The organism is Pseudomonas sp. HN2-3 (genome assembly GCF_020691745.1).
Classification (GTDB): domain Bacteria; phylum Pseudomonadota; class Gammaproteobacteria; order Pseudomonadales; family Pseudomonadaceae; genus Aquipseudomonas; species Aquipseudomonas capeferrum.
On sequence record NZ_CP085704.1, the window covers coordinates 4322217 to 4379887 of the forward strand.

Annotated in this window: 38 protein-coding genes (2 of these 38 cut by a window edge); 18 read left to right on the forward strand and 20 right to left on the reverse strand. The window is 61.6% G+C overall.

Features of this window, described 5'->3' with window-relative positions:
• The 4 genes from LJX93_RS19595 to LJX93_RS19610 all read left to right on the forward strand — a co-directional run.
• Positions 1-224, forward strand: partial view of a LysR family transcriptional regulator gene (locus tag LJX93_RS19595; protein WP_033699665.1) — the final stretch only. Its footprint begins 700 nt before the window's first position; only the last 224 of its 924 coding nucleotides appear in the window; the start codon falls outside the window, past its left edge; it ends in the stop codon at positions 222-224.
• A gap of 13 nt (positions 225-237) precedes the next feature.
• Positions 238-1050 carry an alpha/beta fold hydrolase gene (locus tag LJX93_RS19600; protein WP_227696299.1) on the forward strand — a complete coding sequence of 271 codons (813 nt, stop codon included), beginning with the start codon at positions 238-240 and terminating at the stop codon, positions 1048-1050.
• Positions 1044-1601, forward strand: a complete 558-nt coding sequence (locus tag LJX93_RS19605) for a peptidylprolyl isomerase (protein ID WP_033699669.1) — start codon at positions 1044-1046, stop codon at positions 1599-1601. Before LJX93_RS19600 ends, LJX93_RS19605 begins: the two co-directional genes overlap by 7 nt.
• A gap of 62 nt (positions 1602-1663) precedes the next feature.
• Positions 1664-3496 (forward strand): ABC transporter ATP-binding protein, encoded by a 1833-nt coding sequence (locus tag LJX93_RS19610; protein ID WP_033699671.1) that lies wholly within the window; start codon positions 1664-1666, stop codon positions 3494-3496.
• Between the two features lie 27 nt (positions 3497-3523).
• Here the strand turns inward: LJX93_RS19610 and LJX93_RS19615 are convergent, their stop codons facing one another.
• The gene (locus LJX93_RS19615) at positions 3524-4651 is read right to left on the reverse strand and encodes a GNAT family N-acetyltransferase (RefSeq protein WP_033699673.1); all 1128 of its coding nucleotides are present in this window, start codon (positions 4649-4651) and stop codon (positions 3524-3526) included.
• Between the two features lie 262 nt (positions 4652-4913).
• Here LJX93_RS19615 and LJX93_RS19620 point away from each other — a divergent pair, with 262 nt between their 5' ends.
• Complete coding sequence (locus LJX93_RS19620; RefSeq protein WP_047583807.1) at positions 4914-6158, forward strand: putative porin; 1245 nt, start codon at positions 4914-4916, stop codon at positions 6156-6158.
• A gap of 139 nt (positions 6159-6297) precedes the next feature.
• On the opposite strand, the gene LJX93_RS19625 is transcribed toward LJX93_RS19620, so the two are convergent.
• Together LJX93_RS19625 and hrpA are read right to left on the reverse strand one after the other, a co-directional pair.
• The gene (locus LJX93_RS19625) at positions 6298-7419 is read right to left on the reverse strand and encodes a beta-ketoacyl-ACP synthase III (RefSeq protein WP_033699677.1); all 1122 of its coding nucleotides are present in this window, start codon (positions 7417-7419) and stop codon (positions 6298-6300) included.
• Between the two features lie 177 nt (positions 7420-7596).
• Positions 7597-11502: an ATP-dependent RNA helicase HrpA gene (gene hrpA / locus LJX93_RS19630; RefSeq protein WP_227696300.1), complete on the reverse strand. Its 3906-nt coding sequence runs from the start codon at positions 11500-11502 to the stop codon at positions 7597-7599.
• Between the two features lie 445 nt (positions 11503-11947).
• Between hrpA and LJX93_RS19635 the strand changes: the two genes are divergently transcribed.
• Positions 11948-13312 carry a glutamine synthetase family protein gene (locus LJX93_RS19635; RefSeq protein WP_033700192.1) on the forward strand — a complete coding sequence of 455 codons (1365 nt, stop codon included), beginning with the start codon at positions 11948-11950 and terminating at the stop codon, positions 13310-13312.
• 25 nt (positions 13313-13337) lie between these two features.
• Positions 13338-14645: an NAD(P)/FAD-dependent oxidoreductase gene (locus LJX93_RS19640; RefSeq protein WP_033699680.1), complete on the forward strand. Its 1308-nt coding sequence runs from the start codon at positions 13338-13340 to the stop codon at positions 14643-14645.
• Positions 14646-14832: 187 nt separating this feature from the next.
• Here the strand turns inward: LJX93_RS19640 and fadD1 are convergent, their stop codons facing one another.
• On the reverse strand, positions 14833-16530 hold the full coding sequence (gene fadD1 / locus LJX93_RS19645; RefSeq protein WP_033699681.1) for a long-chain-fatty-acid--CoA ligase FadD1: 1698 nt from the start codon (positions 16528-16530) through the stop codon (positions 14833-14835).
• Between the two features lie 265 nt (positions 16531-16795).
• The gene (gene fadD2 / locus LJX93_RS19650; RefSeq protein WP_047583804.1) at positions 16796-18484 is read right to left on the reverse strand and encodes a long-chain-fatty-acid--CoA ligase FadD2; all 1689 of its coding nucleotides are present in this window, start codon (positions 18482-18484) and stop codon (positions 16796-16798) included.
• Positions 18485-18708: 224 nt separating this feature from the next.
• On the opposite strand from fadD2, the gene LJX93_RS19655 reads away from it, so the two are divergent.
• Both LJX93_RS19655 and LJX93_RS19660 read left to right on the forward strand, forming a co-directional pair.
• Positions 18709-19653 carry an alpha/beta hydrolase gene (locus LJX93_RS19655; protein ID WP_033699684.1) on the forward strand — a complete coding sequence of 315 codons (945 nt, stop codon included), beginning with the start codon at positions 18709-18711 and terminating at the stop codon, positions 19651-19653.
• Between the two features lie 35 nt (positions 19654-19688).
• Positions 19689-20159 carry a MaoC family dehydratase gene (locus LJX93_RS19660; RefSeq protein WP_033699686.1) on the forward strand — a complete coding sequence of 157 codons (471 nt, stop codon included), beginning with the start codon at positions 19689-19691 and terminating at the stop codon, positions 20157-20159.
• Between the two features lie 67 nt (positions 20160-20226).
• Here LJX93_RS19660 and LJX93_RS19665 read toward each other — a convergent pair whose 3' ends face one another.
• The 7 genes from LJX93_RS19665 to LJX93_RS19695 form a co-directional block, all read right to left on the reverse strand.
• Complete coding sequence (locus tag LJX93_RS19665; RefSeq protein ID WP_033699688.1) at positions 20227-21465, reverse strand: RNA polymerase sigma factor; 1239 nt, start codon at positions 21463-21465, stop codon at positions 20227-20229.
• Positions 21465-21950: an SRPBCC family protein gene (locus LJX93_RS19670; protein WP_033699690.1), complete on the reverse strand. Its 486-nt coding sequence runs from the start codon at positions 21948-21950 to the stop codon at positions 21465-21467. Before LJX93_RS19670 ends, LJX93_RS19665 begins: the two co-directional genes overlap by 1 nt.
• 21 nt (positions 21951-21971) lie before the next feature.
• Entirely contained in the window at positions 21972-22316 is a 345-nt protein-coding gene (locus tag LJX93_RS19675; RefSeq protein WP_033699692.1) for a YciI family protein, read from the reverse strand.
• Positions 22317-22360: 44 nt separating this feature from the next.
• Entirely contained in the window at positions 22361-22786 is a 426-nt protein-coding gene (locus tag LJX93_RS19680) for a YybH family protein (RefSeq protein WP_047583801.1), read from the reverse strand.
• 373 nt (positions 22787-23159) lie between these two features.
• Positions 23160-23360, reverse strand: a complete 201-nt coding sequence (locus LJX93_RS19685) for a hypothetical protein (protein ID WP_410011004.1) — start codon at positions 23358-23360, stop codon at positions 23160-23162.
• A gap of 36 nt (positions 23361-23396) precedes the next feature.
• The gene (locus tag LJX93_RS19690) at positions 23397-24041 is read right to left on the reverse strand and encodes a LysE family translocator (protein ID WP_033699695.1); all 645 of its coding nucleotides are present in this window, start codon (positions 24039-24041) and stop codon (positions 23397-23399) included.
• 116 nt (positions 24042-24157) lie between these two features.
• On the reverse strand, positions 24158-25117 hold the full coding sequence (locus LJX93_RS19695; protein ID WP_033700196.1) for a threonine dehydratase: 960 nt from the start codon (positions 25115-25117) through the stop codon (positions 24158-24160).
• 76 nt (positions 25118-25193) lie between these two features.
• Between LJX93_RS19695 and LJX93_RS19700 the strand changes: the two genes are divergently transcribed.
• Positions 25194-26555: a PLP-dependent aminotransferase family protein gene (locus LJX93_RS19700; RefSeq protein WP_084213374.1), complete on the forward strand. Its 1362-nt coding sequence runs from the start codon at positions 25194-25196 to the stop codon at positions 26553-26555.
• 64 nt (positions 26556-26619) lie between these two features.
• Here the strand turns inward: LJX93_RS19700 and LJX93_RS19705 are convergent, their stop codons facing one another.
• Positions 26620-26877, reverse strand: a complete 258-nt coding sequence (locus LJX93_RS19705) for a DUF2790 domain-containing protein (protein WP_033699696.1) — start codon at positions 26875-26877, stop codon at positions 26620-26622.
• 376 nt (positions 26878-27253) lie between these two features.
• On the opposite strand from LJX93_RS19705, the gene LJX93_RS19710 reads away from it, so the two are divergent.
• On the forward strand, positions 27254-27622 hold the full coding sequence (locus tag LJX93_RS19710) for a GNAT family N-acetyltransferase (RefSeq protein ID WP_033699697.1): 369 nt from the start codon (positions 27254-27256) through the stop codon (positions 27620-27622).
• Here LJX93_RS19710 and def read toward each other — a convergent pair.
• From def to LJX93_RS19725, 3 genes are all read right to left on the reverse strand, one after another.
• Positions 27577-28113 carry a peptide deformylase gene (gene def, locus LJX93_RS19715; RefSeq protein WP_033699698.1) on the reverse strand — a complete coding sequence of 179 codons (537 nt, stop codon included), beginning with the start codon at positions 28111-28113 and terminating at the stop codon, positions 27577-27579. The two genes, LJX93_RS19710 and def, sit on opposite strands and share 46 nt — an antisense overlap.
• Entirely contained in the window at positions 28110-29069 is a 960-nt protein-coding gene (locus LJX93_RS19720; RefSeq protein ID WP_033699699.1) for a YihY/virulence factor BrkB family protein, read from the reverse strand. Before LJX93_RS19720 ends, def begins: the two co-directional genes overlap by 4 nt.
• Positions 29070-29267: 198 nt before the next feature.
• The gene (locus tag LJX93_RS19725; protein ID WP_033699700.1) at positions 29268-29447 is read right to left on the reverse strand and encodes a CsbD family protein; all 180 of its coding nucleotides are present in this window, start codon (positions 29445-29447) and stop codon (positions 29268-29270) included.
• A 244-nt stretch (positions 29448-29691) separates the two neighbouring features.
• Here LJX93_RS19725 and LJX93_RS19730 point away from each other — a divergent pair, with 244 nt between their 5' ends.
• A complete protein-coding gene (locus LJX93_RS19730) occupies positions 29692-31164 on the forward strand; it encodes a nitrous oxide reductase family maturation protein NosD (RefSeq protein ID WP_227696301.1) in 1473 nt (490 codons plus the stop codon).
• Between the two features lie 118 nt (positions 31165-31282).
• Positions 31283-31663, forward strand: a complete 381-nt coding sequence (locus tag LJX93_RS19735; RefSeq protein ID WP_033699702.1) for a hypothetical protein — start codon at positions 31283-31285, stop codon at positions 31661-31663.
• On the opposite strand, the gene LJX93_RS19740 is transcribed toward LJX93_RS19735, so the two are convergent.
• Positions 31664-32500 (reverse strand): S1 RNA-binding domain-containing protein, encoded by an 837-nt coding sequence (locus LJX93_RS19740; protein ID WP_033699704.1) that lies wholly within the window; start codon positions 32498-32500, stop codon positions 31664-31666.
• 129 nt (positions 32501-32629) lie between these two features.
• Here LJX93_RS19740 and LJX93_RS19745 point away from each other — a divergent pair, with 129 nt between their 5' ends.
• Positions 32630-33490: a DUF6279 family lipoprotein gene (locus tag LJX93_RS19745; protein ID WP_033699705.1), complete on the forward strand. Its 861-nt coding sequence runs from the start codon at positions 32630-32632 to the stop codon at positions 33488-33490.
• 29 nt (positions 33491-33519) lie between these two features.
• On the opposite strand, the gene aceK is transcribed toward LJX93_RS19745, so the two are convergent.
• A complete protein-coding gene (gene aceK, locus LJX93_RS19750) occupies positions 33520-35235 on the reverse strand; it encodes a bifunctional isocitrate dehydrogenase kinase/phosphatase (protein ID WP_156311266.1) in 1716 nt (571 codons plus the stop codon).
• Positions 35236-35384: 149 nt separating this feature from the next.
• Between aceK and LJX93_RS19755 the strand changes: the two genes are divergently transcribed.
• Both LJX93_RS19755 and LJX93_RS19760 read left to right on the forward strand, forming a co-directional pair.
• Positions 35385-36260 carry a DMT family transporter gene (locus tag LJX93_RS19755; protein ID WP_227696302.1) on the forward strand — a complete coding sequence of 292 codons (876 nt, stop codon included), beginning with the start codon at positions 35385-35387 and terminating at the stop codon, positions 36258-36260.
• 13 nt (positions 36261-36273) lie between these two features.
• Positions 36274-36732, forward strand: a complete 459-nt coding sequence (locus tag LJX93_RS19760) for a DUF4265 domain-containing protein (protein WP_033699708.1) — start codon at positions 36274-36276, stop codon at positions 36730-36732.
• A gap of 4 nt (positions 36733-36736) precedes the next feature.
• Here LJX93_RS19760 and LJX93_RS19765 read toward each other — a convergent pair whose 3' ends face one another.
• A complete protein-coding gene (locus tag LJX93_RS19765) occupies positions 36737-37618 on the reverse strand; it encodes a DMT family transporter (RefSeq protein ID WP_047583795.1) in 882 nt (293 codons plus the stop codon).
• A 441-nt stretch (positions 37619-38059) separates the two neighbouring features.
• Here LJX93_RS19765 and LJX93_RS19770 point away from each other — a divergent pair, with 441 nt between their 5' ends.
• Both LJX93_RS19770 and LJX93_RS19775 read left to right on the forward strand, forming a co-directional pair.
• On the forward strand, positions 38060-38920 hold the full coding sequence (locus LJX93_RS19770) for a formylglycine-generating enzyme family protein (RefSeq protein WP_077068505.1): 861 nt from the start codon (positions 38060-38062) through the stop codon (positions 38918-38920).
• A gap of 129 nt (positions 38921-39049) precedes the next feature.
• Positions 39050-41509 carry a TonB-dependent siderophore receptor gene (locus LJX93_RS19775; protein WP_033699711.1) on the forward strand — a complete coding sequence of 820 codons (2460 nt, stop codon included), beginning with the start codon at positions 39050-39052 and terminating at the stop codon, positions 41507-41509.
• Positions 41510-41920: 411 nt separating this feature from the next.
• On the opposite strand, the gene LJX93_RS19780 is transcribed toward LJX93_RS19775, so the two are convergent.
• Positions 41921-57671 carry the 3' portion of a non-ribosomal peptide synthase/polyketide synthase gene (locus LJX93_RS19780; RefSeq protein ID WP_227696303.1) on the reverse strand. The gene runs 1898 nt beyond the window's last position, so the window shows 15751 of its 17649 coding nt (coding positions 1899-17649); its start codon lies off the right edge, out of view; its stop codon occupies positions 41921-41923.

Genomic DNA, 57671 nt, shown 5'->3' on the forward strand with positions numbered 1-57671 from the left:
TGGGCTTTGCCTGGTTGCCCCGGCACATGATCGAACGGGAGCTGCGCGAGGGGGTGCTCAAGGCGCTGCCGTTGGACCAGGGTGGCAGCCGCCACCCACTGTTCTACCTTTATTCGAGCAAAGAGAAGACCCTGGGCCCGGCCACGCAGATTCTCATCGACCTGCTGCGCAACTTCGACACCGCGCCCCTGGACGTGCCCTTCGCAGCCCCCCCGCAAGCCTGAGAGGACCGCGCCCATGGCCTATTTCGAACACGAAGGATGCTTGCTGCATTACGAGGAATATGGCCAGGGCGAACCCTTGGTGCTGCTGCATGGCCTGGGCTCCAGCTGCCAGGACTGGGAGCTGCAGATACCCCTGCTGAGCCATCACTACCGGGTGATTGCCATGGACATCCGCGGCCACGGCCGCTCCGACAAGCCCCGCGACGGCTACCAGATCGCCACCTTCAGCGAAGACCTGCTGGCTTTGCTCGAACACTTGCAGACCGGCCCGGTGCACTTCGTCGGCCTGTCGATGGGCGGCATGGTCGGTTTCCAGTTCGCCGTCGACCACCCGCAGTGGCTGCGCAGCCTGTGCATTATCAACAGCGCCCCCGAGGTCAAGCGCCGCACCCGCAGTGACTGGGCCTGGTGGGCCAAGCGTTGGGGCCTGGCACGCCTGCTCAGTGTCGAGACCGTTGGCAAAGGGCTGGCCGAACGGCTATTCCCCAAGCCCGGGCAAGCCGACCTGCGCCAGAAGATGGCCCAGCGCTGGGCACGCAACGACAAGCGCGCCTACCTCAAGAGCTTCGACGCCATCGTCGACTGGGGCGTACAGGAACGCATCGGGCAAATCCGCTGTCCCACGCTGGTGATCGCCGCCGACCACGATTACACGCCGATACAACTCAAAGAGCGCTACGTCGCCCTGATGCCCCAGGCCAGGCTGGTAGTCATCGACGATTCCCGGCACGCTACGCCCCTCGATCAACCCGAGGTCTTCAACCAGACCCTGCTGCAGTTCCTTGCAGCCGCTTCCACCTCTCAAGGATCTTTGAGCCCATGCTGAAAAAACTCCTGCTCACCGCCTGCTCGGTTGCCTTCGCCACCAGCGTCATGGCGTCCGACAAGACCCCTCACGTATTGCTGGACACCAGCTTCGGTCAGGTCGAAATCGAGTTGAATGCCGAAAAGGCGCCGATCAGTACCAAGAACTTCCTCCAGTACGTCGACAGCGGTTTCTACAACAACACCATCTTCCACCGCGTGATCCCGGGCTTCATGGTTCAGGGCGGCGGTTTTACCGATCGGATGGCGCAGAAAGACACCCAGGCCCCAATCCGTAACGAGGCCAGCAACGGCCTGCTGAACACCCGCGGCACCCTGTCCATGGCCCGCACTTCGGACCCGAACTCGGCCACCAGCCAGTTCTTCATCAACGTGGCCGATAACGACTTCCTCAACCCGGGCCGTGACCGCGGCTATGCGGTGTTCGGCAAGGTGACCAAAGGCATGGAAGTGGTCGACCAGATCGTCAACTCACCGACCACTGTCAAGAACGGTATGCGCGACGTGCCGGCCGATCCGGTCTACATCAAGTCCGCCAAACGCATCGACTGACCGCAGGCTTCACAGGGATGTGAAACCGCCTGAGGGTCGGACGAACAGGAGTGTTGTCACCCATGCTGTACCGCCGTTTCGAAAGACTGATCGATATTTTCCGTGAGGCACCGAGCGAAGCGCCGCCGAGCACGGTGTGGCCGTTCTACCTGTATTACCTGCGCCAGGTCTGGCCCAGCTTTGTCGCCCTGCTGGTGGTAGGGCTGATTGCCTCGCTGATCGAAGTGGCGATGTTCAGCTACCTGAGCCGCATCATCGACCTGGCCCAGGGCACGCCCAATGCCAACTTCTTCAGCGAGCACAGCGGTGAGCTGATCTGGATGCTGGTGGTGGTGCTACTGTTACGCCCGCTGTTCTTCGGCCTGCACGACCTGCTGGTGCACCAGACCATCAACCCGGGCATGACCAGCATGATTCGCTGGCAAAACCACACCTATGTGCTCAAACAGAGCCTGAATTTCTTCCAGAGCGATTTCGCCGGGCGCATTGCCCAGCGCATCATGCAGACCGGCAACTCGCTGCGTGATTCGGCGGTACAGGCGGTGGATGCGCTGTGGCACGTCCTGATCTACGCCGTCAGTGCACTGGTGCTGTTCGCCGAGGCCGACTGGCGCCTGATGCTGCCGCTGCTGGCGTGGATCGCCTGCTACATCGGCGCGCTGTTCTACTTCGTGCCCCGGGTCAAGGCGCGCTCGGTGATTTCGTCCGACGCACGCTCCAAGCTGATGGGGCGCATCGTCGACGGCTACACCAACATCGCCACCCTGAAGCTGTTCGCCCACACCGACTACGAGCAGCAGTACGCCCGCGAGGCGATCCGCGAACAGACCGAGAAAACCCAGCTGGCCTCCCGCGTCATCACCAGCATGGACGTGGTCATCACCACCCTCAACGGCTTGCTGGTGGTCGGCACCACGGGCCTGGCGCTGTGGCTGTGGAGCCAGTCGCTGATCACCGTGGGCGCAATCGCCCTGACCACCGGCCTGGTGATCCGCATCGTCAACATGTCGGGCTGGATCATGTGGGTGGTCAACGGCATCTTCGAGAACATCGGCATGGTCCAGGACGGCCTGCAGACCATCGCCCAGCCGGTCACCGTCACCGACAAGCCCAATGCGCCTGCACTGAAGGTAAGCCGTGGCGCGGTGCACTTCGACGACGTGGACTTCCACTACGGCAAGGCCAGCAACGTGATCGAGGGGCTCAACCTGGACATTCGCCCGGGCGAGAAGATTGGCCTGATCGGCCCGTCAGGCGCGGGCAAATCGACCCTGGTCAACCTGCTGCTACGCCTGTACGACGTGCAGGGCGGGCGCATCCTGATCGATGGCCAGGACATCGCCGAAGTGAGCCAGGCCAGCCTGCGCGCACAAATCGGCATGATCACCCAGGACACCTCGCTGTTGCACCGCTCGATCCGTGACAACTTGCTGTACGGCCGCCCCGAGGCCAGCGAAGCGGCACTGCACGAAGCGGTGCGCCGCGCCCGCGCCGACGAGTTCATACCACAGCTGTCCGACGCCCAGGGGCGTACCGGCTTCGATGCCCATGTGGGCGAGCGTGGGGTCAAGCTGTCTGGCGGCCAGCGCCAACGTATCGCCATTGCGCGGGTGCTGCTGAAGAATGCACCGATCCTGATCATGGACGAGGCCACCTCGGCGCTGGACTCGGAGGTCGAGGCAGCGATCCAGGAAAGCCTGGAGACCCTGATGCAAGGCAAGACGGTAATCGCTATCGCGCACCGGCTTTCAACCATTGCCCGGATGGACCGCCTGGTAGTGCTGGACAAGGGGCATATCGTTGAAAGCGGCAGCCACAGTGAACTGCTGGCGCAACAAGGGTTGTATGCGCGGTTGTGGCATCACCAGACGGGGGGGTTCGTCGGGGTGGATTGAGCCCGGCCGGTGCAGCCGAGGCAGGTTTCAATCCCTGCGGTAGGGCAACATCCCCCGCGCCTCCTCGGCATACCCCTGCACCCCTTCGCGCTCCTGCAACAAGAACCCCTCGACCGCCCGCCGCAACCCCGGGTGCAACAGGTAATGCCACGACCGCGTCAGCACCGGCTCGAACCCACGGATCAGCTTGTGCTCGCCCTGGGCCCCCGCATCAAAGCGCTGCAAGCCTTCAGCAATGGCAAAGTCCATGCCCTGGTAGAAGCAGGTCTCGAAGTGCAGCCGGTCGAATTCATCCAGGCACCCCCAGTAACGGCCATATAGGCTGTCGTCGCCCACCAGGCTCAGGGCCATGGCCACGTCACGCCCACCCTGCCTCGCCATCACCACCCGCAGTGCCTCGGGCATGCGCTCGGCCAGCAGGCTGAAGAATTCACGGGTCAGGTACGGGGCGCGCCTGCGTACCGCATACGTGTTGGCGTAGCACAGGTAGACAAAATCCCACTGCGCCTCCGTCAGTTGCTCCCCCCGGTACCACTGGAAGTCGATGCCCTGCCCGGCCACCTGTTCGCGCTCCTTGCGCATCTGCTTGCGCTTGCGCGAGCTGAGTGTGTCGAGGAAATCCTGGAAGTCTCGATAACCGCGGTTACGCCAGTGAAACTGGCAACCAAGGCGCTCCATCCAGCCTGGCAAGCTGGCCATCTGTTGGTCCAGGGCCGGGTCGGTGAAGTTGATGTGCGCACCAGAAAGCCCGCCCTTGCCCAGGTATTCGGGTAGCGCTTGCAACACCAGCAGGCCGTCGGCGGGGTCGGCAGCCAGCAGGCGCGGGCCGCTGACCGGGCTGAACGGTACCGCGCCGAGCAACTTGGGGTAATAGGCGATGCCTGCCCGCTCACAGGCATCGGCCCAGCCGTGGTCGAACACATACTCGCCAAACGAATGCCACTTGCGGTAGGCCGGCATGACCGCGCGCACCTGCCCTTCCCGTTCCAGCACCAAGTGCTCGGCCGCCCAGCCGGTCGACGGTGCAACGCTGGCGCTGTCCTCCAGCGCAGTGAGGAAGGCGTGGCGCAGAAACGGCTGGCCAGCGGGCACCAGGGCATCCCAGGTGGCCGCCGGAAGATCACGCAGATGAGCAAGGCTGTACAGGCTGGTCACGGTTTCGACTCGCTTTCTTGAGGCACTCAGTATCCCGGAAGAAGGGCCCATCACTCAAATGACGATCGCCCGGCCAACTCATTCATGCCCGATGGCTTAACAACAGTGCCACTAATTCGACATTAATCTGTAATCCCCCCTCGCAATACTTGCGCCTGTTTTCCGGAACCCCAGAACCTGTCTATTCAGGCCCTTTCCGAAGACATGCCAACACAGGGGCGGGCGCTGAGCCTCCCCCATTTTTTTCAGTAGGGAGAACCTTATGCGTCTTGTTTCCACACTTACCGGAGTGAGCCTCACCGGCATGATGCTGGCTCTGAGTACTCCGGCCAGTGCTGCTGTCGACGCCAAGTTGCTCGAAATGCTCCGCGCCAATGGCTCGATCAACCAGGCGCAGTACAACGAACTGCAAGGCGATCTGGCAAAAGAGACCAAGGAAAAGGCCGACCAGAAAGCTCAGTCCGAACGTATGAGTTCCTTTGAACAGAAAGTGGCATGGGCCGCCAAGACCCAGATCAAGGGTGATGTGCGCCTGCGCTACGAAGACGTCAACGTCGACGAGCCGAACAGCAGCAGCGGCAACCAGGACCGCCAGCGCGTTCGTGCCCGTGTCGGCTTCTACAGCGAGATCAACCCGCAAGTCGATGCCGGCGTACGCATCGCCACCGGCAGCAGCGCCGACCGTCGCTCCACCAACCAGAGCCTTGACAACTACTTCGACAAGAAGTCGCTGTGGGTCGACCTGGCCTACCTCGACTGGCACCCGACGGCGGTGCCGAACCTGCACCTGATCGGCGGCAAGATGCCCCAGCCATGGGTGAGCATGGGCGATATCATCTGGGACAGCGATATCAACCCCGAAGGCGTAGCAGCGACTTACAAGGCCGACCTGGGCGGCGCCGAAGTGTTCGCCAGTGCGGGCCAGTACACCCTCAAGGACAACGTCGACGGCGACGGTGTGCAGTACAAGCATGACGCGCAGGTCTACCACGGCCAGCTGGGTGCCAAGTTCGCCCCCGCCGACGTGCTGAAGGTCACCGTGGGTGCGAGCATCTATGGCTACGACAACGACAAGGAAGCGGCCATTCTGCAGTCGTTCGGCAACACCACCAACGAGTTCAACCTGGTGGAAGGCTTCGGCCAGCTGGACTTCACCGGCTTCGCCATCCCGCTGTCGGCCTACGGCCAGTACGTGAAAAACACCGAGAGCACCGACGGTGAAGACCAGGCCTGGCTGGCCGGTCTGAAGACCAAGGTTGGCGCCTGGAGCCTGGACTACAACTACCGTGATGTTCAGCGCAACGCTGTGGTCAGCCTGTTCACCGACTCCGACTTCGGCAACGGCTTCACCGGTTCGCGCGGGCACAAGTTCAAGGTCGGTTACGAAATCGACAAGAACTTCTCGCTGGGTGCTGCTTACCTGATGGCCAAGACCGATCTGTCGCAGTTGCCGAACAGCAATGCGGATGTCGATACGCTGCAGGTCGACCTGGAAGCCAAGTTCTAAGCAACCGCTTCTCTGTTTCACTCAAGGCGGGAAATGCCGACCCCATCCGGCATTTCCTGCCTTTTTTCGTCTGCCAGAAATGCGCCGGCCCCTTCGCGGATAAAACCGCGAAGGGGCCGGTACAGGTCCTTGAAAAAACCTAGCGCTTGCGCAGAATCACACTCCCCACCGAATACCCCGCACCAAACGAGCTCAGCACGCCCACCGCCCCCTCGGCCAGGTCATCCTGGTACAGGTGGAAGGCAATCACCGACCCTGCCGAACTGGTGTTGGCATAACGGTCCAGAATCACCGGTGCTTCTTCCTCGGTGGCTTCACGCCCCAGCAGCTTCTTGACGATCAGGTGGTTCATGCTCAGGTTGGCCTGGTGCAGCCAGAAGCGCTTGACGTCGCTCGGCTGCAGGTCGTTCGCCTCCAGGTGCTCACCGATCAGCTCGGCGACCTTCGGGCACACTTCACGGAACACCTTGCGCCCTTCCTGGATGAACAGTTTGTCTGCCGCCCCTTCACCCTCCTCCGCCGCGCGGTTGAGGAAGCCGAAGTTGTTGCGGATGTTGTTGGAGAACCCCGTCCACAACTTGCTGCTGACGATCTCGAACTGGTGCCTGGACGTGGCCTGGTCGGCCCGCTCGATCAGCACCGCAGTGGCGGCATCGCCGAAGATGAAGTGGCTGTCGCGGTCGCGGAAGTTCAGGTGCCCGGTGCAGACCTCGGGGTTGACCATCAGCACCGAACGCGCCTGGCCCAGTTGCACACTGTTGGCGGCGGTCTGGATGCCGAAGGTGGCCGACGAGCAGGCCACGTTCATGTCGAAGGCGAAGCCCTCGATGCCCAGTTCCTTTTGCACTTCGATGGCAATGGCTGGATACGGGCGCTGCAGGTTGGAGCAGGCGACAATCACGCCATCGACATCGGCAGCGGTGCGGCCTGCACGCTCCAGTGCCTGGCGCGCTGCAGCCACGGCCATTTCGCACAGAACCGACGGCTCGTCATTGGAGCGTTCTGGCAGGCGCGGTTTCATGCGTTGCGGGTCGAGAATGCCGGCCTTGTCCAGCACGAAGCGGCTCTTGATACCCGAGGCCTTTTCGATGAAAGCAGCGTCGGACAGCGGCGCTGCCTCGATCTCACCGCGCTCGATCGCGGCGGCGTTGTCGCGGTTGAACTGCTGCGACCAGGTATTGAAGGACTCCACCAGTTCTTCGTTGGAAATGCTCTGGGCCGGGGTATACAGGCCGGTGCCGCTGATCACGACGTTATGCACGGTCGTTCCTCTGGTCAAAGGCCATCGCCACGGGGCGCTGGCTGGAAACATGACTGAATAATGGCACTTTAGTGCCAATTCAAAGGCGAGGGCCGCGCCCTTGTGGGCGCGGGTTTACCCGCGAAGGGCCGCAATGCGGCCCCCAAACGCCTTGAAGTGTGCCACAAATCAAGGCAGTTAGCCTTCCACCTGGCTCCACTGTTTGCTCAATCGCTTGTCAGAAATCGGCACTTTCGTCCCTAGCTGCTGCGCGAACAACGACACCCGGTATTCTTCCAGCAACCAGCGGTACAACGTCAGTTGCTCATCGCGCTTGCCCTCCTGGGCGTGCTTGTCGGCGCGCGTCTTGTACTGGGCCCAGAGGTTGGCCAGCTCGCCGCTCCAGACGCGATCCTTCTGCACCTGCGAGCCCAGCTTCTCCAGGCGCAGCTCCACGGCCTTGAGGTAACGCGGCAGCTCCTTGAACCAGGCACCCGGGGTTTCGCGCACGAAGCCCGGGTACACCAGGTTGGCCAATTGTTGCTTGATGTCGTTCAGCGCCACCGCCTGGCTCAGGTCGATCTTGCCCTTGAAGCGCTTCTGCAGCCCATGCCACAACTTGAGCACCTCCAGGGTCAGGCGCGCCAGGCGCTCGGCATGCTCGGCCCAGCTGCCACGCTTGCGCTCAGCCAACCCGGCCAAGGCCGCGCCGTCGCGGGGCAGCGGCTGTTCGCCTTCAAGGATGCAGCTGTCCAGGCTGGCCAGCAGAATGTCTTCGACCAGCGCCTCGACACGGCCCAGCTCGCGGTACAGCAAGCCCAGTTCGGTCAGCCCGGGCAGCTTGCCGCGCAAAAACTTGGCAGGCTCTGCCAACTGCTGCAACAACAGGCGCTGCAAGGCGCGGCGGTGCTGGAACTCGGCTTCGGCCTGGGTCGAGAAACGCCCTTCGCGAACAGTGCCGTTTTCCTCCACCAGCGCCGGGTACACGGTCATCGACAGGCCGGCGATCTTCTGTTGGGTAGTCTGCGCCACTTCGCTGAACGCCTTCGCCTGCACCGGCCGTTCGGCGTTTTCGCTGCGTGGCACCGCCAGCGCGGCCTGGCTGGCAGCGGCGAAACGCGCGGTCAACTCGGCCAGGTCGCGGCCTTCGCCAAGGAACTTGCCCTGGGCATCGACCACTTCGATGTTCATCCGCAGGTGGCCTTCGACCAGGCTGACAGATTCTGCCCAGGCCTCGTCGGAAACACGTGCACCGGTCATGCGCAGCAGCTCCTGGCCCAACGCCTGGGGCAGCGCGCCCTGGGCGAAAGTCATGCGGGCCAGCGAAGCTTTGACGAAGTCCGGCACCGGCACGAAATTCTTGCGCAGCGCCTTGGGCAGGTTGCGCACCAGCGCCACGCACTTGGCTTCGAGCAGGCCCGGCACCAGCCACTCCAGGCGCTCGCCCGGCAGGCTCGGCAACAGCGGTGCCGGTACCCGCACCGTCACGCCGTCGCGCGGGTGGCCCGGTTCGAAGTGGTAGCTCAACGACAGGCGCAAGTCCCCCACCTGCAGGCTGTCCGGGTACTGCGCTGCGGTGACTTCGCTGGCCTCACGGGCCAGCACGTCTTCCTCGCGCATGATCAGCAGGTTGGCGTCCTTCTGGCTGGTCATGCGGTACCAGGCATCGAAGGTCGCGGTCTGGTGGATGTCCTCAGGCAGGCGCGCTTCGTAGAAGGCGTAGAGGGTCTCTTCGTCGGCCAGAATGTCGCGCCGGCGGGCCTTGGCCTCCAGTTCGTCGAGCTGTTCGAGCAGGCGCTTGTTGGCCGACAGGCACTTGGCCCGCGACTGGATTTCGCCGCCCACCAGCCCCTCGCGAATGAACAGCTCCCGCGATGTCACCGGGTCGATCGGGCCGAAGTGAACCGGGCGGCGGCCAACCAGAATCAGCCCGTACAAGGTGATCTGCTCGTACGCCACCACCTGCCCGCGCTTCTTCTCCCAATGCGGTTCGAAGTGGTTCTTCTTGACCAGGTGGGCCGCCAGCGGCTCGATCCAGTCGGGCTCGATGCGGGCGACCATGCGCGCATACAGCTTGGTGGTTTCCACCAGCTCGGCGGCCATCACCCACTGCGGACGCTTGCGGCCCAACCCCGAGGACGGGTGGACCCAGAAGCGCCGTTGGCGGGCACCTTGGTAATCGCCCTCCTCGGTCTTCTGGCCGATCTGGCTGAGCAGGCCGCTGAGGATTGCCTTGTGCATCCGTTGGTAATCGGACGGTTCCTTGTTGACCGTCAATTGCAGGTCCCGGCAGATCAGCGCCAACTGGCGGTGGGCATCACGCCATTCGCGCAGGCGCAGGTAATTGAGGAAATTCTTACGGCACCAGTTGCGCAGCGGGCTGGCAGTCAACGCCTGGCGCTGCTCCTCGAAGCCCCGCCACAAATTGACCAGCGCGGCGAAGTCGGAGTCGACGTCCTTCCACTGGGCATGCGCCTGGTCGGCCGCCTGCTGGCGCTCCGGCGGCCGCTCGCGCGGATCTTGCACCGACAGCGCACTGGTGACGATCAACACTTCCTGCAGGCTGCCCTGACGGGCGCCTTCAAGCAGCATGCGGCCTAACCGTGGGTCGATGGGCAAACGCGCCAGTTGCCGCCCGAGCGGGGTCAACTGGTTTTCGCGGTTGACCGCCGAGAGCTCCTGCAACAGGTTGAAACCATCGCTGATAGCCTTGCCATCCGGCGGCTCGATGAACGGGAACGCATCGATCGCACCCAGGCGCAGGTGCAGCATCTGCAGGATCACCGCCGCCAGGTTGGTGCGCAGAATCTCCGGGTCGGTGAACGCCGGCCGGCCGTTGAAATCCTCTTCACTGTACAGGCGCACGCAGATGCCAGGCTCGACCCGGCCGCAACGGCCTTTACGCTGGTTGGCACTGGCCTGGGATACCGCCTCGATCGGCAGGCGCTGGACCTTGGCCCGGTAGCTGTAGCGGCTGATGCGGGCGGTGCCGGTGTCGATCACGTAGCGAATGCCCGGCACCGTCAGCGAGGTCTCGGCAACGTTGGTGGCCAGGATCACCCGGCGCCCGGTATGCGACTGGAAAATGCGCTGCTGCTCGGCGGGCGACAGGCGTGCATACAGCGGCAGAATCTCGGTATGGCGCAGTTGCGCCTTGCGCAGGATCTCGGCCGCGTCGCGGATTTCCCGCTCACCCGGCAAGAAGATCAAGACATCACCCGGCCCCTTGCCCTGGCTGCGCTCGTGTTGCGCCAGTTCATCCAGGGTGGCGAGGATGGCCTGGTCGACGGTGAGGTCATCCTCGATCTGGTTGCCTTCCTCGTCCTGCTCGCTGGTCAGCGGGCGGTACCAGGTTTCTACCGGGAAGGTGCGCCCGGAGACTTCAATGATAGGTGCACCGTCGAAGTGCTTGGAGAAACGCTCGAGGTCGATGGTCGCCGAGGTGATGATCAGCTTCAGTTCCGGGCGGCGGTGCAACAGGGTCTTGAGGTAGCCGAGCAGGAAGTCGATGTTGAGGCTGCGTTCGTGGGCTTCGTCGACGATGATCGTGTCGTAGCGTTCGAGAAAGCGGTCGTGCTGGGTTTCAGCCAGCAGGATGCCGTCGGTCATCAGCTTGACCAGGGTGTTGGAATCACTCTGGTCCTCGAAACGCACCTGGTAACCAACCAGCCCACCAAGCGGCGTGCCGAGTTCTTCGGCGACACGGGCGGCGACGCTGCGCGCAGCAATCCGGCGTGGCTGGGTATGGGCAATCAGGCCATGGCTGCCACGCCCCAGCTCAAGGCAGATCTTCGGCAACTGGGTGGTCTTGCCCGAGCCGGTCTCACCGGCGATGACCAGCACCTGGTGCTCAGCCAGCGCCTTTTTGATCTCGTCACGCTTGGCTGCAATGGGCAGGCTGTCGTCGTAACGCACGGTCGGCACGCTTTGCTGGCGCGCGGTGACCTGGGCGCAGGAGGCCTGGACCTTTTCCGCCCACTGGGCGAGCTTGGCCTCGTCGGGGCGCTTGCGCAGCTCATGCAGTTGCCGACGCAGACGATGGCGGTCGGCGATCATGGCGTGGTCGATGTTTTTCAGGAGCTGGTCGATGGCTTGATCTGTCATGGGGCTTTTTAGTGATGCAGGTGGGCCTGCTTTTTCATGATCGGCATTTGAAGAGGCGCGATTGTCGCAGATTTGCCCGTTCTCTGCTGGCTCCTGCACCCAGCACCTCGCCGCAAATGTTTAGCCGACACCGATGTAAAGGTTGCCATTCACTGCTTTAATCAACCTTACGCCGCATGTGAGTATCAAAGGCATGATCCCTGCCCCGTTCACCGTGCCCCCGCAGTCCCGCCCTTCGCTCCCGAAGGCCCGGACCCGTGCCGGTGAAAATCCGCTGGTGCACATCATCCTCGCGTTCTGGGCCTTGTGGCACTGTCGCCACGCGCGCCCACCGGATACTTCGCTCACGCATCACTGACCAAACCCGGCCCGCTGCTGGCCGATCGTTTCAGTTTGACCCCACGGTTGCCCGCGGCGGTCATGTGCGCCCATGAGCGAATCCGACATGCACTTTGCAAACCCCGAACACGCCAGCCAGTTCCTGGCCGACAACCCCGATATCGAGCTGATCGAACTGTTCATCCTCGACGCCAACGGTGTACCCCGCGGCAAGCTGCTGCACCGCGAGGAACTGCTGGCGGTGTACCAGACCGGTCGCCCGCTGCCCAGCACCATCATGGGCCTGACCCTCAACGGCGATGACGTCGAAAACTCAGGCCTGGTCTGGGATGTCGGCGACATCGACTGCCGCGCCTACCCGCTGGAGGGCAGCCTGGTACGCCTGCCGTGGCGGCGCGTGCCGACTGCCGCAGTGCAGGTCAGCATGCACCCCAGCGAGGGCCTGCCGGCCAGCATTGCCGACCCGCGCCATGTGCTGCTGCGCACCATCGATGCACTCAAGGCTGACGGCTACCACCCGGTGATGGCCTGCGAGCTTGAGTTCTACCTGCTCGACCAGAAGCGTGATGCCCAGGGCCGACCGCAGCCTGCCCTGGACAACGACGGCGGCCGGCCACGCAGCACCCAGGTGTATGGCCTGCGTGAGCTTGAGCAGATCGAGCCGTTTCTCGCCGACCTCTACGCTGCCTGCAAGGCCCAGGGCATTCCGGCCCGCACGGCGATCTCCGAGTATGCACCCGGCCAGGTGGAAATCACCCTTGAGCACGGCGATGCCCTGGCGGCAATGGACCAGGCCGTACGCTACAAGCGCCTGGTCAAAGGCGTGGCCCATGCCCATGGCATGCAGGCCTGCTTCATGGCCAAACCGTTCGCGCAACTGGCCGGCACCGGCATGCACATGCACTTGAGCCTGGCCGACAGCGCCGGCAACAACCTGTTCGCCAGCGAAGACAAGGCCGGTACGCCACTGTTGCGCCAAGCGGTGGCCGGCATGCTGCGCCACCTGCGCGATTCGCTGTTGTTGTTCTGCCCCAACGCCAACTCGTTCCGCCGCTTCCAGGCCAACAGCTACGCGCCACTTGCGCCGACCTGGGGGGTCGACAACCGCACGGTCAGCCTGCGGGTACCAGGCGGCCCGGCCAACAGCCGGCACGTGGAGCACCGCATCTGTGGCGCCGATGCCAACCCGTACCTGGCGGCAGCGGCAATCCTCGCCGCCAGCCACCGAGGTATTCGCGAACAGCTGGACCCTGGCGCCCCCGTTGAAGGCAACGGCTACGCCCAGGCCACCGAGCACCTGCCCACCGACTGGCTGACCGCCCTGGATGCCCTGCAGCATTCGGACTGGGCGCGCGAAGCACTGGGCGCGGACTTCCTCGGCGTGTACCTGAAGGTCAAGCGCGCCGAGTACCGCCAGTTCATGGCCGAAGTCAGCGAGCAGGACTGGCGCTGGTACCTGCACCAGGCCTGAGCCCCATTCATAACAAGGAACACCCATGAACGCAGCACTGAACCAGGGGCCGGCCCAACGTGCGCCGTCCTATTACAACGCCACCCTGAATGACCATACGCAGTACCCGACCCTCAAGGGCACCGAGCAGGTAGACGTGGCGATCATCGGCGGTGGGTTCACCGGCGTGGCCACTGCCGTGGAGTTGGCCGAGCGCGGCCTTAAAGTGGCTATCGTCGAAACCAACCGCATCGGCTGGGGTGCCAGCGGGCGCAATGGCGGGCAGGTGACCGGCAGCTTGTCGGGCGACGAAGCCATGCGTACACAGATGCGCAACCGCCTGGGCAGTGAGGTGGATGATTTCATCTGGCACCTGCGTTGGCGCGGGCACCAGGTCATCGAGCAACGGGTGGCCCGCTACGGTATCGACTGCGACCTCAAGCGCGGCCACCTGCATGCGGCGATGAAACCGTCGCACCTGAACGAGCTGCGCGGGTTCGAGGCCGAAGCCCAGCGTCGCGGCATGGGCGACCAGGTGCAGATGCTCGACCGCAACGCCATGGCCCAGCACCTGCAAAGCCCGCTGTACCTGGGTGCATTGAAGAACCGACGCAACCTGCACCTGCACCCGCTCAACCTGTGCCTGGGCGAGGCGCGTGCCGCCCATAGCCTGGGGGCATTGATCTTTGAAAACTCAGAGGTGCTGGACATCGTCCACGGCCCGCGCCCGGCAGTAGTGACAGCCCAGGGGCGGATCGAAGCCCGCCAGGTGATGCTGGCGGGCGATGTCTATCACAAGCTGGAACAGCGCAAGCTCAAGGGCAAGATCTTTCCGGCCATGGGCGGCATCGTCACCACCGCACCGCTGGGCGAGCTGGCCGAGCAGATCAACCCGCAGGACCTGGCGGTATACGACTGCCGCTTTGTCCTCGACTATTACCGCCTGACTGCCGACAAGCGTTTGCTATTTGGCGGCGGCGCCAACTATTCCGGGCGCGATTCACGCGATATCGAAGCAGAGCTGCGCCCGTGCATCGAGCGCACCTTCCCGGCGCTCAAAGGGGTACCGATCGAGTTCCAGTGGAGCTGCGCCATGGGTATCGTGGTCAATCGCATCCCGCAACTGGGCAAGCTCTCGGACAATGTCTGGTACTGCCAGGGTTATTCCGGGCATGGCATTGCCACCAGCCACATCATGGGCGAGATCATGGCCGAAGCGCTGACCGGGACTCTGGAGAAGTTCGATACCTTTGCCCAGTGCAAGCATGTGCGGGTGCCAATGGGGGAACTGCTGGGGAATCCGCTGTTGGCGGCGGGAATGTGGTACTACCAGATGCTTGAGAAACTGCGCTGATCGACGCGCGTGCTGGTGTAGGAGCGGCCTTGCGTCGCGAAAGGGGCGCGTAGCGGCCCCAAGATTTCAGCTTCGCCGCATAGTTTCAGCTTCGCCGCATAGTTTCAGCTTCGCCGCATAGATTGTCGGGGCCGCTTTGCGGCCCTTTCGCGACGCAAGGCCGCTCCTACATCGATCGCTGCGTGGGTTAGGCGATCTTTTTGAGGCCCTGCTTCTTCAGCTCTTCGTCACGCAATTCACGGCGCAGGATCTTGCCCACGTTGGTGGTCGGCAACGTATCGCGGAACTCGATGTAGCGCGGCACCTTGTAACCGGTGACGTTGGCACGCATGTGCTCCATCACCTGCTCCTTGGTCACGGTCATGCCCGGTTTGACCACGATGAACATCTTGATCACTTCACCCGACTTCTCGTCCGGCACACCAATGGCCGCGCACTGCAGCACACCGGGCAAGCCGGCGAGCACGTCTTCCAGCTCGTTGGGGTACACGTTGAAACCCGAGACCAGGATCATGTCCTTCTTGCGGTCGACGATGCGCATGTAACCGTCCGGCTGAATCAACGCGATGTCACCGGTCTTGAGCCAGCCTTGGCTGTCGAGGATCTCGGCGGTGGCGTCCTCGCGCTGCCAGTAGCCCTTCATCACTTGCGGGCCCTTGATGCACAGTTCACCCACCTCGCCCAGCGGCAGTTCATTGCCACTGTCGTCGATAACCTTGCACAGCGTCGAGGGCACCGGGATACCGATGGTACCGACCTGGTTGGCCTCGGACGGGTTGACCGCAGCCACCGGGCTGGTTTCGGTCATGCCGTAACCTTCGCAGATGGCGCACCCGGTCACGGCCTTCCAGCGCTCGGCCACGCTCAGTTGCAGGGCCATGCCGCCAGACAAGGTGATTTTCAGCGCCGAGAAGTCCAGGGCGCGGAACCCCTCGTTGTTGCACAGGGCGACGAACAAGGTGTTGAGGCCGACGAAGCCGCTGAATTTCCACTTGCCCAGCTCTTTGACCATCGCCGGCAAATCACGCGGGTTGCTGATGAGCACGTTGTGGTTGCCGATCAGCATCATCGCCATGCAATGGAAGGTGAAGGCGTAGATGTGGTACAGCGGCAGCGGCGTGATCAGGATCTCGCAACCTTCATGCAGGTTCGAGCCCATCAGCGCCCGGCACTGCAGCATGTTGGCCACCAGGTTGCGGTGGCTCAGCATCGCGCCCTTGGCCACGCCCGTGGTACCGCCAGTGTATTGCAGCACCGCGACGTCGCTGGCTTGCGGGTTGGCTTCGGTGACCGGCTGGCCCTTGCCCAGTGCCAGGGCGTCGTTGAAGCGCACGGCACGCGGCAGGTTGTAGGCCGGCACCATCTTCTTCACGTACTTGATGACACTGTTGATCAGCAGGCGCTTGAGCGGCGGCAGCAGGTCGGCCACTTCGGTGACGATGACATGCTTGACCTGAGTCTTGGGCAGCACTTTTTCAGCCAGGTGGGCCATGTTGGCCAGGCACACCAGCGCCTTGGCGCCGGAGTCGTTGAACTGGTGCTCCAGCTCCCGCGCGGTGTACAGCGGGTTGGTGTTGACCACGATCAGCCCTGCACGCATGGCACCGAATACCGCTACCGGGTATTGCAGGACATTGGGCAGTTGCACGGCAATGCGATCACCCGGTTTCAGGTCGGTGTGCTGCTGCAGCCAGGCGGCAAATGCCCCCGACAGCGCATACAGTTCGCCATAGGTGATAGTCTTGCCCAGGTTGCTAAAGGCCGGTTTGTCGGCAAAGCGTTGGCAGGATTGCTTGAGTACCGCCTGGATATTGGGGAATTCGTCAGGATTGATTTCCGCCGTAATCCCGGCTGGGTATTTATCCTTCCAAAAATGTTCGATCATGGAAGCCCACTCCTTCAGCAACAGCGAAGTTCGATTCACGCGTCGATGCGCTTATTATTGATATGTGATGACGGCTCATTGCAAACCGGATCATCTGAAAGCGGCCCGAGAGTAACAGCTTTGCCAGGGGTCGCCTAGAGGCCAAAACAGGCCTTACGGTCACAAAAATGACTCAATGAACAATACAGGTCATTTTTAGAGTAATTATCCAAAATGTCGCAAAACGGGCCGAAAGGCCCGCTCTAGAGGCGTATTTGCAGCCTTGTCAGGCAATGTCACGCAGCTCGCGCCGCAGAATCTTGCCCACCGGTGTCATCGGCAGCGAGTCGCGCAGCACAATGTGCTTGGGCACCTTGTAACCGGTGAAGTTGGCCTTGCAGTAAGCCTTGAGCTCATCCACGCTGACCCCGCCATCACGCGGCACCACGAACAGTTTCACCGCCTCGCCGGAGCGCTCGTCGGGTACGCCGATGGCGGCGCAACTGGCGACTTGCGGATGGGCCATGATCACGTCCTCGATCTCGTTGGGGTACACGTTGAAGCCCGAGACGATGATCATGTCTTTCTTGCGGTCGACGATACGGGTGAAACCATCGGGGTCGATCACCGCGATGTCGCCGGTCTTCAGCCAGCCCTGGGCGTCCAGGGTCTGCGCCGTGGCCTCGGGTTGTTGCCAGTAGCCCTTCATCACCTGCGGGCCCTTGATGCACAGCTCGCCCCGCTCGCCCAGCGGCAGCTCGTTGCCCTCGTCGTCGATAACCTTGAACGCCGTGCCTGCCACCGGGATGCCTACCGTGCCCAGGCGCGCCAGCTGGCCATAGGGGTTGGTGCTGGCTACCGGCGACGTCTCGGTCAGGCCGTAGCCTTCGACGATACGGCAGCCCGTGAGGCTCTCCCAGCGCTCGGCGGTGGCCTTGACCAGCGCGGTGCCGCCAGAGTTGGTGACCTTCAGCGCGGAAAAGTCCAGTTGCCTGAAGCCTGGGTGGTCCATCAGCGCGACGAACAAGGTATTGAGCCCCAGCAGGCCGGAAAAACGCCACTTGCCCAGCTCCTTGACGAAACCGGCGATGTCGCGTGGGTTGGTAATCAGCACGTTGTGGTTGCCTGTGACCATCATGCACATGCAGTTCGCGGTAAACGCGTAGATGTGGTACAGCGGCAGCGGCGCGATCATCACCTCCTGGCCTTCCTTGATCATCTTCTGCCCGTCTGGCCCGTGCTGCGAGAAACACGCCAGCACCTGGAGCATGTTGGCTACCAGGTTGGCGTGGGTGAGCATGGCACCCTTGGCCAGGCCAGTGGTACCACCGGTATATTGCAACACGGCGATGTCGTCGAGGCTCAGCGGCACCGGTTTGTGGCTCAGCGATCGGCCCTCACGCAGCACCTGCTTGAACGACACCGCCTGGGGCAATTGATAGGCCGGCACCATCTTCTTCACTTTGTCGACCACGGTGTTGACCAGCCAGCCCTTGGCGGTGGGCAACAGGTCGCCCATCTTTGCTTCGATGAGGTATTCGATGCCGGTATCGGGCAGCACTTCCTGCACGCGCTTGCCGAACATGTTCAGGTACACCAGGGCACGGGCGCCGGAGTCCTTGAACTGGTGGCGCATTTCACGCTCGGTGTACAACGGGTTGGTGTTGACCACGATCAGGCCCGCGCGCAACGCACCGAACACGGCGATCGGGTACTGCAGCACGTTGGGCATCTGCACGGCGATGCGATCGCCCGGGGCCAGGTCGGTATTGTGCTGCAGCCAGGCTGCGAAGGCCGCCGACTGGCGCTCCAGCGCCGCGTAGGTCAGGGTGACGCCGAGGTTGCTGAACGCCGGGCGGTCGGCAAAGCGCTTGCAGGAGCGTTCGAACACCTCGACGACAGAGGTATAGGCATGGATATCGATGGTGGAAGGCACGCCCGCCGGGCGCTTGTCATTCCAGAAGTCGGCTTGCATTTATTATTGTTCCTCTGCCTGGACCTGCTACCGGTAGCGGGTCATGTAATCCTTTGACCTGGTCGCCAATGGCAAACAGGCGTTGAACCGACGTTAGCAGGTAAGCCGAAGGCGGCATATACGCCAAGCTCCGCCATTAACATTGTGAATCTTATTTGTGCCCTTCCTGCAATCCAGCCGGTTGCGCATACACTGTGCGCGTACCCCTGCGCAAAGGACCGGCCATGCCCCACGACGCCTTCTGGCTACCCGCCAGCGAGCATTGCAGCCTCTATGTGCACCAATGGCTGCCGACAACCCCGGTGAAGGCCGTGGTGTTGCTGGCCCATGGCATGGCGGAGCACGCCGGGCGCTACCGGCGCCTGGGCCAGGCGTTGAGCGAGGCCGGCTTTGCGCTGTTCGCCGCCGACCAGCGCGGCCATGGCCGCACCGCCGAGCTGGGCAGCCTGGGCCTGTTCGCCCGCAATCATGGCTGGAATGCCGTGGTCAATGACCTGGGCTTGCTCGCCCAGCACATCGGTCAGCAGTACCCCGGTACACCGTTGTTCGTGTTTGGCCACAGCATGGGCAGCTACATCGCCCAGGCGTACCTGCTGCACCACAGCGCCAGCGTGCAGGGGGCGATCCTCAGCGGCTCCAACTTCCAACCGGCTGCGTTGTACCGGGTGGCGCGGCTGATTGCCCGGCTGGAGGCGTGGCGCCAGGGGCCGCTGGGCAAGAGTGCGCTGATAGACTGGCTGTCGTTCGGCGCGTTCAACAAGGCCTTCAAGCCTAACCGCACGGCCTTCGACTGGCTTAGCCGCGACCCTGGCGAAGTGGACCTGTACGTGAATGACCCCCTGTGTGGCTTTCGCTGCAGCAACCAACTGTGGCTCGACTTGCTGCAAGGCTTGGCGCAGATCAGCCAGGCAAGTACCCTCGCGCAGATCGATCCGAACCTGCCATTGCTGGTGATTGGCGGCGAATGTGATCCGGTCAGTGCCGGCAAGCGTCTCACCCATCTGGCCGACGCGCTGCGCGCGACCGGCAACCGGCATGTACAGCTGCGCGTCTACCCACAAGCGCGGCACGAAGTGCTCAACGAAACCAACCGTGACGAGGTCACCGCCGATATTCTCGGCTGGCTCGAACAGGCGCTGGCCCTTGGCCGCCCTGCGCGCAGTGAATGATAGGCACCCTCGCCCCACCGCTTAAGGAAGCCCCGATGTCCCAGGTCACCAACACGCCTTACGAAGCCCTTGAGGTCGGCCAGAAAGCCACCTATGAGAAGTCTGTGGAAGAACGCGACATCCAGCTGTTCGCTGCGATGTCCGGTGACCACAACCCGGTGCACCTGGATGCCGAGTTTGCGGCCAAGAGCATGTTCCGTGAACGCATTGCCCATGGCATGTTCAGCGGCGCGCTGATCAGTGCCGCAGTGGCCTGCACCCTGCCTGGGCCTGGCACCATCTACCTGGGCCAGAAGATGAGCTTCCAGAAGCCGGTAAAAATAGGCGACACCCTGACCGTGCGCCTGGAAATCCTCGAGAAGCTGCCCAAGTTCAAGGTGCGCATCGCCACCAATGTGTACAACCAGAACGATGAGCTGGTCGTCGAAGGCGAGGCCGAAATCCTGGCGCCGCGCAAGCAGCAGACCGTCGAGCTGGTATCGCCACCGCATTTCGTGGCCAGCTGATTTCAGCACAGGCCGCTTCGCGGAGGTTCGGGGCGCCGAACCACCGCGAAAAGGGCTGCAAATACCCTTACCCTAATTCGCGTAGACGGCTTTCGATATGCCGTCGCTCCGGCGCCTGCCGGGTCAACGCCAGTGCCTGCTGCCAGGCCGCGCGTGCCTCTTCGACATGACCCAACTGAGCATGCAACTGCGCCCTTGCCGCATAGGCCAGGTGATAATCGCGCAACTCCCCCGCCGCCAGAATCGCTTCAACCTCCGCGAGCCCCACCTGCGGCCCATCACGCTTGGCCAGCGCCACCGCCCGGTTTAGCGCCACCACCGCGGACGGCCAGTAGCGTTGCAACACATCGTACAGCCCGACGATTTCGTCCCAGTCCGTCGCATCGGCCGTGGCCGCCTCGGCATGCACCGCAGCAATCGCCGCCTGTACGGTGTAGGCGCCATAGGCCTGGCTTCGCAGGGCGTGGCGCACCAGCGCGCAGCCTTCTTCGATACGCTCACGGTCCCACAGGCTGCGGTCTTGTTGCTCGAGCAGCACCAGATTGCCCTCGGCGTCTGTACGCGCACGCTGGCGCGACGCCTGCAACAGCATCAACGCCAGCAAGCCAAACCCCTCCGGGTCGGGTAGTAGTTGCACCAGCAGGCGGCCAAGGCGAATCGCCTCGTCAGTCAGATCTTGCTGCAGCAGGGCGTCGCCGGACGATGCCGAGTACCCTTCATTGAACACCAGGTAGATCACCCGCAATACGCTCTCGAGGCGCTCGGGCAACTCATTGAGCACCGGCACCTGATAGGGGATGCCGGCATCGCGGATCTTGGCCTTGGCCCGCACGATGCGCTGGGCAATGGTGGCCGGGCTTTGCAGAAACGCTCGGGCAATCTGCTCGGTGGTCAGGTCGCAGACCTCGCGCAGGGTCAGCGGCACCTGGGCGTCGGCGGCCAACGCCGGGTGGCAGCAGGTGAAGATCAGCCGCAAACGGTCGTCGCCGAGCAGTTCTTCGTCGCTGGGGTCTTGCGCCTGGCCCTCCAGCAGCATGATCAGGTCCGCCTGGGAGCGGTCGAAGCGGGCACGTCGGCGTAACGCGTCGATGGCCTTGAAACGGCCGGTCGAAACCAGCCACGCCCGCGGGTTGTCGGGGATGCCATCACGCTGCCAGCGCTCGACGGCAATGAAGAACGCATCGTGCATGGCCTCCTCGGCCAGGTCGAAATCCCCCAGCAGGCGAATCAAGGTCGCCAGGATGCGCCGGGAATCGCGACGGTAGACTGCCTCGACCTCGGCGCGCACCTGCGCCAGCGTCACCATCAGTCCGGCATCCGCTGGGCCACCACCTCCACCAGGCGGTCCAGGCTTTCTCCCCAGCCCTGGTGAAACCCCATTTCTTCATGGGCACGGCTGTCGGCGGCGCTCCAGTGCCAGGCGCGGGCGGTGTATCGGGTTTTGCCGTGTTCTTCGTCGAAGGTCACCACGGCGGTCATGAAGGCTTTGTTTGAAGGCACCCACCCTGGCCCGAAAGCGTCGGTGAACACCAACCGCCGGGGCGCGGCGATCTCCAGGAACACGCCCTGGGTTGGGTACTCGGTACCGTCCGGGGCGCGCATCAAGGTACGGAACAGGCCACCGACCCACAGCTGCATTTCGCATTCGGGGGTGGTCATGCCATGTGGCCCCCACCATTGCATCAGCCACTGGGGCTCGGTCCAGGCGCGGAACACCTTGGCCGGTGGTGCGTCGATCAGGCGGCTGATGGACAACTCGTGCTGCGCTTGCGCAGGGTGTGCAAGGCTCATGCTGGTTGTTCTCCGTTATTGTCAGGGTTGCAGTTCGCGCACAGGCCGCACTTCCACACTGCCGACCCTGGCGGCGGGGATGCCCTTGGCGATGTTCAGCGCCTCGTTGAGGTCGCGGGCATCCACCAGATAGAAGCCGGCCAGTTGCTCCTTGGTCTCGGCGAACGGGCCATCGGTGAGGCTCATCTGCCCATTGCGCACACGCACCGTGGTGGCGGTCTGCACCGACTTCAGCGCCTCGGCCGCGAGCATGCGCCCGCCGCCCTGCAGGGATTCGGCGTACGCCATGCACTCGGCGTCTTCCGGGCTGTCGGGCAGGCTGTGCAGCAGCCCTTCGTCACAATAGACCAGGCACAGGTATTTCATGGTCGCCTCCAGGGCATTGGCACAGTGCGTTTGGCGATATCGGCTCAGGGCTTGAGATCGAACAGGGCTTTCTGGGTTTCCATGTCGAAGGGTGCCGACCAGTGTTCGTGGATCACCTGCCATTGCCCGCCTTGGCGGCGATAGCCGACCGTGACGCGCATGAAGCCACACTGGCTCTCGTCATCGGACGGGCCGCAGCGGTTCAGCCAATGGGCCAGGCCCAGGTCGCCGTCGGCGTACACGGTGAGTTCGGCCAGTTCGAAGACCATCGGGCCGGTGCAAAAGCCCATGCACATTTCCCAGTGGGCCTGGTAGGTGGCTTTGCCTTTGAATTGCAGTGCCTTGATGGCATCGAAGGCGACGATGTCGTCGGCATAGGGGGCGGTGATGGCCTGGATGTCGCGGTCGCGCACGGCTTGCATCCAGCGGTCGATCAGTTGGCGGATTTCGTTTTCGGCTGAGGTGCTCATCGGGGTGCTCCGATCGTTTGAGGTTTTGGCACAGATTTGGGCTGGGCCTTCAACTCTGGTCGAACGGTAGGCGGGGGAATCGACAGGGTGGTGAAATTATTTTTGTTGCCGGAAAGAAAGGGTTGGGCCGGCAGGTGCATGCCTGGAGTTGTGTAGCGCCCATGAGATCGAGCGCCGCCCGCGCGGCGCTTCGCGGGGCAAGTCGGATCGCCGCACCGCCGCTCCCACATCTGTTTCGGGCCAGTGAGGCCTGTGGCATTTGCGCGCGACCGCCTTGTTGGTCCGACGCGATATTGAGACGGGCACCAAGGGGCCGCGCGCCAATGCCTCAGGAATAACTGGCCCGAAACAAATGTAGATACTCTGTTAGCGGTCAAGCTTTTCTGAGGTGTTCAGAGCTGAAAAGCTTGGCCGAATGAAATGGCTCATCCCCGTGCATGCACGCCCAGATGCCAGTCAGGTACTTGCGCATGACAGCAGCAATAGCCTGCATTTTCTTCTTGCCCCTGCTGATCAGCGACTCGTAAAAGGCTTTTGCATAAGGGTCGCAGCGCACTGCGGTCAATGCAGGCATATACATGGCAGCCCTTAAATAGGCATGCACCCCTGCCTACACTGCCGAACTGGCGAGAATAAATTCACGATACCCCGAAACAATCACATAAACCGCGAAATAGCAGAAGATCGCCGCCGACAACAGGTACGACCAGGTCAGCAGCCGGTCGCCAAGCAAGCGCCCGCCATGGCTGGCAATACCACACAGGCTCAGACACCAGACCAACCCAGCAGCAAAAAAGCCGCTAAGGAACAACCCGGCATCCAGCAAACTGCCACCGCCGGAGCGTGAAATCAGCACCCCACCGACAGCCGCGAACCACAAAATCGCGGTGGGTGACGACATGGCCAAAAAGATCCCACGCAAAAACTCGCGCCAACCGGACTCCACCACCACGTCTGCCCGCGCCTCCATGTGCCCGCCGCGCCACGCGGCCAGCAGCATCTTCACCGCAAACCACACCAGCAGCGCCGAACCGCCCAGCCACAAGGTCCAGCGCACGCTTTCGAACTGCAACAGCACGGTCATCCCGGCCAGCGCGGCAACGGCATAGATCAAGTCACCCACGCAAGTCCCAAGCCCCAGCCAGAAACCTTTGAGAAAACCACGCTGCATGGCCAAGGTGATCATGGCGATGTTGGCGATGCCGATGTCCAGACACAGGGACAGGCTGAGGAGAAATCCATTGGAAAAAGGCATTGAGCACTCGATGACCGGCCAATTAAGCGCCGTAGAGCCTGCCACGAGTGATCACTCGATTGAAAGCGCAAATTCCCAATGACAGTGGGCGCGGTACCCCCTGATGCCAATCAAGCTCAGTCGATGCCCGCCAGCACGCGCGCATACAGCGCCCGATCCACATTCGCCCCGCTAAGCACCACGGCCACCCGCCTACCGGCTTGTCGCTCGCGCTCCTGCATCAACGCCGCCAGCGCCGCAGCCCCTGCACCTTCGGCAGTATTGTGCGTGGCTTCGTGGTACAGCCGCATGGCCTCGGCGACTTCACTGTCGGTGACCCGCACGATGCGCGCGGCATGCTCGCACACCAAGGCGAACGCCTCCGGGTGCGGCACGCGGCAGGCCATGCCATCGGCGAAGGTCTGGGCGGTGGCGGTGGTGACGATGCGGCCCAGTTCGAAACTTTGCGCATAGGCATCGGCAGCACTGGACACCACCCCCACGATCTCGGTCTTCAACCCCAGCAGGTTGCGTGCCTGGATCAGCCCGCAGATCCCCGACCCCATGCCGATCGGCACGTACACGCTGTCCAGGTCAGACACCGCCTCGAGCAGCTCCAGGGCATACGTGGCCACGCCGCGCACCAGCTCCGGGTGAAACGACGGCACCATCGCGTACCCCAATTCATCAGCCAGCCGGGCAGCCTCTTCACGGGCCACATCAAAATCGACACCGTGCTCCACCAGTTCGGCGCCGAGGGCGCGCATGGCGGCGTTCTTTTCGGTGGAATTGCCTTCAGGCACCACAATCACCAAGGGGATGCCAGCCTGGCGGGCAGCCAGTGCCATGCTCTGGCCGTGATTGCCACGCGTGGCGGTGACCAGGCCGCGCGGCGGCTTGCCGCCCGCCAGCAGCGAGCGCACGTAGACCAACCCGCCACGCACCTTGAATGCACCGGTGGGCGCGTGGTTCTCGTGCTTTACCCACACCTGGCAGCCCAGCCGTTCGGCCAGCAAAGGCCAGGCGTGCTGCGGTGTTGCAGGCACGTGCTGGTGAACGAAATCGGCGGCTTCGCGCAGGGCATTCAGGTCGAACATGGCGATCATCCCTCTTCGGTAGGTGGTTGATCCGATCCTAAGCCCCGGGCATTGTATGGGTACAACCTTATATTGCATGGGTAGCAATTTCGTGTGGATCCCAACGCTCGCAAACGATGACCAGCCCCGCTACCTGGCATTGGTCGATGCGATCGCCGATGCCATCGAGCGCGGCGAGCTCAAGGTCGGTGACCGCCTGCCACCGCAACGGCGCCTGGCCTGGAAACTCGACCTGAACCCCAGCACCACCCAGCAGGCCTACCGGGAAGCTGCCGCCCGCCACCTGGTGGCCGGCGAAGTCGGCCGCGGCACCTACGTGCTGGCAGGCAGCAAGGAAGCGACCCTGTTTCGCCTCAAACACCAAGACGGGCCAAAGCCGCTGATCGACCTGTCGACCAACGTACCGGTGGCCGACCCGCACAATCAGGACCTGCAGCGCAGCCTGCACAGCGTGCTGGAGCAGCGCGACAGCAGCCTGCTGGATCACTACCTGGGCCCCGAGCAACTGCTGCGCGGCCGTATTCAGGGCGCGCACTGGCTGGCCAAGCGTGGCTTGGCGTTGGCCCCGGACGAGTTACTGCTCAGTGGCGGCGCTCAGCAGGCACTGACCCTGGTGCTGCAGTCGTTCTGCCAGGCCGGTGAACCGGTCATGCTCGAAGCCTTGACCGCACCTGGCATCAAGGCAGCCTGCCGACAGCTACGCCTGCCCGTGCATGGCGTGGCACTGGACAGCCAAGGCCTGCGGCCCGACGACCTTGACCGTGTCACACGCGCCAGCGGTGCCCGCGTACTGGTAACCACACCGACCCTGCACAACCCCACGGGCGCCTGCATGGATGACGCCCGCCGCGAAGCGCTCGCGGCGGTCGTCAAACGCCTGGGGCTGCTGGTGATCGAGGATGACGTGTATGGCGCACTCAGCGACCGACCGCCGCTGTACCCACTGCTGGGCGAGCAAGGGGTGCTCATCAGCAGCTTGTCCAAGACGGTGGCAGCAGGTTTGCGTGTAGGGTGGATTGCGGCCAACCCACAGCTGCTTGCACACATCGACCCGCACGCCCAGGCGAGTCACTGGCCGGTGTCGCCACTGAACCTGCATATCGCCTGCCAGTGGATAGAAGATGGCACCGCAGCGCTGCGGCTGGCCTGGCAACGTGCTGAAATTACCGAGCGCTGGCGCCTCGCGCGAAAGCTGCTGGGCGATGGGTTGCACAACACAGGCCAGCCTTCGCCGCACGCGTGGCTGGCCACACCGCAAGGTGCAGAGGGGGTGGTCAAGCAGTGTCGCGAACGGGGCGTGGAGGTTGTACCGGCCAGTGTGTTCGCCATTGGCGCCAGCGAGGTGCAGGCCGTGCGTATCAGCCTGTCGGCGGCCGCCAGCCGGGCTGAACTGAAACAAGGGCTGGAGGTGGTGCGGCAGGTGCTTTCCAGTGAATGAACCGGGAGAAGCCTGCAACCTCTTCGCGTCGGCGCGGCGCGAAGAGGCCGCTGACCTTGAACGATCAACCCTGCTGGCAACCCTCGCCCATGGCGCGGTACTGAATGGTGTGCACCTGGCCCTGGTGGTCTTCATAGGTCATGGTTGCAGGTACCACTTCGCAAACATTGGGGATGGTCGACAGGTTGATGACCCGTTTGATATCCAGGTTCATGGAGTAGTCATACTGCTGGGCCACAGGCTGGTTGGAGACAGGTTGGACCTCATCGGCGAGGGCGAACGAGGACATACCGACCAATGCAAGAATCAGTAATGGTTTCATGTGGGAGTGCCTATAAAGCAATCAAGCTGATCGATTGACTTCTAATGCCGTCATTGGCGCGGAGAAGTTGTCATCGACTGCAAAGATGACACGAAGTACCGATCCCGCTTCGTCGTACTGCTGGTGGGATGAGTAAAAGTCTACTCCGGGTTGGCAATAGTTGAACCCCGAAGTCGGATATTCACCCTTGCCGGATTTGCAACAATCTGCGACATAATGGGCGGTATATAGTGGCGTAGAGCCGTTGGTTGGTCTCTGCCCGACCAGGCCGATTCAACAAGGGAAATGCGCGATTTCTGATTACCTGTGTTGCTCAAGGCTGCTCGACCCTGAACGACGCCTGCTCGATCACTTCTACCGCCAGCACGGCTCGCGCATGCGCTCGGCCAGTGACGGCGAACTGTGGGTGGCGCGTGCCAATTGCATTATTGCAGGGCTGAACTTGACCCCGGTGGGCGATGGCTACTGGCTTACCGGGCTGTTCGTCGACCCGCAACAGCGCAGCCAAGGTGTGGCTGGGCGGCTGGTCGAAGCCGCGCTGGCGCAGGCCGTTGGGCCGACTTGGCTGTTCTGCCACCCCGACCTTGTGCCCTTCTACCAGCGCCTTGGCTTCGACACGGCAACCGCGCTGCCAGAACCCCTGGCTGCCCGCCTGCAGCGCTACCAGCGCAGCAAGCCGCTGGTGGCCCTGCAGCGTGGTCAGTCGTCGCTGGCGTCCAACCCGGGGAACAGCACCTCGGTGTAACCGAATTTGGCGAAGTCCTGGATGCGCGAGGGGTAAAGCCGGCCGATCAGGTGGTCGCACTCGTGCTGCACCACCCGCGCATGGAAGCCATCGGCAAAACGGTTGATCGGGTTGCCTTGCGGGTCGAGCCCTTCATAGCGAATGTGCTTGTAGCGCGGCACCACGCCGCGCAATCCGGGTACCGACAGGCAGCCCTCCCAACCGTCCTCGACCTCGGTGGTCATCGGCGTGATCACCGGGTTGATCAGGATGGTCTGCGGCACCGCTTCGGCATCGGGGTAACGCTCGCTGCGTTCGAAGCCGAAAATCACCAGTTGCAGGTCGATGCCAATCTGCGGTGCGGCCAGGCCCACACCCCCGACATGGCGCATGGTCTCAAACATGTCGTCGATCAACTGCTGGAGTTCGGCGCTGCCGATCAGGTGTTCGGGCACGGGCGGGGCGATGCGCAGCAGGCGTTCGTCGCCCATCTTGAGAATGTCACGGATCATCTGGGGTTCGGCTCGGAAGGTTGATGCTGGCTCGGTTGCGGGTGTTCGTGGCCCAGCACGGTCAGGGTTTCCTGGGGTTTTTCACCGTCGAAATCCTTCTCGCCAGGGTTCTTGCCCTCGGCCGACATGTGCTCGATCACCGCGTTCATTTCCGCGCCGAGCAACAGCACAGCGGCGGAAATATAGAAATACAGCAACAGCACGATGATTGCACCGATGCTGCCGTACATGGCGTTGTAATCGGCAAAGGTTTTGACGTAGTAGGCAAACCCCAGGGAGGCGACGATCCACACCACCACCGCCAGCACCGAGCCTGGGGTGATGAAGCGAAACTTCTGCTTCACATCCGGCATCACGTAGTAGATCAAGGCCACCGCTACCATCATCAGGATGATGATCGCCGGCCAGCGCAGGATGGTCCAGACCGTGACGATGACCTCCTGCATGCCGACCTGGGCGGCAATCCACTCCATCACCTGCGGCCCGAGCACCATCAGCGCTGCCGCAGCCAGCAGCATGCCGGCGATGCCCACGGTGTAGAAGATGGACAGCGGTATGCGCTTCCACACCGGGCGGCCTTCCGGCACATCGTAAGCGGCGTTCATGGCGCTCATCATCAAGCGCACACCCGCCGAAGCGGTCCACAGGGCAATCACGATACCCACCGACAACAGCCCGCCCTTGGACTGTTGCAACTGGTCGATCACCGGGTTCACCTGCTCCAGCGCCTGGGGCGGCAGCACCAGTTCCGATTGCAGGCGCAACCAGGAGAAGAAGTCTGGCAAATGCAGGAAACCGATCAGGGCAATCAGGAACAACAGGAAGGGGAACAGCGAAAACAGCATCTGGTAAGCCAGCGCGGACGCATAGGTGGACATCTCGTCGTCAAGGAACTCCTTGACGGTGCGCACCAGCACGCGGTGCAAGGGCAGGCCCTGCAGGGCGGAAAATATCATAGCGTCTCCTTTCGCCGCTCGATCGATACAACAGGCAAGTCTAATAGACCACGCCGTTGCCGTGCTGCTCCCGAGGGTTATAAAGAAAATGCCTACGTAACTGGGCCCAGGCATTCGCGGGCAAGCCCGCCCCCACCGGCTACGTGCTACCTGCAGGGGCGGGCTTGCCCGCGAATCGATGGAACGCTCAATACGGCATCAAGGCTTTTTCACGGCATCCTTGACGTCACCCTTGATCTGCTGCGCTTCACCCTTGAGTTCCTGGGCCTTGCCTTCAGCCTTGAGCTTGTCGTTGTCGGTCACCTTGCCGACGCCCTGTTTCACGTTACCGATTGCTTCGTTGGCCAAGCCTTTCGCTTTGTCTTTAGTACCGCTCATGGCAAAACTCCTGCAAATGGAGACACGTGAACCGTGTCGACAGTCTGTGGACCCAGGGCCTTTCGCAAGAGTTTCAACCAATTTCACCCGAACAAGCCGAGCGGCAAATCTGCGTGCGAATATCGCACCCATTTACCCCGCCCAACTGCCCAGTACCTGCCGGCTGCCCTAGAATCGCGGCATACGCCCGCCCACATAGGGCAGGCCAGTCATAAAAACAACGATTTTCGGAAAACCCGCCCCCATGCGTCTGATGCCTGTGCTCGTGGCCCTGCTGCCACTGCTTCCCCTGCCCACCCTTGCCGCCTCGCCGGCCGTAACCGAAACCCTGCGCGTCGACCGCTATGCCGACGACGGCCAACCCGGCAGCCTGCGCTGGGCAATCGAGACCAACAACCACAACCCCGGCCACTACCGCATCGAAATCGCTGCGGTCGGCCAGGCGCCTTATGTCATCCGCCCGACGCGCGCGCTGCCTGAAATCAAAGGGCCGGTGCGCATCACCGGCCAGGCGTGGGCCCGCGACGGCCAGTACATCGCCATCGACGGCTCGGGCTACATCAAGGACCAGGGTGTGCACACCTGCCCCGGCGCTCTGCCCGGCCAGTTCGGCACCAACGTGCGCACCACCACCCACCCAGGCCTGGTGCTGCGCGACACCCAGGGCGTGCACCTGAGCGGCCTGGAAGTGCGCAACTTCTGCATTGGCATCCTGGTCAATCGCGCCAGTGGCAACGTCATCGAAGACAACCGCGTCATCGCCAACAAGGGCGGCGCTGGCATCATGCTGACCGGCGACGACGGTGCCGGCAACCCGACTGCAACCACCACGGTCAACAACAAGGTGCTGCGCAACCAGCTGATCGACAACGGCGACGGCCTGGAACTGACCCGCGGCGCAGCCTTCAACCTGGTGGCCGACAACCTGTTCCGTTCCACGGCGGCCAACCCAGAGCCCTCCCAGGGCATCGAAATTCTGCTGGGCAACGACAACAGCGTGGTCCGCAACCGTTTCGAGAACTACTCCGACGGCCTGCAGATCAACTGGGGCAACCGCAACTATTTGGGCGCCAATACCTTCAGCGGCAACTCGATCGGTGTCAGCGTCACCGGCGAGGGCAACATGCTCGATGGCAACCTGATCCACGGCAACCGCATCGGCGTGGCCCTGCGCCCGGAGCCGGCAATCACCGCCACCCGCCTGAGCGCCAACCGTATCTGGGGCAACAGCCAGGACATCCGCCGCTGCGAGGCTGGCGGCTCTTGCGTACCAGACCAGCGCACCGGCGCTATCGTGTTCGGCGTGCCGGCGCAGGCGCATGCGTTGTACGTGGGGTCGCGCGGGGTGGGGGCGGAGCTGGCGAAGAAGGACCAGGCGATCATCTGCAATGCCCAGGGTGAACCCAAGCCGTGCCAGCCGTTGCCTAATCACAACCAGCAACCACCACGGCTGATGGCGCTGGAGGGGAACGTGATCCGCGGTGAGGTGCAGGGGCCGGCGTCGAGCCTGTTGCGCGTCGAGTTGTTCGGCAATGCGCAAGCAACGGGCAGCGAAGCGGAGCAGTATCTCGGGGAAGTGCTGGTGAACAGCGATGCCAAGGGGCAGGCGCGGTTTGCCCAGGTGCTGGAGAACAGTGCCGGGCTGCACAGCTTCACGGCGACCGTGACCACGGCCGACGGGGCGACTTCCGAGTTGAGCCTGCCGGTTCGTCGCTGAGGCAACCGGCCTCTTCGCGTGTTTACAGACGAAGAGGCCGGCCCAGGCAAACCTTGATCAGCCACCCGCCACCCCTCACAATGCAGGCCTTATCAAGCGTCAACCCGCAGGAACCTGCATGAAACTCGACAAACCCGCCGCCATCGCACGGCGTAACGAAGCACTGGCCCGGCCAGTACTGACCAGCAGCAACACCCTGTTCGCTATCCTCGACCCGAAACGCAACCTGTGGTGGTTCGAGGTGCCGGTAGCGTTGCTGGGCAAGGGCCAGCCCGATTGGGTCAACCTGCTGCTGCACACCCCCGACACCGATGAACTACAGCACCTGAAGGTGCCGACCAACTTCCTCAAGGCTCACCTGGAGCAGATGGAAGTGCGCAAGCCCGGCAAGCGCCGCTCGACCATCAGCCTGGCCCTGAGCGCCGACCGCGATTCGCTGCTGCGCGACACCCGCCCAGGTGGCGAGCAGCTGGACTTCCGGACCTTCGTGCAGGACTGATCAGGCCCGCTCGATGCGATCGTCATGGATGACGATGCGGCCTTGCTTGAACAACGCACCAATGGCCTTCTTGAAGTTGCCCTTGCTGACGTTGAACAGCTTGCTGATCACTGCCGGGTCGCTCTTGTCGCACACCGGCAGCATGCCGCCTTCGGCTTCAAGGCGCTGCATGATCAGCTCTTGCAGGCTGTCCGCCAGGGCGGCGCCCACTGGCTGCAGGCTCAGGGCGATCTTGCCGTCGTGGCGAATCTCTTTGATGAAGCCCTTCTCGTGCATGCCCGAGCGCAGGAACTTGAACACTTCGTTCTTGTGGATCAGGCCCCAGTGGCGGTTGTTGATGATCGCCTTGAAGCCCATAGGCGTCTCGCCCGCCACCAGCAGCTCGACCGGCTGGCCCACCTGGTAATCGGCCGGGGTGCGGTCCAGGTAGCGGTCCAGGCGCGCCGTTGCGGTGATGCGGCGGGTGCGCTTGTCGAGGTAGGCGTGCACCACGCAGTAGTCACCGATCTTCAGCGGCTGCAACTCTTCCGAGTAAGGCATCAGCAGGTCTTTGGGCAGGCCCCAGTCCAGGAAGATGCCGGCGCCGTTGATGTCCTTGACCTTGAGGCTGGCGAACTCACCGACCTGCACCTTGGGCTTCTCGGTGGTGGCAATCAGCTGGTCTTCGCTGTCCAGGTAAATGAACACGTTCAACCAATCGTCGACCTCGGTCTCGGCGTTCTTCGGGATGTAGCGCCCCGGCAGCAGGATCTCGCCATCGGCGCCGCCGTCCAGGTACAGGCCGAATTCCACGTGTTTAACGATTTGCAAACTGTTGTAACGCCCAAGCAGAGCCATTTCCGATGTTCCTCAAGACAAGACGGCTATTCTACACCCGAAGCCGCCGCGCTGCCTGACCGCTGATTCGGTGGAACCGCCACCTTACCCTTGCGTCTACTGACTGGCAGCCACTGCAAGGATCAGCACATGCTTTCACGCCTGTTCAAGCCCCTGCTCATCGCCGTGGCGTTCGCCCTGGCCCTGGCGGCGTGCAGCCGCATAGACCTGGCCTACCGCAACCTCGACCGCCTGGTGCCGTGGTCGCTGGGCGACTATCTGGACATGAACCGCGAGCAGAAAGTACTGCTCGACGAGCGCCTCAAGCAGCACTTGGCCTGGCATTGCAAAACCCAGCTGCCCAGCTACCTCGACTGGCTGGACCGGGTGCGCACCATGGTCGCCGAGGACCAGGTGACCGACCAGGCGTTGCAGCAACGCACCCGCGAAGCGCGCGCGGCCATAGGCCGTGTAGCCGAAGAGATCACCCCTTCCGCTACCGAATTGTTACGTGGCATGAGCGACGCCCAGGTGGCAGAAATGCGCCAGGCCTTCCGCGACGACATCAGCGAGCGACAAAAGAAGTATGTCGACACGCCCTTGCCCAAGCAGATTGCCCGCCGTACCGAACGCATGGAAAAACGCCTGACGCCGTGGCTGGGTGAGCTCAGTGCGGCGCAGCGGCTGCGGGTGCAAGCCTGGTCACAGGCGCTGGGCGACCAGAACCGCCAGTGGATCGCCAACCGCGCGCATTGGCAGCAACAGCTGGTGCTGGCGATGGACCAGCGTAGCGACGCCAGCTTCGAACCACGCCTGGCGCAATTGCTACAGCGCAAGGAGAGCCTGTGGACGCCGGCATATCGCATGGCCTACCAGAACACCGAGCAACAGGCGCGCACGTTGCTGGTCGACCTGATGCAACTGAGTACCCCGGCGCAGCGCCAGTTGCTGCAGCAGCGGCTGGGCAAGGTGCGGAATGATTTCAGTGAGTTGAAGTGTTTGAAGGGCTGACATGCTGGGGCCGCAAAGCGGCCCCGGGTTCACCGCAACTTGCGCCGATACGGAAACACATCGATCACCTTCCCCTCACGAATCGTCGCCTGCAGCCCCTTCCAGTAATCCGCGTCATACAACTCCCCATGCAACCGGCTGAACAGCCGCCGCTGGCCCATATCGGCAAACAGGAACGGCGGAAACTCCTCGGGGAACACATCATGCGGCCCGATCGAGTACCACGGCTCGCCCGACATCTCGTCCTCCGGGTAGCGCGGCGGTGGAATATGGCGGAAGTTCACCTCGGTCAGAAAGCAGATCTCGTCATAGTCGTAGAACACCACCCGGCCATGGCGGGTGACGCCGAAGTTCTTCAGCAGCATGTCGCCGGGGAAGATATTCGCCGCCGCCAGTTGCTTGATGGCCAGGCCGTAATCCTCCAGCGCCTCGAGCACCTGCCCTTCACTGGCGTGTTCCAGGTACAGGTTGAGGGGCGTCATGCGCCGCTCGGTCCAGCAGTGGCGGATCAGCACCGTGTCACCCTCCAACGCGACCGTGGACGGCGCCACCTCCAGCAACTCGGCCAGGCACTGCGGCTCGAACTTGCTCTGCGGAAAGCGGAAATCAGCGAATTCCTGGGTATCGGCCATGCGCCCTACCCGATCGACACTCTTCACCAGCCGGTACTTGTCGATCACGGTGGCGCGGTCGACCGTCTTCGAGGGCGCGAACCGGTCCTTGATGATCTTGAACACCGTATTGAAGCCCGGCAGGGTGAACACGCTCATGACCATCCCGCGCACCCCCGGGGCCATGATGAAACGGTCGTCGCTGCTGGCCAGGTGGTTGATCAACGCCCGGTAAAACTCCGACTTGCCATGCTTGTAGAAACCAATCGAGGTGTACAGCTCGGCAATGTGCTTGCCCGGCAGGATGCGCTTGAGGAAGTTGACGAACTCCGCCGGCACCGGCACATCGACCATGAAATAAGACCGGGTGAAGGAGAAGATGATCGACACCTCGGCCTCGTCGGTGATCAGCGCATCGGCCTCGATGCCATGGCCTTCGCGGTGCAGCAAGGGGATCACCAACGGCCACTGTTCGTCGGGGGTGTACAGGCGGCCGACCAGGTAAGCGCCCTTGTTGCGGTACAGCACCGGCGAGAACAGCTCGACTGCCAGTGCCGGGTCCTTGCACACCCAGTCCGGCAGGCATTCGCGCAGTTGTTCTTCCAGGCGCGTCAGGTCGCCTTCCAGGTCACCATAGGGCACATCGAACGGGTAGTCGGCGAAGATCGCCCGCAGCAAGCCTTTGAGACCATCGCCAAGTGCGTAGGTGCGGGTTTGCGCGGCGCGCTCGTGGCTGCGCATCGACGGCCGGGTGGTGTGGATGAACATGCAGCCGTCGCTGATCTGGTCATGGCTGAACAGGCTGCAGAACAGCGAGTTGTACCAGGTCTCGGACAACTCATCGTCGAGCCGTGGGTCGATCAGGCGAATGTAGGCGCTCTTGACCAGCGGCCACTGCTCCACCTCCAGCAATACATCCTCGGCGAAGCGCTGGCGTAGCCAGCCGTTGGCCTCGGCCACCTTCTCTTCATACAGGTTGATACGCGCCGCTGCTGCGCGCTGGATGTCTTGCCAGCGCGCTTGCTCGAAGCGCTCACGGGCACCGAGGGTGATGCGCCGAAAGTGCTCGCGGTAGTCATCGAAGCCGTCGAGGATCATCCGGGCGATTTCGCCGGCGGGCCAGTGCTGGTGCATGCGAGGCATCTCGTTGCAGGGTGAGATACACAGCTTAGCCGGTCCCTTGCCCGCGAAAGGGCGCGCACCGATTCACTGCGCAAGAAAGCACAAGAATCCCGCTCCCCCCTGGCGTAAACTCGCGCCCTGCCCAAAACCCGGAGACCGTTGTGAGCCCCATCGCCCTAGCCCGCCTGCTGACCCTTGCCGCTGTCTGGGGGGCGAGCTTTTTGTTCATGCGCATCATCGCCCCCGAACTCGGCACCGTGCCGACTGCGTTTTTCCGGGTGTCGATTGCCTGCCTAGGGCTGATCGCCATCCTCGCCGCCGCGCGGGTACGCTGGGACTTCCAGGGCAAACTCGGCGCCTGCCTGGTATTGGGCATGATCAACTCGGGCATCCCGGCCACTTTCTACTCCGTGGCCGCGCAAGTACTGCCCGCCGGCTACTCGGCGATCTTCAACGCCACCACACCGCTGATGGGCGTGCTGATCGGCGTGCTGTTCTTCCGCGAACCGATGACCCTGCCCAAACTCTGCGGCATCTTCCTGGGCCTGTTCGGCGTCGGCATCCTCAGCGGCGCCGGCCCCGTCGCCCTGGACATGGCCCTGCTACAAGGCGCCCTCGCCTGCCTGGCGGCCACCACCTGTTATGGTTTTGCCGGCTTCCTCGCCCGCCGCTGGGTCAGCGGCCTGGACAGCCGCCTCTCGGCCCTGGGCAGCATGCTCGGCGCAACCTTGCTGCTGAGCCCGCTGTTCGCCTGGAGCGCGCTGACCCAGCCACCCGCCAGCTGGGGTGGCTGGAACGCGTGGCTGTCGCTGCTCGGGTTGGGCCTGCTGTGCACCGCATTCGCGTATATCCTGTACTTCCGTCTGCTGGAAGAAATCGGCCCGGTCAAGGCCAGCACCGTGACCTTCCTGATCCCGGTATTCGGCGTGTTGTGGGGCGCGTGGTTGCTGGACGAGCCGCTGTCGATGGCGCACCTGTACGGCGGGCTGCTGATTGGCGCCGCCCTATGGCTGGTGCTGCGCCCGGCACGCAAATGAAGCAGGAGCCACGATGAGCGATGCATACAAGAAGGTGTTGTTCCGCCTGCAGCAGGACGCGGACGGCTACCCGCCCGCCTCGGTCGAGGGCCTGTGGGCCAAGGCAACAGAGGGCGGCTACGAAGTCGACAACATCCCGTTCTATGTCTACGGCATTGCACCGGGCGACATCATTGGCACGCGGGACGAAGCAGGTGAAACCTGGTTCGACGCCTTGCGCAGCAGCGGCGGCCGCTCGGTGTTCCGGGTGATCGTCAAGCCACCGGAAACCCTCGACCAAGTGCGCACGGCACTGGAGGATTTCGGCTGCAAATGCGAAGCGGAACAGGCAGTGAGGATGCTCGCTGTCGAAGTCGCCACACAGCGCTCGCTCGACACCTTGCTTTACTACCTGCTGACCCAGCGCGAAGCCGACCTGCTGGACTTCGAGGAAGGCGTACTACGGCACACCATCCCCGAAGAATTCCGCTAAAGGCTTACGCCTCGGCCAATTGCGCAGCCGGCTTGCGGAACACGAACAGCAAGCCCACCACGATCAGCCCCATCCCCAGCAGGCTCAGCGGTGCCAGGCGGTTACCGAAGATCAGGAAGTCCATCACCGCCGTCACCGCAGGCACCAGGTAGAACAGGCTGGTGACGTTGACCAGGTTGCCCTTGGCGATCAGGCGATACAGCAGCAAGGTCGCCAGCAACGACACCACCAGCCCCATCCACAACAGCGCACCGACGAAACCACCGCTCCACTGCACCTGCAACGGCTGCAACGGCGCGAACAGCGCGCACAGGGCAAACCCTGCCAGGTACTGCAGCGGCAGCGTGCCCATGGGGTTGTCGGTGATGCGTTTTTGCAGGATCGAGCCAAAGGTCATGCTGCCCAACGCCAGCAGCGCAAACAGCATGCCGGCCAGGGACACCCCGCCAAGGTTGATGCTCTGATAGACCACCATCACCAGCCCGGCAAGGCCCAACCCCAGGCCGAACAACCGGCTCCAGGAGCGCTGACGCTCCATCAGTACCACAGTAAGGATCGGCTGCACCCCCATCACCGTGGCCATGACGCCGGGGGTGACATGGGTATTGAGCGCCAACAGATAGAAGATCTGATAGGCCCCCAGCAGCACACAGCCGGTGCCCAGGGCGCGCACAATCGCCCCGCGACTGCGCGGCCAGCGCAAGCCCAGCAACGGGCCGATCAGCAACAGGCCGGCGAGTGCCAGCGCCGAGCGCAATAGCAGGAAGGCGAACGGGCTGGCGTGCGCCAGGCCCAGCTTGGAGACGATTGCCCCGCTGCTCCACAGCAGGACGAACAGGCTGGTGGTGGCCGCCGAGGCCACGGATGCTTTGGAAATGACAGACATGTAGTGCCACCTTTCGGGCGAATAAGCCGAACGGAGGGCGAACTTTCAGCGAGGGAAGTAGCCGACCGTGTTCAGTAGGTTGCGGGTGCGGTGGGATGCGGCAAAAAGCCGATCAGCCCAGCACGACCACGCAGCGAGGCGGAGCTACGCCGCCTACAACGCCACTGACAGGTGGTGGGTAGTGACTGATCATGGCCGGCTGCTGGCTGCCACGCACGACACTGCCCGCGACTGGCGCGAGGGCAAAGCATGTGGTGGAAGGGATGGCAGGCATGAACAGGTCTTCGGATGAGATCAATGGCCTGGACTATAGCCCGGCGTTTTCTGGCTGGCAACTCGCTAAACCGACCGATGCAGGGGCGGCCGCTGGTTAATTTTTCACCGCCTTGGCTCGTCTGAATGCGAAACGCCGCACGCATTCACCCGCTCCGAGGACCCCCAATGAACGCAAAAACCTGGCTCTACCGGCCAGCCCAGATCACCTGCCTGCTGCTGGTCAGCGCCTACGCCCACGCGGCCAAGCCAGGTGACGTATTCCAGGACTGCAAGGACTGCCCAGAGATGGTAGTGCTGCCCGCCGGCAGCTACGTGATGGGCGCCCCCGACGACGAAGTCGGCCGCCAGCCCGACGAAGGCCCGCTGCATACCGTGACCTTTGCCAAGCCATTCGCCATGAGCCGCTACCAGGTCACCGCTGGCGAGCTGGACGCTTATATCAAGGCCACCGGCACCGTCATCAAGAGCGGCGACGACCGCCCCGGCCGCTGGTGCGAGGCCAGCAAGCCAACCTACAAACAAACCGCCCGCCAACCTGCGGTGTGCGTCGACTATGACGAAGTCCAGGCCTACACCGCATGGCTGGCGAAAAAAACCGGCAAACCGTACCGCATGGTCAGCGAGGCCGAACGCGAATACGCCGCCCGCGGCGGCTCCACCGGCCCGTTCCCCTTCCCCTTCGATGAGCCGGGCAAGTACGAAATCAGCAAGCACGCCAACACCTATGGCCCCCGCGATGGCTACACCTTCACCGCCCCCGTGGGCAGCTACCCGGCCAATGCCTTCGGCATGTACGACATGCACGGCAACGTCTACGAATGGGTCGCCGACTGCTACCACGAAAGCTACGAAGGCGCCCCCAGCGACGGCAGCGCCTGGGTCCAGGACCCCACGTGCATCCGCGCGCACATGCGCGGCAACGACTGGGGTGAGCCACCGATCTTCTCGCGCTCGGCCAACCGCAATGACCGGCTGAAAACCACCCGTGGTGATTTTCTCGGTTTCCGCGTAGCACGCGAACTCTGAAACGTGTGACACGGTTAACGCTGCGCCTGCGAAAAAAACAGTCAATAAGAATCGTTCCGGTTTTTCACAGGTGCTGCGTCACATACAGCACATAGAAAAAAACCCCTCTGCCAACGAGAACGCAACCCGATGTCCAAGCCCTTGCCCAGTGCGCTCAACCCGCTCGCCAAAGCCTTACTGATTCGTCATTCGCTTCGTCCCCGGCATGCGCTGTCACGCATCGGCATGGGCCTGGCGCTGTCTAGCGCGCTGGTTTTCCAGGTGCAGGCGCAGGAGTGGACGCTGGATATCCCGGCGCAGTCGATGAACTCCGCGCTGCAGGCGCTGGCCAAGCAGACGGATACGCAGCTGCTGTACAGCCCGGAAGACATTGGCGGGCTGCGGTCTTCGGCGCTGAAGGGGCGGCATGATCTGCAGTCGTCGTTGCGGATTCTGTTGCAGGGGACGGGGCTGCGGTATCAGATTGATGGTAATACCGTGACCGTGACGGCCAGCGCGGCGGCAAAAGACGGCCAAATCGAACTGTCAGCGACCAATGTGAACAGTGCCGGGCTGGGCGAAACCACGGAAGGAACGGGCTCCTACACAACGGGAGTTACCAGCACGGCCACCAAGATGAACCTTTCTATTCGCGAAACGCCCCAGACCATTACAGTGGTTACGCGTCAACGCATGGACGACCAGCATCTGGGCAGCATGAACGAGGTCCTGACCCAGACCCCTGGCATCACCATGTCGCAGGATGGTGGCGAACGCTTCAACATTTATTCTCGCGGTAGCGCTATCAATATCTATCAGTTTGATGGTGTGACGACCTATCAGGATAACCAGACGCGTAACATGCCCAGTACGCTTATGGACGTGGGGTTGTACGACCGTATCGAAATCGTCCGTGGCGCAACCGGCCTGATGACGGGGGCAGGTGACCCCAGTGCCGTGGTCAACGTGATCCGCAAGCGTCCAACACGCGAATTCAAATCTCACATTCAGGCAGGCGTTGGCTCTTGGGACTACTACCGCGCAGAAGCTGACGTCTCTGGCCCGCTGACGGATGACGGTCGAGTTCGGGGGCGCTTCTTTGCCGCCAAGCAGGACAACCACACGTTCATGGACTGGTACACGCAAGACCGAGATGTCTTGTACGGTGTTGTTGAAGCTGATGTAACAGACACCACAGTGGCTCGGTTCGGGATTGATCGCCAGACTTACAAAGTCAACGGTGCACCGGGTGTACCTATCATTTACACCAACGGCCAACCCACAAACTTTTCCCGCTCGACCAGTTCTGATGCACGTTGGGGTTACGACGATTACACGACGACCAATTACACATTTGGCCTTGAGCAGCAACTGGCCCACGACTGGCAATTCAAGCTGGCGGCTGCCTACATGGATGTTGACCGTGATTCGTTTTCATCCTATTACTCGACTACGACCAACCGCTCTTATCTGGAGCTCGATGGTTCAACCGAAATCAGCGCAGGTATCGTGACTGCCAAACAGCACCAAAAAGGCGTCGACGCCACGCTCCAGGGGCCATTCCAACTGTTGGGGCAAACACACGAACTGATAGTTGGGTATAACTATCTCGAGTACGAAAATAAACACCGGGGTGATTCTGGACCCGATGTGAATATCAATTTTTACGATTGGGATAACCAGACCCCCAAACCGGGTGATGACGAAATCATTCCCGGCATTCAGTACAATATTTCCAACCGCCAGTCCGGCTATTTTGTGGCGAGCCGCTTTAATTTGACCGATGATCTGCATCTGATTCTCGGGGCACGGGCGTCCAATTATCGGTTCGACTACGCCCTGTGGCGTATTGGTAATGAACCCGCGCCTTACAAAATGGTAGAACGCGGTGTCGTCACGCCGTATGCAGGCATCGTCTATGACCTGACGAATGAGCAATCCGTCTATGCCAGCTACACCGACATTTTCAAGCCACAGAATAACGTAGATATCACAGGCAAACCGCTTGATCCTGAAGTCGGCAAGAACTACGAGTTAGGTTGGAAAGGTGAGTTCCTCGAGGGCCGGCTGAACGCCAACATTGCGTTGTACATGGTCAAGCGAGACAACCTGGCCGAGTCGACCAATGAAGTGGTTCCTGACTCGGGTGGTCTCATCGCTTCTCGCGCAGTTGACGGTGCAGAAACCAAAGGTGTGGACGTAGAATTGTCGGGCGAAGTGCTGCCCGGCTGGAATGTCTTTACCGGCTATAGTCATACCCGCACCGAAGATGCTGACGGCAAGCGCCTGACCCCGCAACTACCGATGGACACCTTCCGCTTCTGGAACACTTACCGACTGCCTGGCGAGTGGGAAAAACTGACCCTGGGCGGTGGTGTGAACTGGAACTCGAAATCCACGCTGAACTTTGCCCGCTACAACAGCCATGTGACCCAGGATGACTACTTCGTCACCAGCCTGATGGCGCGCTACCGGATCAATGAGAGCCTTGCCGCCACCTTGAACGTCAATAATATTTTCGACAAGAAGTACTACGCTGGCATGGCTGGCAGTTATGGTCATTACGGGGCACCACGCAACGCCACGGTAACACTGCGCTACGACTTCTGAGGCTCGTTGGCCAGAACCTGGGCTTGCTCCTGGGTCTGGCCATACTCTGCTGCTCTCCCCCCTCTCTGATCCTCTCGTCCTCTCTGTATCAATCCCTCCTGTTACTGTGTCGACTGTTCGAAAGGCCGCGCACTAAAATCCTCCCCACCAAGCGCCGCCTCACCTGAGCTTGCTTGCCATGCGATAGGACTTTAGTGACGTCAGGCTGCGGGGAGCTCACAGCAAGCGCTTAACGAGCGTGCCCGCGAAATTCATAAGACACTGTCCGTTCCATAGCCAATCACTCTGCTGTGCTAGTGGATTTCTCTCGTTTTTCGTGGTGCCTAAAAAGCGCATGGCCCCGAACCCGCAACCTCAAGGTGCGGGATCGGGGCCATGTCAATTGACGCTGGATAAATCAATCAACCTCGCTCAATCGATCATGGAGCCCTCCAACAACCACTGCGCCGCTAAGCCCTCAATTACGTCAGCATGCTTGAGAATGTCGTAATGCCCTGCAGCCACCGACTGACTTGTGCGAACAGTGATGTTCCATGCAGGCGTCACATGCCCCGCCCACCAGCATGTCGCACGAGCCTTGAGCCGAGGCAAGCTTGAAATGTTGAGCGACAACGCTTTCAAACGCATCGCCACCTCGAACGTATGAGCCAGTTCAGAGCTGTCGATATCGGCGTACATAGATTGCCCGAGCGGGTTAGAACGAATCTCCTCAATAAGCAGCTGCAGTGACGCGCCCCCCATGCCAGCGGGTACAGGTGGAACCTCCAGCGCGTCCTTGGAAACGCCCAGCAACACGCTGAGGAAGCCGTGCAAGTCATCGCTCCAATCCTCTGCCGTCTGATCATCAGTTGCTTGAGGAACAAAACTGTCCACCAGACCAAGCATTGCAACTGTCTCGCCTTGGATTTCCAGTTCCTGAGCCACCAATATTGCGAGCGTGCCACCCAATGACCAGCCTGCAAGTCGATACGGCCCTTCTGGCTGTTTCTGACGGATGTACTGCGCATAATCGATGGCCATCGCCTGAAGAGACTCGTCCTTCCACTGACGATCAAGCAACATACGGCACTGCACGCCATACACACTGCACACACCTTCTAGACGACGCGCCAGTGGCTCGTAGTCAAATACAGTGCCAAAGCCTGCATGCAGACAGAAAAGCGGCGTAGCCGTCTCAACACGAGCATTGAGTAACAGCACGGGGTCAAGATCCACCTCTACGCTTGAGTAGCCCGACAGCTCACCAATAGTCGGCTTTGCCATCACATCGCGTAGCTTCAGATCCAAATGCAGACCGACATGCGAGCGAACCTTGGACAGCATTTTCAACACCCGCAGAGAATCGCCACCCAGCTCGAAGAAGTTGTCATTGATGCCGATCTGATCAACGCTCAACACCTCTTGCCAGATCTGCGCCAAGGCCTGCTCTACGTTGTTGCGCGGAGGAAGGTGCATCCTATGGCCGACAAAGTCGGGCGCCGGCAACGCATTACGGTCAATCTTGCCGTTCGGTGTAAGCGGCATCGCCTCCAGTACCACAATCTGCGCGGGTACCATGTAGTCAGGTAGCTCGCACCGCAAAGCTTCACGAAGCTGCGTAGCAGTGGCTGCCTGAGCGCCACTTACCACATAGCCTACGAGTTGTTTGCCGATGGCGCCTTCACGCGCAACAACCACCGCGTCGCGGACATCCACCTGATTGCGCAGACGTGCTTCGATCTCGCCCGGTTCGATTCGGAAGCCACGTATTTTCAGTTGGTTGTCCAGGCGGCCAATGAAATCGATAACGCCATCGGCACGCCTGCGAACTCGGTCACCTGTACGATAAAGGCGTGCACCCACGGCGAACGGGTCCGCGACAAAGCGTTCGGAGGTGAGCGCCGCACGCTGGTGATAACCACGCGCCAGTCCATGGCCCCCAATATACAACTCGCCGGCCACACCATCAGGCAATGGGTTCAGGTTCTGGTCCAGGACGTGCAAGGTTCGCTCGCCGACCCGCTCACCGATCGGTGCATACACCGCCTGACAGGACTGTTCTGCCGACACTTTCCACAGCAAGGGTGTTACCACCGTTTCTGTCGGTCCGTAGCCATTGGTCAAGTACTGCGGACGCAATGTGCGTTTGACCAACTCGAACAAGGCATCTGGCACCGCATCGCCACCGAAACAGTAGATCCGAACAGGTGGTGCTGCTTGCTGTTGGGTTTCGCCGAACTCTGCCAACTGCTGGAGATAGGCCGGAGGGAAGCAAGCGATATCGATGCGTTGTGCATGCAACACTTGCCACGTCTCTTCAGCGGTCCAGAGGCGGTTTTCGCGAATGACCAGGCATCCACCCGACGTCAGCGTCGACAACCAACGCTCTTGAGCACCATCAAAAGCGAATGACATGAACAGCAACTCGCGCGTGCGTTCATCCATCTCGTAGAGTTTGGCAATGGCCAGGCAATGCATGCGGATCTGCCCATGGCTGACCGCCACGCCTTTGGGCTTACCGGTCGAACCGGAGGTGTAGATCAGGTAGGCAAGATTGTCATCTTGCACCTGCACCTGCGGCACGCTCGCCGTGAGGCCCACCGTGTCCAAAAGGTCCAGTTCTACACATTGCGCCACCTCGGTGAAGCGCTGACGCAAACCACTACTGGTCAGCAGCAAGTGCATTGCCGAATCTTCGACGATCCACTGCAGTCGATCCTGAGGGTAATCGATGTCCAGAGGCACATAAGCAGCACCTGTTTTCATCACTGCGAAGAAAGCGATGATCACTTCCACCGAGCGCTCCAGTGCAACACCCACCGTTGTTTCAGGTTTGGCACCCAACGCTATCAAGTAGTGGGCAAGACGGTTAGCGCGTTCCTCCAGTTCGCTGTAGGTCAGTTGCTGCTCGCCGCAGATCAGCGCCACTGCGTCAGGCTGTGCCTGAGCCTGCGCGCAGATGCGCTTGGCCAAAAGCGGCATGTCGACTGGGTTCGTGTGCAACTCGTTGCGCTGGCTGGCTTGCTTTATCTGGGCAGGGCTAAGCATGTCCAGGCTACCCACGGTAGCCTGCGGATTCGCCAGAATCGCGTTGAGCAAGCACTCGAAACTATCGCGAATCGCAGCAGTACCGGCCTCGCTGAAACTGTCGCGTAAGTACATGAATTCGACCGAGAAGGTATCAGTCAGGTGCACAGCCAGATCCATCGCATAGTTTGTGACATCGCGATCGTTGGCCTCACCAAATTGCAGAGCGTTGTTGCTGCTACTGTTCAAGCGCTCATCGATTGGGTAGTTCTCGAACACCAGAATGCTGTCGAACAATGCCTGGCCTGGGCGCCCGGCCCAACGCTGAACATTGGACAACGCCGCATGCTCATGATCGCGTAGTTCCAGGTTGTAGCTCTGCAGTTGCTGTAACCAGTCACAGACTCGCTGCTGGGCAGCAGGTGCTTGCACCACAGGCAAGGTATTGATGAACAAGCCCAGCATTTCGTCAGCACCTGGCAGGCTGGCTGGCCGACCAGCTACAGTGGCACCAAAGCATACTGCCTCTTGTCCGCTGTAGCGCTGCAACAGCAGCAGCCAAGCTGCCTGCACAAGCGTGTTGGGCGTCACACGTAGGCCTTGCGCTGTCAAGCGCAGCCGCTCCGTACGCTCTAAATCCCAATGCAAGTAAAGCGCCGCGTGCCCTGACAAGTCGGTGTCCGGCCTTGGTAATACTGCCTGGGCGAGCAGTGTCGGGCTTTCAATCTGGCTCACCTTGGCCGTCCAGAACGTCTCCAGTTCCTTCTGCGATTGTGCTTCAAGCCAACGAATGTATTCACCGAAGCGCCCAGCAGCCCCCACCAAGGCTTGGCCATGGTAAGCCTGGAACACTTCACCCAGCAGACGTGAATTGCTCCAACCGTCCATCAAAATATGGTGGCGCGTCCAGATCAGCTGCATCCGCTGATCGTCCAGCCTCACCAGTGTCACCCTCATCAATGGCGCCCGCAGCATGTCGAAATCTTGCGCCGCATCGCCATCTACCAGCACTTGCAGCGCGCTTTCGGCAGCATCCCGGTCCCGCCAATCGAGTACGCGTACAGGCAAGTCCACTTGTCGATGAACAATCTGCAGGGGGTGTCCCAACTGCGCAGACGACCAGAATCCGGTGCGCAGAATATCGTGACGCGCAATCACTTGATTCCACGCTTCAACGAATCGCTCGACTTCCAACCCTTCGACAGCGACCGAAGTCTGGTTTATGTAAAGCCCCGTTTCGCCACCCTGACCGCTGTAGAACAACATGCCCTGTTGCATCGGTGACAACGGATAGATGTCGGCTACTTGCGCCACAGGCACAGGCAGGCTGTCCATCTGTGCCTGTGTAAGGCCGGCCAGCGGGAAGTCCGATGGGGTCGCGCCTTGATGCGGCTTCTGGCAGCAATGTGCGATCAGCGCTTTCAATTCCTCGGTATACGCATCTGCCAGCCCCTGGATGGTCGATTCATCGAACAGCTCGCGGCTATAGGACCAGGAAAGCTCCAGCGCCCCCCCGAACACTTGACCATTCAAAGTCAGCAGGCTACCTAGAGACGAGTTCGGGTCCTGCGTAGAGCCCGCATTTTCTTTGGCCGGCACGAATAACCCTGATGGCTCATCGAAGCTGCCGTCGAACTGTCCCAGATAGTTGAAGACGATTTCGCCCTGCGGTAATGCCGCCAGCGTCGCCGCGCATTCCTCGCCCCCAAGATAACGTAGCAGGCCGTAGCCCAGCCCCTTGTCTGGCACTGCGCGCAGTTGTTCCTTGATGGCCTTGATCGAATTGTCGATTGTCAGCTGCGGGCTGAGACGGACCGGGTACATGCTGGTAAACCAGCCGACCGTACGACTCAGGTCAACGTCGTCGAATATATCTTCGCGACCATGGCCTTCCAGGCGTACCAGCACGTTGGAGCGTCCAGTCCATCGTCCGACCACGCAGGCCAAGGCTGTTAGTAGAAGATCATTGATCTGCGTCCGGTAGGCTGCGGGTGCATCCTGCAACAGCTTTCGCGTCCACTCAGCATCGAGTCGACTGCTTACGCTGGTGGCACACTTGATCTGATTACTGCCTTGGGGGTGATCACAAGGGAGCGCATCGTCCACATTTCGCAACTGGTCTTGCCAATAATTCAATTGCTCTTGCAGTACGGGGGCTGTGGCATATGCCTGCAGACGCTCAGCCCATGCCTTGAACGAGCTGGTCTTCGCTGGCAGCGTCAGCGGCTGTCCGGTGCTTTGTGATTTATAGGCTTGCTGCAAGTCTTCTAACAGTATCCGCCACGACACGCCATCAACCACGAGGTGATGGATCACCAGAAGTATTCGCTGTGTAGCATCCGGCATTTCGATCAGCACTGCTCGCAATAACGGGCCTTGTGCCAGATCCAGACTGCGCTGGGCGTGCTCCAGTAATGGAGCAAGCTCTTGTGCCGTTTCCAGCCTGCGCACCCACACCAAATCCTGATCGGTGTCAGTGGCAAACTGCGCCTGCCAACTGCCCTGCTGTGATGCAAAACGCAGACGCAGCGCGTCATGATGCGTAAGCAATGTTCGCAACGAAGCTTCCAACCACTCGGCCATCACAGGCTCTCGGGTCTTGAGCAGCACCGATTGGTTCCAGTGGTGACGTGATGGAATGTCCTCCTCAAAGAACCACTGCAGGATGGGCGTCAACGCGTTAGACCCGGTGACAGGGCCTTGGTCGATCGATGTCCCCTCTTCACGGCGTGCGACAGCCGCCAGTTGGCGTACCGTCTGATGCTGGAACAACTCTTTCGCAGAGAATTGGATGCTGACCTGGCGGGCCCGACTTACAACCTGCAGGGAAATGATCGAGTCGCCCCCTAGCTCGAAGAAGTTATCGGTGACCCCAACTTTTTCGAGTTTGAGTACAGCCGCCCAGATATCCGCCAAGTTCTGCTCAATCTCATTACAGGGCGCCACGTATTGGTTGTGCAACTGGCTTTGATCGACGCTAGGCAGACGCTTGCGGTCAAGCTTCCCACTCGGCGTCATGGGCATCTTATCTAGCACTATGAGGTAGCTCGGAACCATGTAGTGCGGCAAGCTGCTCTTGAGCGACTCCCTTAACGCGTCGCGCAATGCAGGTTCATCGGGCGCACCCTCCGCTGGCACTACATAACCACACAGCTGTTTGCCGCCAGCATGATCCACGGCAATCACCGCCGCCTCGCGCACCTGTGGATGCGCTTGCAGATGTTGTTCGACCTCACCAAGCTCGATGCGGAAACCGCGTACCTTGACCTGATGGTCGGCGCGGCCACGATAGGCAAGTTCACCCTGCTCATCGAAATAACCCAGGTCACCCGTGCGGTACAACCGTGCGCCACCTTTTTCAGCCAGCGGGTCAGGGATGAACCGTTCGGCAGTCAGCGACGGGCGCTGGTGGTAACAGCGCGCCAGGCAGCCATCGCCACCGATGTACAACTCCCCCGGAACACCGATCGGTGTAGGCGACAGGCTGTCATCCAGCACCCGCATCACCCGCCCGCCAATTGCGCGACCAATCGGTACCCCGCTCTCCGGCAAGGGTGCTTGCGCCAGTCTCGAGCAGTCATAAGTCGTAGCAACCACAGTGGCCTCGGTCGGCCCATAAGTATTGAGCAGCCGCACATTCGCCGGGCCATCTGCCAGCCACGCCTGCAGACCATCTAGTGCGACAGCTTCACCACCGACATGGATCTGCTTCAACTGGCCATAGGCTTGCGGTTCACGTCGATCCAGCGCCAGCAGACGCCAGTAGGCCGCCGGTAAATCGGCCACCGTGACGCCATGACGTATGACCTGCTCGCTGAAGGTGTCGGTGTCCCAGAGCTGCTGATCACGCATCACCACGCACGCCCCACAGGACAATGGCGGGAAGAACTGCTCGATGAATCCGTCAAAGCTGAACGTGGCGAATTGGAGCACCCGGTCATCGGCAGTCAGCCGCGAGTAGCCGCTGGCGACCTCGCAGAAAACCGAGAGGGCATGATGAGGTATGGCCACGCCTTTAGGCATACCGGTGGAGCCGGAGGTGTAGATGACATAGGCCAGGCTGTCCGGCGTGACCGCGCATTGCAGGGGCGCGGCGCTGAATGTTTCCAACCACCGCGTTCCAGGTTCGAGGCCAACACAAGGCAGGTCGGCAGGAACCGGCAGTCGCTTCATGGACACTGCATCTGCCAACAGCAATCCAATACCGCTGTCCTTGATTAGATAGGCCAGGCGATCCTGCGGATACTCAGGGTCGAGCGGCACGTAGGCTGCTCCCGCCTTGTGAATGGCGATCAATGCGACGGCAAGCGCAAGGCCACGCTCCGCAGCGACCCCAACCAGGCTGTTGGCGGTAACCCCACGCGCGATCAGCAGGTGGGCCAAACGATTGGTTTGCACGTCCAGTTCACGGTAGCTCAGCTGCTGCTCACCGAATACCAGCGCCACAGCATTCGGCCGCTCATTGGCTTGCGCCTCGAAGCGTTGATGGGCACATTGGCCCGACAAGGCAATTGCCTCGCTGCGATTCCAGTCATCGAGAAGCAACTGGCGTTCGGCGCCCCCCAGGAGCGACAACTCTCCGATCGCTACGTTGGCATCTTCGACCAGTGCTCGCAGCAGGTTTGCGAAGTGCTCCGCCAGGCGCTCGACGGCAGCATCGCCCCAAGAGGCACGGGCATGGCTGTACTGAATCGACAGTGTTTCACCCATGGTAGCCGCCAGGGTGAGGGCATAGTTGGTCTGTTCCAGGTTGGCGACCTGCCCGAAGCGCAAGCCGTCTGGCGCACCCTCCTGCAAGGCTTGTGACACCGGGTAGTTCTCGAATACCAGGAGGCTGTCGAAAAGTGCTTCCCCCCCGAGGCCCGCCCACCGCTGAACAGCATTCAGCGGCGTATGTTCAAACTCGCGCAACGCCAGGTTGCACGCCTGCACCTGTGCAATCCACTCGGCTACAGTCTGCTCGCAACGCGGCGACCCGATTACCGGCAAGGTATTGATGAACAGACCGATCTGTTCCTCCACCCCTGGCAGGTCCGCCGGGCGCCCTGCCACTGTGGCGCCGAAGCAAACAGTGGACTGCCCGGTATAGCGTTGCAGCAACAGCAACCATGCCGATTGCACCAGGGTATTGACGGTAACCCGGTTGGCGCGAGCGAAGGCCTCGATGCGTTGGGTCTGCGCGGAGTCGAACACCTGATGGTATTCACCCTGGCCATGCAGCTCGCCAGCACCGTGACGTACCACTTGCGACAGTCGTGTCGGCTCTTCCAACGTGGACAGTTGAGCCTTCCAGAAGGTTTCAGCGGCCGTTGCATCCTGGCGCTGCAGCCAAGCGATGTAATCGCGATAGGGCGCCGTCAGCGCCGGTACATGTTGCCCTGCATATCGCTGCAGAACTTCACCCAGCAAGCGCGAGGTGCTCCAGCCGTCCATCAGAATGTGATGGTTGGTGTAGATCAAGTGATGACAATTGTCGTCCGTGCGCACCAGCGTAAGACGCTGCAACGGTACCTGGTCGAGCTCGAAGCCAGCTTGTCGCTCACTTTCAGCCAGCGTTTGCACGGCCTCCTGCAACGCCGGCTGGCCTCGCCAGTCATACTCGACGAGCGCTTGCACGACCTGCTTGTGCACCACCTGAACCGCCCGGTCCAGTTCGCCCTGCCAGACAAAGCCGGTCCGCAGGATGGCGTGAGTATCCACCGCCGCCTGCCAGGCCTGCTTGAAACGCTCCACATCCAAGCCGTGAACATCGACCCGCAGCTGGTTGATGTAGTCACCGGACTGCTGCTCGTACAAGGTATGGAACAACATGCCCTGCTGCATCGGCGATAGCGGATAGATATCGGCAATCTGCTCGGCAGGCAGCGGCAGGCTGTCGAGCTGCAACTGTGTAAGCTCGGCCAGCGGGAAGTCCGAAGGCGTCACTCCACGGTGCTCAAGCTCGCTGCAATGGGTAATCAGCGCCGTAAGCTCTTGCGCATAGTCGTCGGCAAGGCGCTGGATGGTGGACTCGTCGAACAGTGCCCGACTGAAGCTCCAACCCAGTTTCAGCTCACCGCCGTAAACCTGGCCATTCAGGGCCAACAGGCTGCCTAGCGGTGCATGCTCGTCCTGAGTGGCGCCAGCATATTCCTTCGCTGGGACGAACAAGCCCGACTGCTGGTCGAAGCTTGCGTCGAACTGCCCGAGGTAGTTGAACACAATCTCGCCACGCGGCAAAGCCGCTAAGGTCGCCTGCGCCTCCGGGCTGCCCAGGTAGCGCAACAGACCATGGCCGAGGCCTTTGTTAGGCACCGCTCGCAACTGCTCCTTGATGGTCTTGATCGAATCGACAAGGCTGGTTTTCGGGCTGAGTTTTACCGGGTACACGCTGGTAAACCAGCCCACGGTGCGACTCAGGTCGACGCCGTCGAAAAGGTCTTCACGTCCATGGCCCTCCAGACGCACCAGCACATCGGAGCGACCGGTCCAGCGGCCGATCACCCGTGCCAGCGCGGTCAGCAGCAGGTCATTGATCTGCGTACGATAGGCTGCCGGTGCTTCCTGCAGGAGTTGTCGCGTGAGTTCCCGGTCCAGACGGATACTGACCGACGCCGAGTCGCGCTCCAGGTTACTGCCGTGCGGATAATCACAGGGCAGCTCATCACTCGTCCCTTGCAACTGCGCCTGCCAGTAGCTCAGTTCTGATCGCAGGCTGTCGCTTGTGGCATAGCCTTGCAAATGCTCGACCCAGTTTTTGAATGAACTGGTCTTGGCCTGCAATTTCAGCGGATGGCCAGCTTGCTGCGCCTGGTAAGCCTGTTGCAGGTCCTCCAGCAGCACGCGCCAGGAGACGCCATCCACCACCAGATGGTGAATTACCAACAGCAGCCGTTGAGTTCCATCAGCCAACTCCGCCAGTACTGCCCGAAGCAACGGCCCCTGTTGAAGATCAAGGCTGCGCTGGGCTTCGACCGCCAGGTGCTGCAGAGCCTGCGCATCGTCGACCTTGCGGCACCAGAGTACTTCGCACATGGCATCGCTGAATGAACCCTGCCAACCATCATTGCCCTGTTCGAAGCGCAGACGCAACGCATCGTGATGCGCCACGACAGCCTGCAGAGCCTTGTTCAACGGCTCCGGCGCCAAGGTCTCGTGCGGCATCAGCAACACGGACTGGTTCCAATGATGACGCTGAGGAATATCAGCGTTGAAGAACCAATGCTGAATCGGCAACAGCGCAGTAGCGCCGATAACTGCCCCTTGGTCGATAGCTGTACTGGTCGAACGCTGCGCAACCGCAGCCAGTGCTTGCACAGTCTGATTCTGGAACAAATCTTTGGGCGTAAACTGAATGTCCTGCTGACGCGCACGGCTGACCACCTGCAATGACACGATGGAGTCGCCACCCAATTCAAAGAAGTTGTCGTTCAGACCGACCTTGTCCAGCCTCAGCACATCGGCCCAGATACCTGCTATCTGTTGCTCAAGCGCGCTCTGCGGGGCGACATATTCGCCCTGCAGCAGGCTCGCATCCGCTTGGGGCAAGGCCTTGCGGTCCAGCTTTCCATTGCCGGTCAACGGCAAGCTGGCGAGGAACAGCACATGAGCCGGTACCATGTATTCCGGCAAGCTCGCCTTGAGCGTTTCGCGCAAGGCATCGCGCAGTAAAGCCTGGGCTGTGAAACTTTCCAGGACCGCGCTATCGGCCGGCACCACGTAGCCCACCAACTGTTTGCCACTTGGGCCATCCTGGGCCAGTACCACGCCTTGGCGCACAGCAACCTGGTCTTGCAGACGTGCCTCGATTTCCCCCAGCTCAATTCGGAATCCGCGAATCTTCACCTGATGGTCAATCCGCCCCAGGTATTCGATCACCCCGTCGCCGCAGTAACGTGCCAAGTCGCCCGAACGATACAAGCGCCCTCCTTGGGTATCGAACGGGTTCGGCACGAAGCGTTCAGCGGTCAATGCCGGCCGACCGTGATAACCGCGAGCCAACCCGTCCTGACCGATCATCAACTCACCCTGGCTACCCGGTACGATCGGATTCAGAGCATCGTCGAGCAGGTACCAGGTCAGGTCGGGAATAGCCTCGCCAATCGGGCTGCTGCCGACATTTTTCAAGTCATCCCGGCAGATCGGGCGGTAGGTCACATGTACAGTGGTTTCGGTGATCCCATACATGTTGATCATGCGTGGGTGGGCATCACCAAACACCTCGAACCACGGTTTGAGGCTGCTCACATCCAGAGCCTCACCGCCAAACACAACGTGACGTAAAGCCAACTGATTGCCGGCCTGTGCTGCCTCGCAGGCGATCGGTATAAGTTGCTGGAACGCCGAAGGTGTCTGATTGAGCACCGTCACCTTCTCGCTTACCAGCAAGGCGTGGAAGTCCTGCGAAGAACGCGCCACATCCTGCGGGACAATGACGGCCTTGCCGCCATACAGCAATGCGCCATACAACTCCCAGACCGAGAAGTCGAAGGCATAGGAATGGAACACTGTCCACACGTCGCTAGCGTCGAACTGGAACCAATCCTGGGTTGCCGCGAACAAGCGCACCACGTTGTGGTGAGCGAGCAGTGCCCCTTTAGGCTTGCCAGTGGAACCCGAGGTATAGATCACATAGGCCAGGTTGTGTGGCGAAACAGCTACCTGCGGATTGGCTTCGCTGTAGTCGGCCAGCGATGCGTCGCCGAGGTTCACACAGTGGATGCCGGCAGGAATTGGCAAGGCTTCACGCAGGTGCCCCTGGGTCAGCAGCAGATCAATGCCGCTGTCTTCTAATAGGTAGCTCAGGCGATCCTGCGGGGATTGCGGGTCCAGCGGTACATAGGCGCCACCGGCCTTCAGGATGCCCAGCAAACCTACGACCATCTCCAGGCTGCGTTCGACAGCAATGCCCACCAGACTGTCCGGGCCTACGCCAAGCTCACGTAGCTTGTGCGCCAGCTGGTTGGCGCGACGGTTCAATTCATCATAGCTCAGCGTCTGTTCGCCAAAGCTCAGCGCGGGCGCATGTGGTGAGGCTTCGACCTGGGCCTCGATCAATTGATGAAGCGTACGATCACTTGGGAAACTCTTCTGGCTGTGGTTCCAGTCCTTTATGACCAGAGCTTGCTCCTGCGCCCCCATCAACGGCAGGTCGCCGATTACTCGTGTTGCATCAAGGACCAAGGCATGCAAAAGATTCTGGAAGTGTTCCGCTACCTGGCAGATGGCAGGGTTGGCCCATAGTGCTTGATCATAGCTGTACTGAATCGAGAGCGTCGAACCGAGGTTAACCAGCACGGTAAGCGGGTAGTTGGTCTGTTCGCGATTCGCGACTTCACCAAAACGCAGCCCCTGAGGTGCTCCCTGCTGCAGGGCTTCGGATACTGGGTAGTTTTCGAACACCAAGACGTTATCGAACAGGGACTCACCGCCCAGCCCAACCCACCGTTGCACTTCGTTCAACGGTGTATGTTCGTATTCACGCACTGCGAGGTTGCCCGCCTGGACCTGAGAAATCCAATCCGCGACGGTTTGCTCAGCACGCGGTGTGCCCACCACAGGAAGGGTGTTGATGAATAGACCGATCTGCTCTTCCACGCCTGGCAGGTCTGCGGGGCGACCTGCCACAGTCGCGCCGAAAGCCACGCTAGCCTGACCAGTGTAGCGCTGTAATAGCAGCAGCCATGCCGACTGCACAAGCGTGTTGACCGTGACCCGATTGGCCCGGGCAAAGGCTTCGATCGACAAAGTCTGTGCACGATCGAACACTTGGTGATGGGCGTCATACCCAGAAGCGCTCGCTGGTGGGGACATTCGTGTTGCCCGGAGCAGGCGAGTGGGTTCCTGCAGCTCGGCCAGTTGAGCCTTCCAGAAGGTTTCGGCAGCGCCAGCGTCCTGGCGCTTCAACCAGGCAATATAGTCGCGATAGTGCATCGTCTGGGCCGGCAGATGGTGGCCAACATAGCGCTGGAGCACTTCACCCAACAGACGCGAGGTACTCCATCCATCCATCAGGATGTGATGATGGGTGCATATTAGGTGATGTCGATTTTCAGCTGTCCTTACCAGCACCAGGCGCAGCAAAGGTGCTGCATCCAACACAAAACCGCGCTGTCGCTCGCGTTCGGCCAATGCCTCAAGTGCATGATCTTCTGTCGCTTGATTACGCCAGTCATGTTCTTTGAACGGCAGCTCGACATGCTTGTGCACGATCTGCACCGCTTGGTCCAGATCCCCCTGCCAGACGAAACTGGTTCGCAGAATATCGTGCGCACCCAGTGCCCCCAGCCAGGCCTGCCTGAAACGCTCCACGTCCAAGCCGTCCACGTCCACCCGTAGCTGGTTAATGTAGTTGCCGGCCGCCTGCTCATACAGTGTATGGAACAACATGCCCTGCTGCATGGGTGCCAACGGGTAGATATCGGCGATGTCGGCAGCGGGTACGGGCAGGCTATCCAGTTGAGCCTGGCTCAAGCACGCCAGAGGGAAATCCGACGGGGTAATCCCACGATTCGTTCTCTGGCAGCAATGAGTGATGAGCGCCTTGAGTTCCTCGGCGTACTCATCAGCCAACCGCTGAATGGTCGACTCGTTGAACAGTTCCCGGCTGAAGGTCCACCCCATCTTCAGCTCGCCAGCGTAAACCTGCCCGTTCAATGCCAACAGGCTACCCAATGGCGCATCGTCGCTTTGATTGGCCCCGCCGTACTCCTTGGCAGGCGTGAAGACGCTGCCTTCTTCCTGGAAACTGCCGTCCAATTGCCCCAGGTAGTTGAAGACAATTTCGCCCTGCGGCAGGTTATCCAGAACCTGCCGACTGTCATCGCTGCCAAGATAGCGCAGCAGCCCGTAACCAATACCTTTGTTGGGTACTGCCCGCAGTTGTTCCTTGATGACTTTGATCGAGCTATCCAGTTGCGCCTGAGCGCTCAGGCTCACCGGATAGATACTGGTGAACCAGCCCACGGTGCGTGTCAGGTCCAGGTCGTCGAACACGTCCTCGCGGCCATGTCCTTCAAGGCGTACCAGCACGTTGGAGCGCCCGGTCCAACGTGCTACCACCCGCGCCAGCGCTGCAAGCAGCAGGTCGTTGATCTGGGTACGGTAGGCCATGGGCGCTTCATGCAGAAGCTTGCGGGTCCACTCCGCGTCCAGATGGGTGCTCGCATAGGCGGCGTGACTTACTTGATTCCCACCTTGCTGATGATCACGAGGCAAATCATCGTCAGCATGTTGCAGTTGTGCGTGCCAGTAGGTCAGCTCCTGGGCCAGATCGGCACTCTTGGCATAAGCCTGCAAACGTTCGGCCCACGCCTTGTAGGCGCTGGTCTTGGCAGGCAGTTCGGCAGGCTGGCCGGCCGAGGCTGCCATGTAGGCCTGCTGCAGGTCCTCCAGCAGCACGCGCCATGACACACCGTCAACGACCAGGTGATGGACGACCAATAGCAGTCGCTGTTCACCCTGCGGCAGCGTGCCCAGTAGCACCCGCACCAACGGGCCGCCGAGCGCGAAACTGCGCTGCGCCTCACCGGCTGCGTGCAAAAGCGAGTCCATGTCGCTAAACGAGCGATCCCACAGGATGCCCTGCGTATCGACCTCATTGAACGTGCCTTGCCACTGTCCGTCTGCCTGATCGAAACCAAGGCGCAGGGCGTCATGCTGCTGCAGCACGCGTTGCAGCGCCGTAGCCAGATGCTGCGGATCAATGCTCACGCTTGGTGCCAGCAGCACCGACTGGTTCCAGTGGTGAGGTTGCGCCATCGCCTGATCGAAGAACCAGTGCTGAACCGGAGTCAGCGGCGTGGTGCCGGTAACTGCCCCCTGGTCGATGACAACGTTGTCCGCACACCGGGCAACCGAAGCCAAACCTTGTACGGTCTGGTATTGGAACAGTTGCTTGGGCGTGAAGTGGATGCCCGCCTGGCGCGCACGGCTGACCACCTGCAAGGAAATGATCGAGTCGCCACCGAGTTCGAAGAAGTTGTCGGTAAGCCCTACCTTGTCCAGTTTCAACACGCCGGCCCAGACAGCCGCAATATCCCGCTCCAGTTCAGTACGAGGTTCAAGGTATTCCACTTGGAACAGGCTGATATCGGGCTGCGGTAGTGCCTTGCGATCCAGCTTGCCATTCGGGGTCAGCGGCAGCGCCTCAAGGAATACCAACTGCGCTGGCACCATGTACTCCGGCAGGGTTTGCTTGAGCTGGCCACGCAGCGCATCGCGCAGCGCTGATTGCCGCGCGAGGGTGGCCATCACGGTCTCGTCGGCCGGCACCACATAACCTACCAGCTGTTTGCCAGTTGGGCCGTCCTGAGCCAACAGGACCGCTTCGCGGACAGCCTCCTGAGCCTGCAGACGTGACTCGATCTCCCCCAGTTCGATACGGAACCCGCGGATCTTCACCTGATGATCGATGCGACCTGCGTACTCGATCAGCCCATTGTCCTGATAACGGGCAAGGTCCCCGGTGCGGTACATCCTGCCGCCGCCCTGCTCATCGAACGGATCAGGAATGAAGCGTTCGGCCGTCAACCCAGGGCGGCCGAGATAACCCCGTGCCAACCCAGCACCGGCCATGTACAACTCACCGTTTACCCCTACCGGTACCGGCGCTACGGCCTCACTCAGCAGATAAACCGCACTGTTGGCAATCGGCCGGCCGATGTTCGCCCTGCCATTGGCGCAACGCAGGGTAAAGGTGGAGTAGGTGGTGTCCTCGGAGGGGCCGTACAGGTCATAAACCTGCTGCACATGCCCGGTCGCATACAACTCGTCGACCAGCGACTGCTTCAGCGCCTCTCCAGCAAGGTTGATGGTGCGCACGGTCGCCGGCAGTTCGCCGGTCTCAAGCAGCATCTTGATCGCCGATGGCACGGTGTTGACCAGACGCACCCGGTCTTTGGCCGCCAGGTGCGGCAGCTCGAGGGCGTTGGCAGCGAGCACCGCGTAGCCTCCAGCCGACAGCGTGACGAACAGCTCCCACACCGACAGGTCGAAACAGATCGAAGTAGATGCCAGCACACCACACAGGTCCTGTTGGCTATAGACGGTCAGCGCCCAGCCAATCAGCGCCGTTACGTTGCGATGCTCGATCAACACGCCCTTGGGTTTGCCCGTGGACCCGGAGGTGTAGATGCTGTAGGCCAGATTGCCCGGTTCGGTCATGCAGACCGGATCG

What these genes read in the sequence shown, in the direction of transcription:
- LJX93_RS19730 (WP_227696301.1), top strand. Translation starts at nt 29,692, where the DNA reads ATGCGTCTGATGCCTGTGCTCGTGGCCCTGCTGCCACTGCTTCCCCTG.
- LJX93_RS19775 (WP_033699711.1), top strand. Translation starts at nt 39,050, where the DNA reads ATGTCCAAGCCCTTGCCCAGTGCGCTCAACCCGCTCGCCAAAGCCTTA.
- LJX93_RS19620 (WP_047583807.1), top strand. Translation starts at nt 4,914, where the DNA reads ATGCGTCTTGTTTCCACACTTACCGGAGTGAGCCTCACCGGCATGATG.
- LJX93_RS19690 (WP_033699695.1), bottom strand. Translation starts at nt 24,041, where the DNA reads ATGCCTTTTTCCAATGGATTTCTCCTCAGCCTGTCCCTGTGTCTGGAC.
- def (WP_033699698.1), bottom strand. Translation starts at nt 28,113, where the DNA reads ATGATCCGTGACATTCTCAAGATGGGCGACGAACGCCTGCTGCGCATC.
- LJX93_RS19605 (WP_033699669.1), top strand. Translation starts at nt 1,044, where the DNA reads ATGCTGAAAAAACTCCTGCTCACCGCCTGCTCGGTTGCCTTCGCCACC.
- LJX93_RS19710 (WP_033699697.1), top strand. Translation starts at nt 27,254, where the DNA reads ATGCGCTCGGCCAGTGACGGCGAACTGTGGGTGGCGCGTGCCAATTGC.
- LJX93_RS19685 (WP_410011004.1), bottom strand. Translation starts at nt 23,360, where the DNA reads ATGCCTGCATTGACCGCAGTGCGCTGCGACCCTTATGCAAAAGCCTTT.
- LJX93_RS19720 (WP_033699699.1), bottom strand. Translation starts at nt 29,069, where the DNA reads ATGATATTTTCCGCCCTGCAGGGCCTGCCCTTGCACCGCGTGCTGGTG.
- LJX93_RS19695 (WP_033700196.1), bottom strand. Translation starts at nt 25,117, where the DNA reads ATGTTCGACCTGAATGCCCTGCGCGAAGCCGCCGATTTCGTTCACCAG.
- LJX93_RS19635 (WP_033700192.1), top strand. Translation starts at nt 11,948, where the DNA reads ATGCACTTTGCAAACCCCGAACACGCCAGCCAGTTCCTGGCCGACAAC.
- LJX93_RS19760 (WP_033699708.1), top strand. Translation starts at nt 36,274, where the DNA reads ATGAGCGATGCATACAAGAAGGTGTTGTTCCGCCTGCAGCAGGACGCG.
- fadD1 (WP_033699681.1), bottom strand. Translation starts at nt 16,530, where the DNA reads ATGATCGAACATTTTTGGAAGGATAAATACCCAGCCGGGATTACGGCG.
- LJX93_RS19660 (WP_033699686.1), top strand. Translation starts at nt 19,689, where the DNA reads ATGTCCCAGGTCACCAACACGCCTTACGAAGCCCTTGAGGTCGGCCAG.
- LJX93_RS19740 (WP_033699704.1), bottom strand. Translation starts at nt 32,500, where the DNA reads ATGGCTCTGCTTGGGCGTTACAACAGTTTGCAAATCGTTAAACACGTG.
- LJX93_RS19665 (WP_033699688.1), bottom strand. Translation starts at nt 21,465, where the DNA reads ATGGTGACGCTGGCGCAGGTGCGCGCCGAGGTCGAGGCAGTCTACCGT.
- LJX93_RS19640 (WP_033699680.1), top strand. Translation starts at nt 13,338, where the DNA reads ATGAACGCAGCACTGAACCAGGGGCCGGCCCAACGTGCGCCGTCCTAT.
- fadD2 (WP_047583804.1), bottom strand. Translation starts at nt 18,484, where the DNA reads ATGCAAGCCGACTTCTGGAATGACAAGCGCCCGGCGGGCGTGCCTTCC.
- LJX93_RS19735 (WP_033699702.1), top strand. Translation starts at nt 31,283, where the DNA reads ATGAAACTCGACAAACCCGCCGCCATCGCACGGCGTAACGAAGCACTG.
- aceK (WP_156311266.1), bottom strand. Translation starts at nt 35,235, where the DNA reads ATGCACCAGCACTGGCCCGCCGGCGAAATCGCCCGGATGATCCTCGAC.
- LJX93_RS19725 (WP_033699700.1), bottom strand. Translation starts at nt 29,447, where the DNA reads ATGAGCGGTACTAAAGACAAAGCGAAAGGCTTGGCCAACGAAGCAATC.
- LJX93_RS19680 (WP_047583801.1), bottom strand. Translation starts at nt 22,786, where the DNA reads ATGAGCACCTCAGCCGAAAACGAAATCCGCCAACTGATCGACCGCTGG.
- LJX93_RS19770 (WP_077068505.1), top strand. Translation starts at nt 38,060, where the DNA reads ATGAACGCAAAAACCTGGCTCTACCGGCCAGCCCAGATCACCTGCCTG.
- LJX93_RS19670 (WP_033699690.1), bottom strand. Translation starts at nt 21,950, where the DNA reads ATGAGCCTTGCACACCCTGCGCAAGCGCAGCACGAGTTGTCCATCAGC.
- LJX93_RS19745 (WP_033699705.1), top strand. Translation starts at nt 32,630, where the DNA reads ATGCTTTCACGCCTGTTCAAGCCCCTGCTCATCGCCGTGGCGTTCGCC.
- LJX93_RS19700 (WP_084213374.1), top strand. Translation starts at nt 25,194, where the DNA reads ATGGGTAGCAATTTCGTGTGGATCCCAACGCTCGCAAACGATGACCAG.
- LJX93_RS19765 (WP_047583795.1), bottom strand. Translation starts at nt 37,618, where the DNA reads ATGTCTGTCATTTCCAAAGCATCCGTGGCCTCGGCGGCCACCACCAGC.
- LJX93_RS19675 (WP_033699692.1), bottom strand. Translation starts at nt 22,316, where the DNA reads ATGAAATACCTGTGCCTGGTCTATTGTGACGAAGGGCTGCTGCACAGC.
- LJX93_RS19655 (WP_033699684.1), top strand. Translation starts at nt 18,709, where the DNA reads ATGCCCCACGACGCCTTCTGGCTACCCGCCAGCGAGCATTGCAGCCTC.
- LJX93_RS19600 (WP_227696299.1), top strand. Translation starts at nt 238, where the DNA reads ATGGCCTATTTCGAACACGAAGGATGCTTGCTGCATTACGAGGAATAT.
- LJX93_RS19610 (WP_033699671.1), top strand. Translation starts at nt 1,664, where the DNA reads ATGCTGTACCGCCGTTTCGAAAGACTGATCGATATTTTCCGTGAGGCA.
- hrpA (WP_227696300.1), bottom strand. Translation starts at nt 11,502, where the DNA reads ATGACAGATCAAGCCATCGACCAGCTCCTGAAAAACATCGACCACGCC.
- LJX93_RS19705 (WP_033699696.1), bottom strand. Translation starts at nt 26,877, where the DNA reads ATGAAACCATTACTGATTCTTGCATTGGTCGGTATGTCCTCGTTCGCC.